This window comes from Methylosinus sp., from assembly GCF_036560965.1.
Lineage (GTDB): Bacteria > Pseudomonadota > Alphaproteobacteria > Rhizobiales > Beijerinckiaceae > Methylosinus.
In genome coordinates this window covers 110673-151473 of record NZ_DATBQF010000011.1, presented here as the reverse complement: position 1 = coordinate 151473, position 40801 = coordinate 110673, and the positions used below count along the sequence as shown (strand labels likewise).

39 protein-coding genes (1 of these 39 running past the window's edge) are annotated in these 40801 nt (G+C 67.6%); 8 read left to right on the top strand and 31 right to left on the bottom strand.

Going from position 1 to position 40801, the window contains the following annotated elements; genetic code table 11:
• A partial coding sequence (locus tag VIF40_RS03230) for a GDP-mannose 4,6-dehydratase (RefSeq protein ID WP_331936080.1) occupies positions 1-274 on the bottom strand: 274 nt, incomplete at its 3' end.
• Positions 275-591: 317 nt separating this feature from the next.
• Between VIF40_RS03230 and VIF40_RS03225 the strand changes: the two genes are divergently transcribed.
• Complete coding sequence (locus VIF40_RS03225) at positions 592-1884, top strand: glutamate-5-semialdehyde dehydrogenase (protein WP_331936079.1); 1293 nt, start codon at positions 592-594, stop codon at positions 1882-1884.
• A 214-nt stretch (positions 1885-2098) separates the two neighbouring features.
• Complete coding sequence (locus VIF40_RS03220) at positions 2099-2734, top strand: nicotinate-nucleotide adenylyltransferase (protein ID WP_331936078.1); 636 nt, start codon at positions 2099-2101, stop codon at positions 2732-2734.
• Here the strand turns inward: VIF40_RS03220 and VIF40_RS03215 are convergent.
• Both VIF40_RS03215 and rimO read right to left on the bottom strand, forming a co-directional pair.
• Positions 2687-2950, bottom strand: coding sequence for a hypothetical protein (locus VIF40_RS03215; protein WP_331936077.1), 264 nt, complete (start codon positions 2948-2950; stop codon positions 2687-2689). The two genes, VIF40_RS03220 and VIF40_RS03215, sit on opposite strands and share 48 nt — an antisense overlap.
• Before the next feature lie 208 nt (positions 2951-3158).
• A complete protein-coding gene (rimO, locus tag VIF40_RS03210; RefSeq protein ID WP_331936076.1) occupies positions 3159-4517 on the bottom strand; it encodes a 30S ribosomal protein S12 methylthiotransferase RimO in 1359 nt (452 codons plus the stop codon).
• Between the two features lie 207 nt (positions 4518-4724).
• Between rimO and VIF40_RS03205 the strand changes: the two genes are divergently transcribed.
• A complete protein-coding gene (locus tag VIF40_RS03205; protein WP_331936075.1) occupies positions 4725-5702 on the top strand; it encodes a beta-ketoacyl-ACP synthase III in 978 nt (325 codons plus the stop codon).
• 7 nt (positions 5703-5709) lie between these two features.
• Here the strand turns inward: VIF40_RS03205 and VIF40_RS03200 are convergent, their stop codons facing one another.
• From VIF40_RS03200 to VIF40_RS03140, 13 genes are all read right to left on the bottom strand, one after another.
• Positions 5710-5871, bottom strand: coding sequence for a hypothetical protein (locus VIF40_RS03200; protein ID WP_331936074.1), 162 nt, complete (start codon positions 5869-5871; stop codon positions 5710-5712).
• Positions 5868-7664, bottom strand: coding sequence for an FAD-dependent oxidoreductase (locus tag VIF40_RS03195; protein ID WP_331936073.1), 1797 nt, complete (start codon positions 7662-7664; stop codon positions 5868-5870). Before VIF40_RS03195 ends, VIF40_RS03200 begins: the two co-directional genes overlap by 4 nt.
• A gap of 31 nt (positions 7665-7695) precedes the next feature.
• Positions 7696-8001, bottom strand: a complete 306-nt coding sequence (locus tag VIF40_RS03190; protein WP_331936072.1) for a hypothetical protein — start codon at positions 7999-8001, stop codon at positions 7696-7698.
• Positions 8002-8012: 11 nt separating this feature from the next.
• Positions 8013-10436 (bottom strand): phenylalanine--tRNA ligase subunit beta, encoded by a 2424-nt coding sequence (gene pheT / locus VIF40_RS03185; protein WP_331936071.1) that lies wholly within the window; start codon positions 10434-10436, stop codon positions 8013-8015.
• A gap of 26 nt (positions 10437-10462) precedes the next feature.
• Positions 10463-10732 (bottom strand): DUF2442 domain-containing protein, encoded by a 270-nt coding sequence (locus tag VIF40_RS03180; protein WP_331936070.1) that lies wholly within the window; start codon positions 10730-10732, stop codon positions 10463-10465.
• Positions 10713-10949 carry a DUF4160 domain-containing protein gene (locus VIF40_RS03175; protein ID WP_331936069.1) on the bottom strand — a complete coding sequence of 79 codons (237 nt, stop codon included), beginning with the start codon at positions 10947-10949 and terminating at the stop codon, positions 10713-10715. Before VIF40_RS03175 ends, VIF40_RS03180 begins: the two co-directional genes overlap by 20 nt.
• 3 nt (positions 10950-10952) lie before the next feature.
• Complete coding sequence (gene pheS / locus VIF40_RS03170; RefSeq protein WP_331936068.1) at positions 10953-12035, bottom strand: phenylalanine--tRNA ligase subunit alpha; 1083 nt, start codon at positions 12033-12035, stop codon at positions 10953-10955.
• A gap of 130 nt (positions 12036-12165) precedes the next feature.
• A complete protein-coding gene (locus VIF40_RS03165) occupies positions 12166-13296 on the bottom strand; it encodes an alpha-amylase (protein WP_331936067.1) in 1131 nt (376 codons plus the stop codon).
• A gap of 318 nt (positions 13297-13614) precedes the next feature.
• Positions 13615-14814 (bottom strand): acetate/propionate family kinase, encoded by a 1200-nt coding sequence (locus VIF40_RS03160; protein WP_414684744.1) that lies wholly within the window; start codon positions 14812-14814, stop codon positions 13615-13617.
• Entirely contained in the window at positions 14811-15767 is a 957-nt protein-coding gene (locus VIF40_RS03155; protein ID WP_331936066.1) for a bifunctional enoyl-CoA hydratase/phosphate acetyltransferase, read from the bottom strand. Before VIF40_RS03155 ends, VIF40_RS03160 begins: the two co-directional genes overlap by 4 nt.
• A gap of 47 nt (positions 15768-15814) precedes the next feature.
• Positions 15815-16291, bottom strand: coding sequence for an ArsC/Spx/MgsR family protein (locus VIF40_RS03150; RefSeq protein ID WP_331936065.1), 477 nt, complete (start codon positions 16289-16291; stop codon positions 15815-15817).
• Between the two features lie 279 nt (positions 16292-16570).
• The gene (locus VIF40_RS03145) at positions 16571-17374 is read right to left on the bottom strand and encodes a SprT family zinc-dependent metalloprotease (RefSeq protein ID WP_331936064.1); all 804 of its coding nucleotides are present in this window, start codon (positions 17372-17374) and stop codon (positions 16571-16573) included.
• A gap of 102 nt (positions 17375-17476) precedes the next feature.
• On the bottom strand, positions 17477-18103 hold the full coding sequence (locus VIF40_RS03140) for an SCO family protein (RefSeq protein ID WP_331936063.1): 627 nt from the start codon (positions 18101-18103) through the stop codon (positions 17477-17479).
• A 360-nt stretch (positions 18104-18463) separates the two neighbouring features.
• On the opposite strand from VIF40_RS03140, the gene VIF40_RS03135 reads away from it, so the two are divergent.
• Positions 18464-20008, top strand: a complete 1545-nt coding sequence (locus tag VIF40_RS03135; RefSeq protein ID WP_331936062.1) for a helicase HerA-like domain-containing protein — start codon at positions 18464-18466, stop codon at positions 20006-20008.
• A gap of 7 nt (positions 20009-20015) precedes the next feature.
• On the opposite strand, the gene VIF40_RS03130 is transcribed toward VIF40_RS03135, so the two are convergent.
• The 4 genes from VIF40_RS03130 to VIF40_RS03115 all read right to left on the bottom strand — a co-directional run bounded on the left by VIF40_RS03130 (position 20016) and on the right by VIF40_RS03115 (position 21844).
• Entirely contained in the window at positions 20016-20465 is a 450-nt protein-coding gene (locus VIF40_RS03130) for a type II toxin-antitoxin system VapC family toxin (RefSeq protein WP_331936061.1), read from the bottom strand.
• The gene (locus VIF40_RS03125; RefSeq protein WP_331936060.1) at positions 20462-20710 is read right to left on the bottom strand and encodes a type II toxin-antitoxin system Phd/YefM family antitoxin; all 249 of its coding nucleotides are present in this window, start codon (positions 20708-20710) and stop codon (positions 20462-20464) included. Before VIF40_RS03125 ends, VIF40_RS03130 begins: the two co-directional genes overlap by 4 nt.
• 88 nt (positions 20711-20798) lie before the next feature.
• Complete coding sequence (locus VIF40_RS03120) at positions 20799-21257, bottom strand: hypothetical protein (protein WP_331936059.1); 459 nt, start codon at positions 21255-21257, stop codon at positions 20799-20801.
• 14 nt (positions 21258-21271) lie between these two features.
• Positions 21272-21844, bottom strand: coding sequence for an HNH endonuclease (locus VIF40_RS03115; protein WP_331936058.1), 573 nt, complete (start codon positions 21842-21844; stop codon positions 21272-21274).
• 326 nt (positions 21845-22170) lie between these two features.
• Here VIF40_RS03115 and VIF40_RS03110 point away from each other — a divergent pair, with 326 nt between their 5' ends.
• Positions 22171-23673, top strand: coding sequence for an exopolysaccharide biosynthesis polyprenyl glycosylphosphotransferase (locus VIF40_RS03110; protein WP_331936057.1), 1503 nt, complete (start codon positions 22171-22173; stop codon positions 23671-23673).
• A gap of 76 nt (positions 23674-23749) precedes the next feature.
• Here the strand turns inward: VIF40_RS03110 and VIF40_RS03105 are convergent, their stop codons facing one another.
• The 4 genes from VIF40_RS03105 to VIF40_RS03090 form a co-directional block, all read right to left on the bottom strand.
• Positions 23750-27511: an AAA family ATPase gene (locus tag VIF40_RS03105; protein WP_331936056.1), complete on the bottom strand. Its 3762-nt coding sequence runs from the start codon at positions 27509-27511 to the stop codon at positions 23750-23752.
• On the bottom strand, positions 27511-28734 hold the full coding sequence (locus tag VIF40_RS03100; RefSeq protein ID WP_414684746.1) for a metallophosphoesterase family protein: 1224 nt from the start codon (positions 28732-28734) through the stop codon (positions 27511-27513). The genes VIF40_RS03105 and VIF40_RS03100 overlap by 1 nt, the downstream gene beginning before the upstream one ends.
• Before the next feature lie 61 nt (positions 28735-28795).
• Complete coding sequence (locus tag VIF40_RS03095; RefSeq protein WP_331936054.1) at positions 28796-29248, bottom strand: cupin domain-containing protein; 453 nt, start codon at positions 29246-29248, stop codon at positions 28796-28798.
• A gap of 10 nt (positions 29249-29258) precedes the next feature.
• Positions 29259-30974: an OFA family MFS transporter gene (locus tag VIF40_RS03090; protein ID WP_331936053.1), complete on the bottom strand. Its 1716-nt coding sequence runs from the start codon at positions 30972-30974 to the stop codon at positions 29259-29261.
• Between the two features lie 375 nt (positions 30975-31349).
• Between VIF40_RS03090 and VIF40_RS03085 the strand changes: the two genes are divergently transcribed.
• Complete coding sequence (locus tag VIF40_RS03085; RefSeq protein ID WP_331936052.1) at positions 31350-32348, top strand: LLM class flavin-dependent oxidoreductase; 999 nt, start codon at positions 31350-31352, stop codon at positions 32346-32348.
• Between the two features lie 31 nt (positions 32349-32379).
• Here the strand turns inward: VIF40_RS03085 and VIF40_RS03080 are convergent, their stop codons facing one another.
• The gene (locus tag VIF40_RS03080) at positions 32380-33123 is read right to left on the bottom strand and encodes a hypothetical protein (RefSeq protein ID WP_331936051.1); all 744 of its coding nucleotides are present in this window, start codon (positions 33121-33123) and stop codon (positions 32380-32382) included.
• A gap of 104 nt (positions 33124-33227) precedes the next feature.
• Between VIF40_RS03080 and lexA the strand changes: the two genes are divergently transcribed.
• Both lexA and VIF40_RS03070 read left to right on the top strand, forming a co-directional pair.
• Complete coding sequence (lexA, locus tag VIF40_RS03075; RefSeq protein ID WP_331936050.1) at positions 33228-33932, top strand: transcriptional repressor LexA; 705 nt, start codon at positions 33228-33230, stop codon at positions 33930-33932.
• A gap of 241 nt (positions 33933-34173) precedes the next feature.
• Positions 34174-36081, top strand: coding sequence for an AsmA family protein (locus VIF40_RS03070; protein WP_331936049.1), 1908 nt, complete (start codon positions 34174-34176; stop codon positions 36079-36081).
• A 53-nt stretch (positions 36082-36134) separates the two neighbouring features.
• On the opposite strand, the gene VIF40_RS03065 is transcribed toward VIF40_RS03070, so the two are convergent.
• The 6 genes in view from VIF40_RS03065 to xth are tightly spaced (at most 55 nt apart) and all read right to left on the bottom strand, a layout consistent with a single transcriptional unit that may run on beyond the window.
• Positions 36135-36929, bottom strand: a complete 795-nt coding sequence (locus VIF40_RS03065; protein WP_331936048.1) for an ABC transporter permease subunit — start codon at positions 36927-36929, stop codon at positions 36135-36137.
• Complete coding sequence (locus tag VIF40_RS03060; protein ID WP_331936047.1) at positions 36926-37843, bottom strand: ABC transporter permease; 918 nt, start codon at positions 37841-37843, stop codon at positions 36926-36928. The genes VIF40_RS03065 and VIF40_RS03060 overlap by 4 nt, the downstream gene beginning before the upstream one ends.
• Entirely contained in the window at positions 37843-38916 is a 1074-nt protein-coding gene (locus VIF40_RS03055) for an ABC transporter ATP-binding protein (RefSeq protein WP_331936046.1), read from the bottom strand. Before VIF40_RS03055 ends, VIF40_RS03060 begins: the two co-directional genes overlap by 1 nt.
• A 55-nt stretch (positions 38917-38971) precedes the next feature.
• The gene (locus tag VIF40_RS03050) at positions 38972-39682 is read right to left on the bottom strand and encodes a class I SAM-dependent methyltransferase (protein ID WP_414684743.1); all 711 of its coding nucleotides are present in this window, start codon (positions 39680-39682) and stop codon (positions 38972-38974) included.
• Positions 39664-40131, bottom strand: a complete 468-nt coding sequence (locus VIF40_RS03045; RefSeq protein ID WP_331936044.1) for a DNA polymerase III subunit chi — start codon at positions 40129-40131, stop codon at positions 39664-39666. Before VIF40_RS03045 ends, VIF40_RS03050 begins: the two co-directional genes overlap by 19 nt.
• A gap of 10 nt (positions 40132-40141) precedes the next feature.
• A protein-coding gene (gene xth / locus VIF40_RS03040) for an exodeoxyribonuclease III (RefSeq protein ID WP_331936043.1) crosses the window boundary here: on the bottom strand, positions 40142-40801 show its 3' portion. Its footprint extends 117 nt past the window's final position; only the last 660 of its 777 coding nucleotides appear in the window; its start codon lies off the right edge, out of view; the stop codon is at positions 40142-40144.

The window sequence follows — 40801 nt, the reverse complement described above, 5'->3', positions numbered from 1 at the left end:
AGGAGGCGACGAAGGATTGCGCGGCGAGATTGTAGATCTCGTCCGGCTTCACCTCCTGCACGATGCGCAGCAGGCTGGAGAGATCGCCGAGATCGCCGTCGAGCAGCCGCACGTCCTGCGCGACGCCGAGCCAGCGGAGCCGGTGGTCCTCGACGCCCCGATGCGAGGAGCGCCGGATCACGCCGAAGACCTCATAACCCTTGCCGAGCAGAAGCTGTGCGAGATAGGCCCCGTCCTGTCCGGTGATGCCCGTCAACAGCGCGCGTTTCGTCATGCGAGATCCTCATTTCGGGCGGAGCGCTCCGCCCCGGCGTCCACCGGGACGCCGCATCGCCGGCGTCACGCGCCATCGGGCGTTCGTCCGCCGATGGATCGGCTCGGGAGACCGAACGCGCCCTCGCGCGGACGCAATGTCGAGACCGAAGCGCCGCGAGCCGTGGCTGCGAGCGCAAGCGTATTACAAAAGGCCTCGCCCGAAGGCAAGCTGGCTGGCGTTCGCCGGCGCGGGTTCGCCGGCTTTCGGGGGCGGGGCGATTCATGGTAGGGGCGATTTCTGGCGACGGATCGCGAACGGCGAAAAAGGCGACGAAAATGGCGCGAGCGGAAGCAATCGTGACGGGCGAGCGGGAGCTCAACGATCTGATGGCCGCGCTCGGCCGCGGCACCCGGCGGGCCGCGCGGGCGGTCGCGCTGGCTTCGACCGAGACCAAAAATGCGGCTCTGCGCGCCGCCGCCGCGGAATTGCGCCGGCGAGCGCCGGCTCTGCTCGCCGCCAATGCGCTGGATGTGGCGGAGGCGCGGAGCCGCGGAACCGTCGCCGCTTTTCTCGATCGCCTGACGCTCGATGCGTCTCGCGTCGAGGCGATGGCGCTCGGCCTCGAGGAGATCGCCGAGCTGGCGGATCCGGTCGGCCGGCTGCTGGCCTCCTTCGAGCGACCCAATGGCCTGCTCATCGAGCGCGTGGCGACGCCGCTCGGCGTCATCGGCGTCATTTATGAGAGCCGGCCCAATGTCACCGCCGACGCCGGCGGCCTCTGCCTCAAGGCCGGCAACGCCGCCATTCTGCGCGGCGGCTCGGAGAGCCTGCGCTCCTCGCGCGCGATTCACGGCTGTCTCGTCGCCGGCCTCGTCGCGGCGGGTCTGCCGGAGGCGGCGATCTCGCTGGTCCCGGTCGCCGATCGCGCCGCTGTCGGCGCCATGCTGGCCGGGCTCGACGGCAATGTCGACGTCATCGTGCCGCGCGGCGGCAAGAGCCTCGTCGCGCGGGTGCAGCATGAGGCGCGCGTGCCGGTCTTCGCCCATCTCGAGGGCATTGTTCATGTTTTCGTCCATCGCCAAGCCGATCTCGACATGGCGAAGCGCATATTGCTCAACGCCAAGCTGCGCCGCACCGGCATTTGCGGCGCCGCCGAGACGCTGCTGGTCGATCGCGCCTGCGCGTCGACGCATCTTTCGCCTTTGGTGAAGATGCTGCTCGACGCCGGCTGCGAGGTGCGCGGCGACGATGCTGCGCAGGCCGTCGACGCGCGCGTGCTGCCGGCGAGCGAGGAGGATTGGCGCGCCGAATATCTCGACGCCATCATCGCCGCCCGCGTCGTCGACGGGCTGGAGGCGGCGATCGCGCATATAGAGACCTACGGCTCGCATCACACCGATTGCATCATCACGCAGAATGAGGATGCGGCGCTGCGCTTCATGGCGGAGGTGGATTCGGCGATCGTGCTGCACAACGCCTCGACGCAATTCGCCGATGGCGGCGAGTTCGGCTTCGGCGCCGAGATCGGCATAGCGACGGGCCGCATGCATGCGCGCGGGCCAGTGGGCGTCGAGCAGCTCACCTCCTTCAAATATCGCGTCCACGGCGCCGGGCAGGTGCGGGGATGAGCGCGCGATCTTCGTGCGCGATTCCTTCTCCCACTTGTGGGAGAAGGTGGCCCGGCGAAGCCGGGTCGGATGAGGGTCCGCGCGATTGCCCCGGTCCTCGGGAGCGACACGGCTCGAATTGTGAAAACCGCGGCAGCCCTCATCCGACCCGACTACGTCGGGCCACCTTCTCCCGTAAACGGGAGAAGGGGCGCGAACGCACGAAGCTCGCGCGATGATTCGCCTGCCGCCTCACGCGCCGGGGATGCGCATCGGCCTGTTCGGCGGCTCTTTCGATCCGCCGCATGAAGGCCATGCCCATGTCTCGCGAGTCGCCTTGCGGAGGCTGGCGCTCGATCGCCTCTGGTGGCTGGTGACGCCCGGCAATCCGCTGAAGGAGACCGCCGGCCTGCCTTCGCTGGCGCGGCGCATCGACGCCGCGAAAAAAATCGTCCGCGATCCGCGCATCGCGGTCACGGGCGTCGAGGCCGCGATCGGCGCGCGCTACACGGCGGATACGCTCCGCTTCCTGCATCGGCGTTGTCCGGGCGTGCGCTTCGTCTGGATCATGGGCGCGGATAATCTGCTGCAATTTCACCGCTGGCGCGATTGGCAGGAGATCGCGCGCACCACGCCGATCGCCATCGTCGATCGGCCGGGCGCGACATTTCGCGCTGTCTCCGCCAAAGCGGCGCAGCGCTTCGCGCGCGCGCGCCTGCCGGAGAGCGCGGCGACGCTGCTCGCCGATGCGCGGCCTCCGGCTTTCGTCTATCTGCACGCGCCGCGCGTCGCGCAATCCTCGACGGCGCTGCGCAGCGCGCGATTATTTGCCGGCGCTGCGGCGCTGCCACCACAGCAGGGCCGCCCCTAGGCCGATCATCGGAATGACGAACAGCACATAGGTCCAGATGGTCCCTTCGTCGTAAGGGTGGCTGTCGTAATAGCCGAACTCGACGGCCTGCTGATACGGGTTGCGGAAGAAGAAGGTGACGAACACCCATAAAGCGAGGATGACCGCCGTGAAGAACATCAGCTGACGGCTGGCCAGCAAGCGCGGAATGCGGTCTTTCGGGGGCTCTTCGGTCATTGGCGGCGCTCCTCTATCGTTATTTTTCTACCGTCATCGTGCGCGACTCCTTCTTCCACTTTGTGGGAGAAGGTGGCCTCGCGAAGCGAGGTCGGATGAGGGTCCGTAACGGTTCGCGGCCGGGGCCCTCATCCGACCCGGCTTCGCCGGGCCACCGTCTCCCGGAACGGGAGAAGGGTGCGCGCAGCGAGGGCTTCGCCCAATGATATCACACCGCCGCGCCGTAGAGATCATAGGCGTCGGCGCGGTCGATCTTCACCGTTACGATGTCGCCGGCGCGCAGCGGGCGGCGCGAGGAGATATGCACGGTTCCGTCGATCTGCGGAGCGTCCGCCTTGCTGCGTCCGCGCGCGAGGCCGGTCGCGCCGCCGCCGGGCTCGTCCACCAGAACTTGCAGCCGCTTGCCGATCTTGCGCTCGAGCAGCCGTGCGCTCACCTTCTGCTGGCGCTCCATGAAGCGCTTCCAGCGCCTGTCCTTGACCTCGGGCGCGACGCCGGCGAGCGGCAGATCATTGGCCGGCGCGCCGCCCACGGGCTCGTAGCGGAAGGCGCCGGCGCGGTCGATCTCGGCCTCCTCCAACCAATCGAGCAGATAGTCGAAATCCTCCTCCGTCTCGCCCGGAAAACCGACGATGAAGGTGGAGCGCAAGGCGAGATCGGGGCAGATGCGCCGCCACGCCTTGATGCGCTCCAGCGTCTTTTCCTCATTGGCCGGGCGCTTCATCGCCTTCAGCACGGAAGGCGCGGCGTGCTGAAAGGGAATGTCGAGATAGGGCAGGATATTGCCCTGCGCCATCAGCTCGACGACCTCGTCCACATGCGGATAGGGATAGACATAATGCAGCCGCACCCAGGCCCCGAGCGAGCCGAGCTCCTTTGCGAGATCGAGGAAGCGCGCGCGCACGCTGCGGTCGCCCCATTGGCTCTCGGCGTAGCGCAGATCGCGGCCATAGGCGCTGGTGTCCTGCGAGATGACCAGCAGCTCCTTGACGCCCGCCTTCACCAGCCGCTCGGCCTCGCGCAGCACGTCTCCGGCGGGCCGCGAGGCCAGCGAGCCGCGCAGATGCGGGATGATGCAGAAGGAGCAGCTATTGTCGCAGCCCTCTGAAATCTTCAGATAGGCGTAATGGCGCGGCGTGAGCTTCACGCCCTGCTCGGGCACGAGATCGAGGAAAGGATCATGGCTCGGCGGGGCGACGGCGTGGACGGCCTCGACCACGCTCTCATAGGCCTGCGGGCCGGTGATCGCGAGGACTTCGGGGAAGCGCTCGGTGATCGCCTGCGGCTCGGCCCCCATGCAGCCGGTGACGACGACCTTGCCATTCTCCTTCAGCGCCGCGCCGATCGCCTCCAGCGACTCGGCCTTGGCGCTGTCCAGAAAGCCGCAGGTGTTCACCACCACGACATCGGCTCCGGCGTGGGTGCGCGTAAGCTCATAGCCTTCGGCGCGCAGGCGGGTCAGGATGCGCTCGCTGTCGACGAGCGCCTTCGGGCAGCCGAGCGAGACGAAGGAGACGCGCGGCGCCTCTCTGGCGGGCGCGGGCGGGTCGGCGGGGGCGTTCTGCATGGGCGAAGGCTTGCCATGGCGCGCGCGCCGTGGCAATCGCCCCGACGAGGACCGAAACGTGAACTCGGCCGAGCTCGAGCTGGGCAAACTCGAGCTAAGCATGGGGATTAACGAATTTTAAGGTTCGCGCCTCGCCGATCCCTGCTAGGCATGAGGTTTCCCCGGCGGCGCAAGCCCACCGGGTCAGAAGGAAGAGGCTGAACGCCGTTGCTCAGAACCGTCATACTCGGAACCGGATCCTACGCTCCCGCGAAGGTTCTGACCAACGCCGACCTCGAGAAAATGGTCGCGACCAATGGCGCCTGGATCGTCAGCCGCACCGGCATCGAGGAGCGCCGCATCGCCGCGCCCGGCGAATCCACCTCCGACATGGCGGCCGCCGCCGCCCGCAACGCGCTGGAGCTGGCCGGCGTCGACCCGCGCGAGCTCGACCTCATCATCGTCGCGACCGTCACCGGCGACGCGCAGACGCCCGCCTGCGCGGCGTTTCTGCAGGCCAAGATCGGGGCCGAGAACGCTTTCGCCTTCGATGTCTCGGCCGCCTGCGCCGGCTCGCTCTACGCGCTCTCCATCGCCGATCAGTTCATCAAGACCGGCAAGGTCCGCCGCGCGCTGGTCGTCGGGGCGGAGACCTTGAGCCGGGTCGTCGATTGGACCAATCGCGAGACTTGCGTGCTGTTCGGCGACGCCGCCGGCGCCATGGTGCTCGGCCCCGGCGAGGAGGAGGGCCGCGGCCTGCTCTCGACCAGCCTGCGCACCGACGGGACCATGACCGGCATTCTCGGCATTGCGCGCCCCTATGATCCGCGCCAGGACGGGCCGACGCCCGGCGAGGCGCATAAGATCAAGATGCGCGGCCGCGAGGTCTATAAGGTCGCGCTGCGCCTGCTGCCGGAGATCGTGACCGAGGCGCTGGCGATGGCCGGCCTCGAGGCGAAGGATCTCGATCACGTCATCGCCCATCAGGCCAACGCCCGCATCATAGAGGCGTCGCTGGCGTCGCTCGGCGTGCCGCTGGAAAAATGCTGGATGAACATCGCCCGCTTCGGCAACACGTCGAGCGCCTCGCTGCCGATAACGCTGGACGAGGCCAATCGCGCCGGGCGGCTGAAGAAGGGCGATGTGATCGGCATGATGGCGATCGGCGCCGGAATGACCTGGGGCGGCGCGGTGATGCGCTGGTGAGCCGCGCTCAATAGAGGCCCGGGACGAGCCTCGCCGTGCGCGCGCGATAGGCCTCATAGGCCGCGCCGAATTGCGAGGCGAGCAGCGCTTCTTCCGATTTCATCCGCGCGACCAGCGGCGGGATCGTCGTCGCCGCCGGCAGCAGGCCGCAGTCGACGAGGCCGATCATCGGTCGTGCTCCAGCGCCTGCCGAGCGGCGCGACGACCGGAGCCGATCGCGCTCTCCACAGATGGGGCGCCTTCCACATGCTGGCCCGCGAAAACCACCGGGCCCAGCGGCGCGCAGGCGATGCGCCGCGGTCCCTGCGCGCGATCGAGCCGTCCGCCGGCGTCGCGCTTTGCGCCGAACAGGAAATCGGGCGGCGGCCGCAACATGCTATGGCCCCAGCGATAGACGAAGAGCGCGCCGACATCGCGATCGAAATCGAAATCCGCGCCGCGCATCAGCCGCGTGAGATCGCTGCGGATCGAGTCTTCGTAGTCGGAGAAGGGCGTGTGCAGCAGCGTCAGGCGCGCTTCGCCCAGCGCTTCGAGCGGCGCGTCGCAGCCGCCATAGAAGGTCAGCGTCGTCGTCCGCTGCGGATCGGCGCGCGTCGCGCTCATCCAATCGGCGACGATGTAATTGACGAAATGCCGACCGCCCCACCAGCTCTGACTGTAGCCGAGGCCGAGCGCGAGCAGCGGCGCGGCGCGGCGCAGCGTCACATTGGCGGTGACGATGGGCGCCGCGTGAAAACGGCTCCAGGCTTCGGTGCGCGCGGGGTCGGAGAAATGCGCGACGAGATGGCGCGCGCTCTGCGCCGGCGCGGCGAGGATGACCTGCCTCGCGGCGACGCGGCGAAATGCGCCATTCTGGAAATAGACGACGCTCGCGCCGGCGCGCGCGTCGGAGGACAGCGGATCGATCCGCAGCGCCGTCGCATTCGTTTCCAGGCGCGGCGGCGTCTCGCTCTGCGCCAGCCGATGCAGCGCGCGGCGCGCGATCTCCGACACGCCGCCCGGATAGGTGAAGACCGAGCCGCGGGTGAGCTCGCCGGACAGGAAGGCGATCGCGCTATGGGCGTTCACCTGCTCCGCCGTTCCGCCGAAAGCGGTGAGCGTATAGGCGGTGAAAAACCGCGAGACGATCGGATCGCAGCCGAGCGCGCGTTCGAGATGATGCGCGAGGCTGACGGTCGAGAGATCGTCGAGCGCGGGATCGCTCTCGTCGGCGGGGTCGGAGACGCCTTTTTCGCCGAGCGCGCGGATCGTCTCGAAAGCGCGGGCGAAATCGTCGCGAAGCCGCGCGTCATAGGGAAGCCGCGCGGCTCCGCGATCGAATGTGTCGATGTTCCAGCCGCGTGCGCCGGCGATGGCGCCGGGCGCGAATTCGTCGAAATAAAAGCTGCTCTCCGGACCGGGGACGCTCTGCGCCGGCCAATCGACGCCGATCGCGCGATAGAATTGCGCCAGCCAATCGGCGGAGGGCGCTGTTCCATAGGCGCCGGCGGTGGAGGCGGGGCCGGGGAGAGGCGGGGCTTCGTCGCGCCCGGCGTTGCCGCCGAGCACGGGCGCGGCCTCGAGAATCAGCAGACGAGCGCGCGGCCGCTCGCGCAGCAGATGATGGGCCGAAGAAAGGCCGGAGAGACCGCCGCCGGTGACGATGGCGTCGAAACCGGCGCTCTCGTCGACGATCGGGAATGGTCCGGCGCTCTCGTCGCAGCCCGGCGCGAGCGCGACAGAGCCTTTCTCGAAGCGCAGGCGCCCGTCGCGCAGCCAATGCGATACGGTGAAGGTCGAGGGAAGATTGCCGCCGCGCAGCGCGCGCGGATCGAGGCCGATCGGGCCGTCGCAGGACCCGCCCGCGAGCGTCGCCAGCGCCCGCGTCGGCGCGCCGCCCGCGACGGCGGAGCCGCCGGCGGCGATCAGCAGGCCGTTGAGAAAATCGCGCCGCGCGATGCCGTCCGAGGGTGCTCGAGCCATTGGTCGCTCCTCCCTCGGCGGTGGGCCGGCGTCAGCGGCCGCCCGGCGTGAGCATCATGCGCAGCCGCCCGCGCCGGCTCGGATCGGCCCCGCCGCGATCGGCCCAGGCTCGATCGGCCCAGCCGCCGGAGCGCTTGCCGCTATGCGAGACAGTCTGCTCCTGCGGGGCGAAGGAGAGCGCGGAATGGGCGCTGTGCGCGCCGACCGCGGGGCCGAAGGCGGCGAGGCAGCGATTATAGGCGTCGGCCGCCTGGATCTGCTCGCAATCGCCGATGTTGCGCGGCTCGGCCGCTGCAGCGCCTGTGACGAGGCAAGCAATGAAGGCAGGCCGAATCATGCGAAGCATCGTCACCCTCTCAGTTGAGCGCCCGTTTTCTTGCCCGCCTCTGTGACTATTTTGTGGGCGAGGGCCTCGAGCTCTCCATCGGTGAGCGTTTTGTCGCGGGGCTGCAGCAGCACGGCGACGCCGACCGACTTCTTGCCCTCCGGCACGCCCGGCCCCTCGTAAATGTCGAAAACCGTGACGGCGGTGATGAGCGCGCGATCGGCGCCCTGCACAGCGCGGATGAGATCGCCCGCCGGCTGAGCGCGGTCCAGCAGAAAGGCGAAGTCGCGCGAGACCGGCTGGAGATCGGAGAGCTCGAGCTTTGGCTTAGCCTTGGTGGGTTTCGCCTTGGGCGCCGGCAGCGCGTCGAGAATGATCTCGAAAGCGGCGATCGGCCCATCGACGTCGAGCGCCTGCAACGCGCGCGGATGCAGCTCGCCGAAATGGCCGATGATCGCCTTCGGGCCGAATTGCAGCGTTCCCGAGCGGCCGGGATGATACCAGGAGGGCGCGCCGGCGACGATCTGCAAGCCGCCGGTGGCGACGCCGAGCGTCTGCAACAGCGCGAGCGCGTCGGCCTTGACGTCGAAGACGCTCACCGCGCGCTCTTTGCTCGACCAGTGACGGCCGGCGCCGGCGGGCAGCGCGGAGCCGCGGCGCAGTCCCGTGGCGGCGAACTTCTGGCCCTTCTCATCCTCGCTCTGGAAGATTTGACCGACCTCGAACAAAGCGACATCGGGAAAGCCGCGCGCGGCGTTGCGGCCGGCTGCGGTCACGAGGCCGGGCAGCAGGCTCGGCCGCATGTCGGAGAGCTCGGCGGCGATCGGATTGGCGAGCGCGAGACGATCGTCGTCGCCGGCGCCGAAAGCCTGCGCCTGCTCTTTCGAGACGAAGGACCAGGTGACGGCCTCCACCAGACCGCGCGTGGCGAGCGCGCGGCGCGCGGCGCGCGTGCGCTTTTGCAGCAGGGTGAGAACCGGCTCGGTGACGCCCGCGTCGCGCGGGAGGGGCGCGGCGGCGATATTGTCGAAGCCGATGATGCGGGCGATCTCCTCGACGAGATCGGCTTTGCCCTCTATGTCCGGGCGCCATGTGGGGACGCCGACCAGCGCTTCCTCTCCCGCCGCTTCGACCGCGAAGCCGAGACGGGTGAGGATGGCGGTCGACTCCTCTTTCGAGACGTCGAGGCCGGTGAGGCGTTTCGTCTCGCTCCAGGGGAAGCGCAGCTGGCGCGCTGGCGCTTCCGCCGAGCCGCAGACGACGATATCCGAAGCCTCGCCGCCGCAGAATTCCAGCACCAGCCGCGTCGCCAGCTCGAGGCCGGGCAGGGCGAAGGCCGGATCGACGCCGCGCTCGAAACGATAGCGCGCATCGGTGGAGATGCCGAGCTTGCGGCCGGTATGGGCGATATTGGCCGGGTCCCAGAGCGCGGTCTCGATCAGCACATCGGTCGTGTCGTCGGAACAGCCGGAATGCTCGCCGCCCATGACGCCGGCGAGCGATTCGGGGCCGTTGTCGTCGGCGATGACGACCATGTCCGCGTCCAGCGCATAGGTCTTGCCGTCGAGCGCCAGCAGCTCCTCGCCCGCGCGGGCGCGGCGGATGGTGAGATCGCCCACCACTTTCTTCGCGTCGAACACATGCAGCGGACGCGCGCGGTCGAAGGTCAGATAATTGGTGACGTCGACGAGCGCGTTGATGGGGCGCAGGCCGATGGCGCGCAGGCGATCCTGCAGCCATGCGGGGCTCGGGCCATTCTTCACTCCGCGCACGAGACGCAATGCGAAGAGCGGCGCGAGATGCTCGTCCTGCTCGGCGAAATCGAGCGTGACGCGCTGCGGATTGACGAAGCCGCCTTCGATCGGCTCGATCGCCGGCGTCTTCAGCACGCCGAGGCCGGCGGCGGCGAGATCGCGCGCAATGCCGTAAATGCCGGCGGCGTCGGAGCGGTTCGGCGTCAGATTGATCTCGATGACCGGATCGTCGAGCCCGGCCCATTGCGCGTAGACGGCGCCGATGGGCGCGTCTTCCGGCAGCTCGATGATGCCGTCGTGTTCGTCGGAGAGCTCCAGCTCGGCGGCGGAGCACAGCATGCCGAGTGATTCGACGCCGCGAATGACGCCCTTGCCGAGCGTGATCTTCTTGGCCGGAATATAGGTTCCGGGCGCCGAGAAGACGGTCTTCAATCCGGTGCGCGCATTGGGCGCGCCACAGACGACCTGCACGGGCGCGCCGGCGCCCGTATCGACCGAGCAGACGCGCAGCCTATCGGCGTTGGGATGCGGCTTGGCCTCGATCACATGCGCGATGATGAAATCCTTCAGCTGCGCGGCGGGATCGTGCAGATGCTCGACCTCGAGGCCGATGCGCGTCAGAGTTTCGACGACCTGCTCGAGCGAGGCGCTCGTCTCGAGATGGTCTTTCAGCCAGGAGAGTGTGAGTTTCATGCGGCGAGCTTTCGAAAGCTTTCTGTCTATTGAATCGGCGGCGTGGCGCCCGGCGCCTTTTGACCGCGCAACATGCTGGCGACGCTGATATCTTCGTCGATCTGCGGCCAATGCATTCCCATCGGCATGAATTCGACGACATTGCGCGCCGATAGCGACGCGCTCGCGAGGCGGGGATACCACCACAGAGGCGTGCGCAGCTCGCGGCCGTCGGCGAGCGTCACATTCAGGAAGTCGTCGTCGCAATGTGCGGCGATCGGGCGGCTGTCCTCGATGTCAATTTGCAAAATAGTCATGCCACGCCTCCAGAAAGATGCCGCGCTCCTCGCGCGTCTTTCGGATGATCTCGTTCAGCTCCTTGGCGGAGTAACCGAGATTGACCGCGAGATTGAGATCGTTCAGCCAGATTTTCGCTTCCTTGCCGTCCTTGACCACATGGATATGAGGCGGCTCCCATCCATCCGCCGAGTAGAAGAAGAAGCGATAACCTCGCCATCGCAGCAGGGAGGACATGCCTCAACCGCTCAACCCGCCCGCCAGCGTCGGGAAATCCAGCGGCCGGAAGCCGTAATGCGTCAGCCAGCGCGCGTCGGCCTCGAAGAAGGCGCGCAGATCCGACATGCCGTATTTCAGCATGGCGAGACGGTCTATGCCGACGCCGAAGGCGAAGCCCTGATATTTGTCCGGATCGAGCCCGCAATTGCGCAGCACATTCGCATGGACCATGCCGCAGCCCAAAATTTCCATCCAATCCTCGCCTTCGCCGAAGCGAATGTCGCCGTCCTTGCGGCGGCATTGCACATCCACTTCCGCGGAGGGCTCGGTGAAGGGGAAGAAGGAGGGGCGAAAGCGCATCTTCACCGATTTCACCTCGAAGAAGGCCTTCAGAAACTCCTCCAGCACCCATTTCAAATGGCCCATATGGGTCGTCTCGTCGATGACGAGCCCCTCGACCTGATGGAACATGGGCGTATGCGTCTGGTCGCTGTCGCAGCGATAGGTGCGGCCGGGGCAGATCACGCGGATCGGCGGCGCCTTGGTGAGCATGGTGCGAACCTGCACCGGGCTCGTATGCGTGCGCAGCAGCTTGCGCTTGCCGTCGGCGCCCGGCGGGAAGAAGAACGTGTCGTGCATCTCCCGCGCCGGATGGCCCTCGGGGAAGTTCAGTTTGGTGAAATTGTAATCGTCGCTCTCTATGTCCGGCCCTTCGGCGACGGAAAAGCCCATATCGGCGAAGATGGCGGTCAATTCGTCCATCACCTGCGAGATCGGATGAATGCGGCCGAGCTCCTGGCCGCTCTCCTGCGCCGGTAGCGTCACATCCAGCGCTTCCGCGACGAGACGGGTCTCCAGCGTTTGCGTCTGCAGCACGTCGCGACGCACGGCGATCGCCGCTTGGGCCTTGTCCTTCAGCGCATTGATCTTGGCGCCTTCGGTCTTGCGATCCTCCGGCGACATTTTGCCGAGCGTCGCCAGCAGAGCCGAGATGCTTCCCTTCTTGCCCAGCGCGCCGACGCGCACGGCCTCGAGCGCGGCCTCGTCGGCCGCCGCCGCGATCGCCGCCAAAGTCTCGGTCTCCAGTTCCGCTATATCCGTCATCGTCCCGCCACGGCTTTTTAAAATTCTGGGGCGGGTTGTGCCATGCTCGGCAGGCGATGTCGAGAACGCGGGCGGTGGGGAGCCGCGCCGGCCGGGCCGCCGCGCCCAGCCTCGCGTCTCGCGGGCGCCGTCAGATTTTCCAGCGCAGCGCCATGCCGGCCTGCCAGTTTTTGGAGAGCTGCGGCCCGTTGAGGCTCTGATAGACCGGAATGCCGCCCTCGAGGGCAATGGTGAGCGCGTCCTGGCCGATCAGAGCGCCGCTGATCGTCGCGCCGCCCCACAGCTCCACGCGCTGGCCGCCGTAGAAATTCGGATTGGCCGCCTGCGCCTTGCCGCGGATCATCGGATCGAGGCCGCGAATCTCGCCCTGTGTCGTGGCGTTGACGCGGACTGTGGTGGTCAGGCCCTTGATCCAGCTATAGCCGGCCCAGCCGTTGAATTCGTGCAGATCGCCGTAGAGATAGCCCTCGGGGTTGGCGGCGAGCGGAAAGCGGCCGCGATAGGACAGGCCCCAGGACCATTTGTCGATATGGCCGGCGTAGACGATTCCGGGCAGAACGTCGAACGTGCCGCTCCCCGGCTGCAATGCATAGAAGGCGCGGCTCGTCGCATAACTTCCATCCGGCAGCAGCAGGCGGAATGTGTTGTGGGCGCTCCCGGTCGGGAAGCTCATGCCGAGATTGAGCTGAATGCGGTGGATCGGGTCCTGATAGACGCGGTAGATCGTCGAGGCGGTGAAATCGCTGAGGCCGTCGGTCCCCGTATGGCTGATCCCGAGTCGGTTCAGGCTCGTCGGCCCTTGAAAGGCGAGCATGTCGAGATTTCGCTCGATCATGCCGCCGGTGACGACGATGGACCAGTAATTCGTTATTCCATAGGCGAGCGCGAGCGTCTGCGAGGCGACCGAGACATTCTGCGGCACGAGCCGGAGCTTCAGCGTCGGATGGCCGAACCAGGGCGTCGTCGCCACCACTTCCTCCGACGAGACCTGCCGCGTTCCTTTCAGCGTATGCGAGAGATTGGCGAATTGCGGAATGATGGAGACGACGAGCTTGCCGGCCGCCGGCATATCGGCGCCGAAGACGCCGAGCGGCGCTGGCGGAGGCGGGGTGGTCGCGGCCACATCGGGCGCTGGCGCGGCGACCAGCTTGGCCGGCGCATCGGCGGCTGCGGCGGCGCCGACGCAGACGCCGAACAGCGCCGCGGCGACGGCCAAGGTCCTCGCGCTCGCGGCGGTCTCGCTTCGTTTGCGTTCTCTCATTGTCTTGTCTGCCCCTGATCGGCGTCGCGCTCCGTCGGGGCGCGACGGACAAAAAAGCCGCCGTCCGAGGGCCGCGCGCTTGGCGCGCGACGCGATCGGAACAGCGGCGTTGCTGATTTTGGCCCTTCTTTGGGCCGCGCCGAGAACCTCGCCTCGGCACAATCTCGGACGCAATCCGGGCGCCAGAGCTGCGCGGCGAGCCTCATCTCGACAATTCAGCCGGTTGTGAAAAAGCCGGAGCCGCGAGCCGCCGACGCTCGCCCGCAAAATGAGCGGCGCTTGCCGTTTTGCTGAGCGCTCTTCCATCGTTCGGCGCCGTCAGCCGGCGTGAAGGAGATGTTGCGCGGCCTGCGCGATCACCGCTTCCTCATTGGTCGGGACGACCATCGTCTCGACGCCGCTCGACGGCGCGCTGATCGTCAGCGCATTGCGGGCGTTCGCCGCTTCGTCGAGCGCGAGGCCGAGATAGCCGAGAGAGGCGCAGATGCGCGCGCGCGTGGAGGGCGAATTCTCGCCGACGCCGGCCGTGAAGACGAGACGGTCGAGCCCGTTCAGCGCGCTGACGAGCGAGCCGATCTCGCGCGCGGCGCGATAGGCGAAGAGCGCCATCGCCTCCTCCGCCGCGGGCGTCGCGTTCTCTTCCAGCGCGCGCAAATCGTCGCTGATCCCGGAGACGCCGAGAAGGCCGGATCGCTCATAGAGCAGCGAATGGACGTCCTTGGGCGAATAGCCTTCCTGCATGACGAGATGCAGCAGCAGGCCGGGGTCGATCGCGCCGCTGCGCGTGCCCATCATCAGTCCGTCGAGCGCGGTGAAGCCCATTGTCGTCGCGACGCTCTCGAGCCCGCGCATGGCGCAAAGGCTCGCGCCATGGCCGAGATGGGCGACGATGGTTCGTCCCTCCGCACGCGCGCCGCCGAGCCGGCGCAGCTCCTCGGCGATGAATTGATAGGAGAGGCCGTGGAAGCCGTAGCGCAGCACGCCGCGCTCGGCGAATTCGCGCGGCAGCGGAAACAGCTGCGCCAGACGCGGCTGCGTGCGATGGAAGGCGGTGTCGAAACACGCGATCTGCGGCAGCTGCGGAGCGCTCTCGAGCAAGCTGCGGATCGGCGCGAGATTATGCGGCTGATGGCTCGGCGCCAGCGGCGAGAGCGCCTCCAGCCGCTTCAATATGTCCGGCGTCACCAGGACCGGGCGGTCAAAATCCGCGCCGCCGTGAACGACCCGATGACCCACGGCCGCGATCGGCAGCGCCGCCAGCCTTTCGCCGATCGCGCCGATCAGCCAACGCGCGGCGCCTTCGTGATCGATGTCCGGCGCGGGGCCGGCGCCGGCCGAGAGCGCCGCCGCCGCCTCGCCCTTTGCCGAGAATTGCGCGGGCTGGTCTTTTTCCTTGATCGCGGTGACGCCGCCGCGGCAGAGCGGAGCCAGCGTCGCCGCCTCGTAGAGCGCGAATTTGAGGCTGGAAGAGCCGGCGTTGAGCGCCAATACGACCTTTGTCGAAACCAGGCCGCTCACGCCGCCTCCACGATGCGATGGGCGAAGAGCTGCGCCAGCGCGCAGGAGACGATGCGGGCGCGCACGCCATCGGCGCGGCTGGTCAGCACGATGGGGGCGCGCGCGCCGAGCACGATTCCGGCGTCCTCGGCGTCGGCGAGATAGACGAGCTGCTTGGCGAGAATATTTCCGGCCTCGAGATCGGGAACGAGGAGAATGTCGGCGTCGCCGGCGACGCTCGAGACGATGCCTTTCGCCTTGGCCGCCTCCGGCGATATGGCGTTGTCGAAGGCCAGCGGACCGTCCACATCCGCGCCGGTGATCTGGCCGCGATCGGCCATTTTGCAGAGCGCCGCCGCGTCGATCGTCGAGGGGATCTTGGCGTCGACGGTCTCGACCGCCGACAGCACCGCGAGCTTGGGCCGCTCTATGCCGAGCGCATGAGCGAGATCGATGGCGTTCTGCGCGATGTCGCGCTTCTCGGTGAGAGTGGGGGCGATATTGATCGCGGCGTCGGTGACGAGCAGCGGCTTGCAGTAATTGGGCACGTCGAGCACGAAGACATGGCTGACGCGCCGCTCCGTGCGCAGGCCGGTTCCCTCGCGCACCACGGCGCCCATCACCTCGTCGGTGTGGAGCGAGCCCTTCATCAGCGCCTCGAGCTCGCCGCGGCGCACAATGGCGACCGCCGCTTCGGCGGCGGCGTGGCTATGGGGCGCGTCGACGAGCTCGACGCCGTCCAGCGACAGGCCGGCCGCGGCGGCGGCCGCCGCGATTTTGGCGCGCGGGCCGATCAGAACCGGAGTGATCAGCCCCCGGTCGCGGGCCGCCAGCGCGCCTTCGATGGAGACGGCGTCGCAAGGATGCACGACGCCGATGCGAATCGGCCGCATCGCGCGGCAGCGCTCGAGCAGCGACTCGAAATACATGCCGCAAGGAACGCCGGAGGCCGCGCCATCGCGCCGGAACAGCATCGCGATCTCCTGATGGAACCTTCGCTCGGCGACGCGCGAGCGCGTTTTTATCGCCGGGCGTCGAGGTCTCGGTCGGCCGCGGGCGCGGCTCCGCTCTCGTTCTCGGCGCGCAAGGCCGCGGCTTCCGCCGCTTCCGTCCGCACGCAAGTGTCGCTTACCCGCTTCTCGGTCGGCTGCAGGCCGATCCAGGCGCCGATCCGCTCGGGATCGAAGCCCGCCTCGCAGCGGCCGCCGACCTTGATGAGCGGCCTGCGGATCAATATCGGGTCGATGATCATCATGACCAGCGCCGCCTGTGGCGTGATCTTGTCCAGGTCGATCTCGCCGGATTTGATGCGCGGCGCCGCGAGATTGAACCACTCGGGCACCGGCGTCTCGCCGAAATAGGGCCGCAGGCTGGAGACGCTCCAGGGCTCGGACAGCAGGTTCCGCACCTGCAGCGCATGGCCGGACGCCAGCAGCAGCGCCTTTTGCCGCGCGTTTCCGGCGCAGCCGGGTTTTTCGTAGAAGATCACGTCGGCCATACGCGCCACCTCGATGAGCGACTACTGAAGTAGGGAGCTTAGTCTCTTTTATAGCGCATTTTTGTGCGCCGCGGAACGGTGCGATTCGGTAGGGGGGAAATTTTTAACCATTCAGAAACCAGACCGCCGCGACGCGCCGATGACGGCGACTGTCGTTTCGCGAATCGGGGCAGGGAAGGAAGGGGCAGGAAGAAAGGAAGCGGGAGGAAGGAGAAGAAGGAAAGAACGAAGGAAGGAAGGAAGGAAGGAAGGAAGGAAGGAAGGGAAATCGCTGCGGCGCTATTCGGCCGCGCCGAATTTATGCAAATGCGCGCCTTGCGTGGAGAGCCAGCCTTCAGCGCGGTCCGTCTCGGCGCAGAGGCGGCGCGCCAGCGCCCAGAAGCGATCGGAGTGATCGAGATATTCGAGATGGGCGACCTCATGCGCGGCGAGATAGTCGAGCACGAAAGGCGGCGCCATCACCAGCCGCCAGGAGAAATTCAGCGAGCCCGACGCCGAGCAGGAGCCCCAGCGGCTCACCGTGTCGCGCAGCCCGACGCTGCGAGCAGGCAGGCCGAGCGAGCGCGTATGGCGCTCCACCGCTGCTTCCAGATCGCGGCGCGCCTCGCGCTTCAGAAAGTCGACGACACGGCGATGAATATGCTCCGGTGCGCCGGCGACGCAGAGGTCGAGACCGGCGCCCACATTTGCGCCGCTGCCAGCACATTGCTGCGACGGGTCCAGAGCACAACGCGACGCGATCCAAACGGTTCCGCGCGCCGCGGGACGATGCGCGATCGCATGGTCGACGCCGCGCAGCGGCACGATGGCGCCGTCACGGAAGGGAATCGTCTCCGGCAGTCGGTCGAGGCGCGCGGCGATCCAGGCGGCGTGACGTTCGGTGAATTCACGCGCCTCGCGCAAAGAGGCGCGCGCCGGCATTGTGAGCACGGCGTCGCGCGCCGCGAATCGAACGCGCAGCGTGAAGCGGCGGGCGCTGCTCAGACGGCGCAGCGAGACGACGAGCGTCTCGCCGGCGTGAGTGACTGTTATGGCTGTGGAGCCCGCGGTCTTTGCGAGTCCGTCGCGTCGAAGACGAAGCATGGCGCGATGCTAACGCAAAGCCATGCCGAGTCGCGACAGGGAAGTGCGCGACTTACGCAAAAAAATGTCGACTGTGTCATCTCTGCGTCGTTGCGTCGCGCGTCACAAATAGCGCTCGAGCTCGCGCGCGGCGTCGGCGGGCTTGCGTCCGACATTGAACGAGCTGACGAAGCGGCCGTTCTTGTCCATCAGATAGACGACGGTCGTATGGTCGACCGCATAATCCTCGCCGCTGTCCGCCGCCTTTTTGGCGTAGATGCGATATTCCTTCAGCATGGGATCGAGCGCGGCCCGCTCGCCGGAGACGCCGATGATGCGCGGATCGAAATTGGAGAGATAGTCCTTGAGCACGGCGGGCGTGTCGCGCTCGGGATCGACGGTCACGAACATGGCGCCGGCGTTGGCCTTCGGCCCGAGCGAGCGCAGGACCTCGGAGATCTCGAACAGAGTCGTGTGGCAGATGTCCGGGCAGTGCGTGTAGCCGAAAAAGACCAGGAAGGGCCGGCCGAGAAAGTCCTTCTCGGTGACCGTCTGGCCATTGTGCGCGACGAGCTGGAACGGACCGCCGATGGCGGAGGCGGGAGGCGGCGGCGGCTTCAGGCTGGTGAAGACCACCAATGCGGCGAAGGCCGCGAGGAAGACCCCGCCGATCGCGAAGAGAGGCAGCTTGGGAACATTGCCGCCCTTGGCGCGACCCTTTTGCGAACTCTTGGCGTAACTCTTGGACATGCGTTTTCTTCCCGAAGATGTGGCGTCGTTTCTCGATCATCATGCGGCCGAGCAAATCGCGATGGCGTCGCGATCATCGGCTATTTCCAGACCCTGCCGCGCGGTCGGCCTCGAAGCGGAAGCCCGCCGTTCTGCGTGGCCGCGACCGGGCGTGTGATGCGGTTCGACGCTCCTCTCTGTGCTTGGAACTTAGACTGCGGAGCGGCGTTCGCCAAGCGTCGCCGAGAGAGGTGTCGCCGAGGGACGCGAGCGCGCCACGGCGCCGCGCTGCAGCAAGCCCGACGAAAACCCCCGCCTCGACGACCGCAGGTTATATAGTGACGGCTCGTCGATTCTCCCAATGAGCGCAGGCACGAGAACATGACTGACGATCCGAACGCCAGCCCCGGAAAAATCCTCGTCGGCGCGAATGCCGACGGGGTCTATAGCTACCTGACTCTTTCGGTAGGCAATCGCCACGGCCTCATCGCCGGCGCGACCGGCGGCGGCAAGACGGTGACGCTGCAGAAATTGGCGGAGGGCTTCTCCAATGCGGGAACCTCCGTGTTCCTCGCCGATGTGAAAGGCGATCTCGCCGGATTGTCGCAGCCGGGCCAGCCGCGCCAGGCTTTCGTCGATCGCGCGCTCGAGATCGGGCTCGCTTATGCGCCGGATCGTTTTCCGACCATCTTCTGGGACCTGTTCGGCGAGCAGGGACATCCGGTGCGCGCCACCATTTCCGAAATGGGGCCGCTGCTGCTGGCGCGCCTGCTCGAGCTCAACGATGTTCAAGAGGGCGTTCTCAATGTGGTCTTCCGCGTCGCCGACGAGCAGGGCCTGCTGCTGCTGGACCTCAAGGACCTGCGCGCCGCGCTGACTTATGTCGCCGACAATGCCGGCCGATTGAAGACGAAATACGGCAATGTCGCGCCCGCGACGGTCGGCGCCATCCAGCGCCAGCTTCTGGTGCTGGAGAGCCAGGGCGCGGAATCCTTCTTCGGCGAGCCGGCGCTCGATATCGCCGATTTCCTGCGCGTCGACCGCGACGGACGCGGCGTCATCAATATCCTCGCCGCCGACAAGCTGATGCGCTCGCCGCGGCTCTACGCCACTTTCCTGCTCTGGCTGCTGTCGGAGCTGTTCGAGCAGCTGCCCGAGGTCGGCGATCTCGACAAGCCCAAGCTCGTCTTCTTCTTCGACGAGGCGCATCTTTTGTTCGACGATGCGCCCAAGGCGCTGCTGACGGCGATCGAGCAAGTGGTGCGGCTCATCCGCTCCAAGGGCGTCGGCGTCTATTTCGTCACGCAAAATCCGCTGGACGTGCCGGACAGCGTGCTCGGCCAGCTCGGCAATCGCGTGCAGCATGCGCTGCGCGCCTTCACCCCGCGCGACCAGAAGGCGGTGCGCGCGGCGGCGGAAACATTCCGGCAAAATCCGGCTTTCGACACGGCCGAGGCGATCATGCAGCTCGCCGTCGGCGAGGCGCTCGTGTCCATGCTCGACGCCAAGAGCGCGCCGCAAATCGTCGATCGCGTGCTCATCGCGCCGCCGTCCGCGCGCGTCGGGCCGATCACCGCCGAGGAGCGCGCGGCGGCGCTCGCGCAGAGTCCGCTGCGCGGCAAATACGACACGCCGATCGATCGCGAATCGGCGTTCGAGGTTCTGCAGAAACGCGCCGAGGGCCATTTGAATTCGGCGGGCGCGGGCCCTGCGCGCGCCGACGAGCCGACGCAGGCGAGCGCCGGCGGGGGCATCATCGGCACGATCGGCGGCGTCGTCGGCGGGCTGTTCAAGAGGGGAAATCCCAAGCGCATGTCGACGGGCGAGCTCGCCGTGCGCTCCGCCGTGCAATCGGCGGCGCGTTCCATCGGCACGCAGATCGCGAAGGAAGTGCTGCGCGGCGTGCTGGGCGGAATATCGCGCTGAGCGCGCGCTATGCTGTCGCCATTTCGTCCGGCGACGAGGCCGGAACGCCGAAGGGCAGGAAATGCTCGGCGTTGCGCGTGACGATGTGAAGATCATTGGCTGCGGCGACGCCGGCGATGATCGCATCCGCCATTCCTGGGGCGTGTCCGCCGGAGATTGCAACAGCTTCCAACCGTCCGGCGATCGCGGCGGCGCGCGCGTCGACGCCGATGATCTTATCGTCATAGGCGGCGACGAGACCCGCGAGCCAGAGCTTCAGTCCTGTCGCCTTCGCCGTCGCGCCCTTGCGCTCGAGCAGCGCGATCCCTTTCTCGATTTCATGGATCGTGACGACCGAGAGAAACAATCTGCCGTCGCGGTCCATCCGCTCCAGCCAGTCGAGAAAGACGGGGGAGGCTTCGGCGCGCGACGGCGCGAGCATCGAGACGACATTGGTGTCGAGCAGAAATCCGCTCAAAGCTCGACATCCCGCGACGGCGCGTCGTTGCGCTCGAAATCGCCACCGGGAAAAGTCTTCAGGTAATCGACGAAGCCCGGGCGCTTCTTCTCCAGCGCCTTGCGGGCGATCTCGGCCGCCTCGATCGAGACGAGAGCGGCCACGGGCTTTCCGTGACGGGTGATCGTCACGAACTCCCCTTCTATGGCGCGATCGACGAGACTGGAAAACCCCGCCTTCGCGTCTTTCAGATTGATGGTCGGCATGGGACGGCTCATCGAGTGGTCATATATGACTACAATAAGCGACCCGGAGCGGCGTTTCAAGCCGCCGCAAGCGGAGCCTGTGGCGGCGTCAGCCGTGCGGCTGGCGGCCCCGCACGGCGATCAGCCAATAGATCGTGCCCGTCAGCGCCCCGGCGAGGAAGAACAAGAGCGCGAAGCGTCCCTCGGCCGGGCTCGCCTCGGCGAGGCGCCCACTCCCGCGCGCGGCGCGTAAGATCGTGGGCGCGGCGGCGGCGATGAGCGCTGTCGCGCCCGCATACCAGGTGTAGGCCCGCACGCCCGCGACCTCACCGACGAGCGCCACCAGCGCCAGCGGCGCCGCGCAGCCGGCGATCCCCATCGCCCAGATCACGTAGCCGAAGGCCGCCGCGACATCGTCCGGCTCCGCCCAGAACAGCGCAGCCATGGCCAGCGACGAGCCGGCCTCGCGCGTCGTCGCATCGGTCAGAGCGGCGACGGGCAGGAAGATCATGCCGGCGCCGGCCGCGAGGACGAGGCCGAAGGTGATGACGAGAAGGCGGCGCAGCATCGTGAATGGGCGGCTCAGGGTTCCAGCACCGAATCCCAATAGAGATAATCGAGCCAGCTCTCATGGAGATAATTGGGGGGGAACGATCGGCCGTTTCGGTGCAGATCGGCGACGCTCGGCTGAAACGGCGGCTGGGCTGGAACCATATGCGCGTCATGCGGCAGCCGGTCGCCCTTGCGCAGATTGCAGGCGGAGCAGGCCGCGACGACATTTTCCCATGTCGTGGCGCCGCCCTTGGAGCGGGGGATCACGTGATCGAAGGTGAGGTCGTCCTGCTGGCCGCAATATTGGCAGGTGAAGCGGTCGCGAAGGAAGACGTTGAAGCGGGTGAAGGCGGGATGGCGGGCGGGTCGGACATAGGCTTTCAGAGAAACGACCGAAGGCAGCCGTATCTCGAAGCTCGGACTTTTGACGGTCTTGTCATATTCCGAGACGATGTTGACCCGGTCGAGGAACACCGCCTTGATGGCGTCCTGCCAGCCCCATAGGGACAGAGGATAGTAGCTCAGCGGCCGATAGTCGGCGTTGAGAACCAGCGCAGGACAGGCCTGCGGCGAAACATTGGACTGGCGAAAGTGAACGGTCACCTCGGCCCTCTTTCCGCGAATCGATCGGGCGCCCTCCAGCCCCCGAGCCGCGGGCATAGTCTATAGGCAGGATGACGCCATTGTGAAGGCCTCTCTCGGCGCCGCGGCGCCGCAGGCGGGCAAGGCCGCCGCTAGAATTGGTTAATTCTTTATAAATCAATGAATTGATCTGACATCTCGGCTTCGGCGCCGCGCCCGGGCTCCATTCTCGCCGCGATATTGCCGCTCTGCGGGCAGGCCGCTTGCAGCCAAAGCTGCGAAAGCCGGCGGAAACGAGCGATTTGCTCCATTTCGGCACGGCGCCGTATCGGGTTGGAGACGAGGCCGTGTCGAGTATCGCCGATCTTCCCATTTCGTCGCTTCACAAAGGCGACGCCCGCGCCAAAGTCGGAACCGAGAGGGCCGCCACGCTTCGCGGCGGCTGGTCCCATGCGATGCCGAGCCCGAATGCGGCGCTGATGCGCGCCTCCTTCTCGGTGATCGCGGCGCTGCTCGACGTCGTCGTCATTCTCTGCACGGCGGTCGCCTGCGAGACTTTGTATCATCTCTTCGCCTACGGCTATGACGGCTCGACGCTGCCCAATCTGCGGCTATGCATGTTCGTGGCGATCCTGTTCGTCGTCTCCAACGTCATGCGGCACGAATATGCGATCAAGAATTATCTGACGATGGAAGGCCACGGCTGGCGCGGCTGCGTGCTGTGGAGCGTCGCCTTCGTCTGCGCCTTGACCTTCGCCTTTCTCGCCAAGGCGACGGATGAAACCTCGCGCGGCGCCTTCGTCCTCTTCTATGCGACCGGATTTCTCTCCGTCTATGCGGCGCGCGCGGTCCTCGTCGGCGTGGTTCGGCGCAGCGCCGAGCGCGGCGGCGCCTCGGCGCGCCGCGTGTTTCTCGTCGGCTTCGAGAGCGACATCGACGAGTTCATGCGCCGCTATCAGCCGTGGGAGAGCGGCATGAATGTCGTCGCCGCCGTGGCGCTGCGCGACCGCGCCGACGCGCTGCAGGACGATCTCGCTCTGGCGCAGGCCTCCGCCCGCATGCTGCTGCCGGACGATGTGTTCATCCTGGCGCCCTGGAGCCGCACCGACGTCATCGACGATTGCGTGACCGCCTTCCTGCGCGTCCCCGCGTCGATCCATCTGGGGCCGGAGCGTGTGCTCGACCGTTTCGGCGATGCGCATATCAACAAGATCGGCTCGATCGCCAGCCTCAATCTGAGCGGCCGCCGCGCCGACTCGCTCGAGATCCTCGCCAAGCGCCTGTTCGACATCGTCTGCTCGGCGCTCGGCCTCATCGCGCTGTCGCCGCTGCTGCTCGTGGTCGCGGCGGCGATCAAGCTCGACAGCAAGGGCCCGGCGCTGTTCTTCCAGCGCCGTCACGGCTTCAATCGCGAGCCTTTCCGCATCGCCAAATTCCGCTCCATGACGACGATGGAGGACGGCCGCAATGTCACTCAGGCGACCGCCGGCGACAAGCGCGTGACGCGCGTCGGCCGTTTCATCCGCCGCTACAATATCGACGAGCTGCCGCAGCTCATCAATGTGCTGCGCGGCGAGATGTCGCTGGTCGGCCCGCGCCCGCATGCTCTGGCGCATGACCAGATCTTCGAGCGCAAGATCGCCCTCTATGCGCGCCGCCACAATGTGAAGCCCGGCATCACCGGCTGGGCGCAGGTCAATGGGCTGCGCGGCGAGATCGACTCGCCGGAGAAGATCCGCATGCGCGTCGAGCATGATCTCTATTATATCGACCATTGGTCGCTTCCGCTCGACGTGTGGATCATCGTCATGACGATCTTCTCGCGCAAGGCCTATCGCAACGCGCTGTGACGGGCCCTTCGCGTATCGATCGTCCGGGGCCCGCTCTCCCGCGCAGCGGGCGAGGGGCCGGGGAGGGGCCCGGACCTCACACCAGCAGGCCCGCGCAGGCCTCTATGCGCACAGCGCTGCGGCCGCCGCCGCGCTTTTCCACCCTGATTTGCACGGGGATGCGCTGGCGCAGCGACTCCACATGGCTGATGACGCCGACCTTGCGGCCCTGCCCATGCAGCCGCTCCAGCGCGTCCATGGCGACGTCGAGCGTTCCCTGATCCAGCGTGCCGAAGCCCTCGTCGATGAACAGAGTGTCGACGAAGGAGCCGCGCCCCTCGAGGCTGCATAGGCCGAGCGCCAGAGCCAGCGAAGCGAGAAAGCGCTCGCCGCCGGAGAGCGAGCGCGTCGAGCGGCGCTCGTCGCAGAGATCGCGATCGACGATCTGCAAGCCGAGATCGGCCGTATCGCTGGCCGAGCGCTCCAGCCGATAGCGCGTCGTCAGCGTCGACAGATTGCGATTGGCGAGCGCGACGAGATGCTCCAGCGTAACGCTCTGCGCGAAGCGGCGGAATTTGTCGCCGCTCGCCGAGCCGATCGCCGCGTCGACCTCCGCCCAGCTCTTGTGGGTCGCCTCGGCGGCGCCGATCTCTGCGGCGAGCGTCGCGGCGCGTCCGCGCGCAATGTCGTCGGCGGCGAGTCTTTCGCCGATCTCGCCGAGCCGCCGCGCCAGCGTTTCCAGTCTCGTTTCCGCCTCCGCGCGGCGCGCGTCCAGCATTGCGACCTCTTCCTCCGGCCGTCCGGCGGCGAGCGCGTCGGCGAGGTCGCGGGCGCGCGACTCACGCTCGGTCCGCGCGGCGGCGACGGCCGCATCCGCGGCCTCGAGCCTCGCGCGTAAATCCGCGCGTTCTGCCGGCGACGCCGCGAGCAGCGTGAGCGCCGCCGCTTCGTCGAGCTGCGCGATAGCGAGCGCCGCGACGAAATCCCGCGTCGCATTTTCGCTTCGCGCGCGCGCCTCTGTGAGAGCGTCCGCCGCATGGGCGAGATCGCGCTCGGTCCCGGCGCGGCGCGCTTCCGCTTCGGCGCCGTGTCGCGTGGCGGCTTCGAGCGCCTGTTGCGCGACCAGCCGCGCTTCGTTGCAGCGCGTGCGATGGAGCGTCGTCGGCTCGCCGCCCAGCAGCTCGCGACGGCGCGCGCGCCGTTCGGCGACGACGCCCGCGCGATCGTCCTGCTGCGTCTTCGTCATTGCCGCGGCCTCTGCGAAGGCGCGCGCTTCGATGCGCAATCCGACGCGCTTTTGCGTGAGATCGGCGAGGCTGCGCTCCGCGCTCGCGGCGTTCTCGCGCGCGGCGCGATAGTCTTCGCCTCGCGTCTTCAGTCGCCGCGTCGCGCTCGGAAGATCGCGATCGAGATCGGCGGCGCCGAGATCGCAGAGCGGCAGAAAAGGCGCGAGCGCGCGATTGACCGCGCCGAGGCTTTCCGTCGCGGCGGCGCGGGCTTCGCCGAGCCGCGCCGTCTCCTCGCGCGCGGCGGCGGCGTGCGCGAGACTTTCGTCGCGCCTTTGTCTGCGCTCGTCGATCGCCGCGGCGAGGCGATCATATTTCTGGCGCAGCGCATCCATATCGGCGCGCAGCGCGCGCGCGCGCGCCAGCCGATCGTCGAGCCCGACGCTCTCGCGCTCGATCGCCTCGCCGACGCGGGCGAGCGCCGCCAGATCGTCGATCGTCGGCGGCGTCGGCAGCGCCTCGTCGCGCCAGCGCCCACGCGCTTCGTCATAGTCTCTCGCGGCGTCCTCGCCTTCGGCCAGCGCCTCGTCGTGGCGGCGCGTCGCATCGGCGGCGTGCTCCTGCGCTGCGGCGAGACGGCCGCTCGCCGCGGCGATCGCGCGTTCGGCTTCCGTCATCTCGCGGCGCAGCGCGTCGCGTCGGGCGCGCAGCTCGGCGATGAGCGCGTCGGCGGCCTCGCTCGAATGGGCGTGCGGATGCTCGCGCGCGCCGCAGACGGGGCAGGGCGCGTCTTCGACGAGGCTCGCGCGCAGCGCCAACGCCTGCTTGGAGACGGCGGCGTCGGCGATCTCGCCGAGCCGCTCGACCTCGCCGCGCTTCGCCTCGCCGATCTCGCGCGCGGCGCGGGCCTCGTGCAGCGCGCGCGTCTCGCTCGCCTGCGCGGCGTTCGCGGCCTCGAGGTCCAGCGCCGCGCGTCGCGACGTCTCGCGCGCTTTCGCATGGCGTCGCATCTGCGTCTCGAGCTGCGTCGCCAGCCGGGCCAGCGCGTCGAGCGCGCGGCGACGCGCGCTCGCTTGCTCCTCCTTCAGCTGCGCGAGCGCATCGCCACGCGCTTCGATCTGCGCCGCCAGAGTGGCGCGCTCCGCATTGGCGTCGCGGTCGGCGGCCTCGAGCGTCTCCAGCGCGCGGCTCGCGGCGTCGATCGCGTCGCCGAGCGCTTTCGCGCGCGCGCCATTGCCGGCGAGCGATTTGGCGGTCTCGCGTCGCCGCTCGAGCCATTCGGAGATCTCGTTCCAGCGCGCGAGCAGCGGCTCGGCGGCGGCGAGACGCTCCAGCGCCGCGCGGGTCGTCGCGGCCTCGGCCTCGGCCGTCGCGACGCATTCGGCGAGCGCGGCGTCTTCGGCCGCCTTCTGCTGCGCCGATTGCGCGGCGTCGCGTGCGGCGCGCTCGGCCTTGGTCGCCTCCTGCTCGGCGGCGACGACCTCGGCGTCGAGGCGTTCGGCCTGCGACCATAGCGGCCCGAAGGTCTTGAACTCCGCTTCCGCCGTCTCCAATCGCGCGCGTTTCTGCGCTTCTTCCGCACGCGCCGTCTCGAGCGCGGCCTGCGCTTTCGCTATGGCTTCGCGCGCGGCGCTTTCGCTCGCCGTCGCGCGGGCGAGCGCGCTCGTCGCCGTATCGCGCGCGGCGAGCGGCGCGCGCAGCGGCTCGGCGCGATCGAGCGTCGCGGATCGTTCGCGCGTCTCGGCGAGCGCCTGCTGCGCCGCCAGCGCCGCGTCATGACGCGCGAGCGCGTCGGCGAGGCGCGTTTCCGCTTGCGCAATGGCCTCGTGGCGGCGCAGCAGCGCGGCGGCCGCGTCGCGCTCGCGCGCGGCCTCGGCGCGGCCGGCCTCGGAGATTTCGCGCTCGCTCTCCAGCGCCGTGCGGACCTCGTCCGGCAACAGGCCGACATCGTCGCGACGACGGCGCAATATGTCCAGCGCCTCGAGCGCGGATTTGGCGCGCAGATAGACGCGCTTCGATATCTCCGCATAGACCGAGGCGCCGGTGATCTTCTCGAGCAGATCGGCGCGCTCCTTCGAATCGGCGCGCAAAAAGGCGTCGAAGTCGCCTTGCGCCAGCAGCACGGTGCGGCGAAACTGCTCGAAGGTGAGATCGGTGAGCTCGACGATCTTGGCGCGCACCGGCTCGACGCCCGAGGCCACGGCCGCGACCACCGCGCCGGCGGCGTCCAGGCGATGCAGCGCGCGGCTGCGTTGTTGCAGATTGCCCGTCGGCCGCCCTCGCGCGCGCGCGATGTCGCAGCGGGCGCGATAGCGCTCCCCGTCGCGGCCCAGAAAATCCACCTCGGCGAAGCCGCGTCCCGCGCCGCGCCGCAGAATGGAGCGTGGATCGGCGGCGCTGACCGTCTGCCCGCTGGGGTCCGGCACGCTCTCATTGACGCCCTGCGCGGCGACGCGCGGAAACGCGTCATAGAGCGCGAGGCAGAGCGCATCCAGAATGGTGGATTTGCCGGCGCCGGTCTCGCCGGTGATGGCGAAGAGGCCGGCGTCGCGCAGCGGCTGCTTTTCGAAATCGATCTCGAAACGCTCGGCGAGACTCGCGAGATTTTCGCCCCGGATCGCGAGAATGCGCATTATTCCTCCGAGGCGGCGGAGTGGAACAGCGTCAGATGCTCCGCCGTCGGCTCGGCTCTATGGGTGAGCGCGAAGGCCTCGCGGAACAATTCCACCGGCTGGCGCTCGGAGAGGCGCAGAGCTGCGGGCGCCGGCGTCTCCGCCTCGAGGCGCTGCGGACGCTCCACGGTGAGCGAGGCGAGGCGGATCGGAAATTTTTCCGCGATCGCGTCGATCTCGGCGTCGAGTCCGACGATCGGCCCATCGGCGGCGATGGTGAGATGAACGAAAGGTTTCTCATCGGCCGGCGTCGCAGCGTCGAGGCCGAGCGCGACGAAAGCGGCCTCGACGCCCTCGCGCGCGATTCCACCGCGCGGCGGAATGCGCAGGCAGGCCGTCGGGCGGGGGAGGGGGACATGCTCGATGCTCGTCTGCGCGCCGTCGATGGCGACGATGGTCACGCCGTGACGATAGTCGATCTCCGTCTTGGAGAGCGGAAACAGCGAGCCGGAATAGCGCACGCTCTCGCGTCCGACCGCTTGCGGCCGATGCAGATGGCCGAGCGCGACATAGGCGATGTCCGGCGGAAACACGTCCGGCGGAACCGCATGCTCGCCGCCGACCAGAATGCGGCGCTCGGCGCCTTCCGATTCGAGGCCGCCGGCGACATGCAGATGGCCTGTGACGACGAGCGGCGCCGCGCCGATGCGGGCCCGCGCCGCGGCGATGAGCTCGGCATAGAGCGCGCGCACGGAGCGCACGACGGGCGAGCCCTCGCCGGCGCCGTCGAGGACCGGCAGATCGGCGGCGCGCGGATAGGGGACGGCGAGAAGATGCGCCTCGATCGCGCCGCCGGCCCCGCGCAGCGGCACGAGATGGACGTCGGCGTCGATCGCGCCGTCCTTGCGCGCGATGGTCCCGACGCCGGCGACATTGACGAGATCGAACAGGGCGCGCGGCGCTTCTATGCGCCCGGCGGGGTCGTGATTGCCGGCGAGGAGGACGATCGTCGCCGCGGGCCGGGCGGCGCGCAATTGCTTCAGCGTGTCATAGAGGAGCTTCTGCGCCTCGGCGGAAGGGTTGAGGCTGTCGAATATGTCGCCCGCGACGATGATCGCGTCGACGCGGCGCTCCGCGGCGATGGCGACCAGCGCGCGCAGGACCTTGCGATGCTCCGCCTCGCGCGGCCAGCCCTGCAGCTGCGCGCCGAGATGCCAGTCGGCCGTGTGGAGGAGGGTGAGCAGCGTCGTGTCCTTGGTGTCTTTGTGGTTCGATACCACGAAGCCGCCAAGGACACGAAGTCGGTCAGCGCTGCGGGGCGGGCTTTGGCCACAGGCTGGCGCCGGACGGGCCGACGCCGGTCTCGAGCAGCAGGACCTCGCCGTCCTTCGCCCAGCCGTAATGGACAGTGTCCGCCGGCACGACGATCGAATCGCCGGGCCCGAGAGCGCGCAGCGACGCCTCGTCGATCTGCCCGCCGACGCCCGCATAAAAGCGGCCGGAGATCACCGTCACCACGCGCGTATCGGGATGGGTGTGCGGCAGAGATCGCGCGCCGGCGGCATATTTCACCGATAGCGCATAGAGCGCGCCCGGCTGCGTCGCCGCGCCGCTCACCGGCGCGGCGGAGACGCCCGAAAACAGCGGCACGGGCGCATATTTCAGCTCGCTCTGCAGCACGGCCGGCGGCGGACCGTCGGCGCGCGCCGCGCCGGCGCAAAGGGCCAGCGAGGCGAAGAGGAGCGCACGCGAAAGCATGAGGCCCCCGTCAGTGGAACAGAACGAGGGTCTTCTGCAGCGTGATCGACACGCCCCAGGCGAGCGGTATGCCGACCGCGGCCCAGGCGGCGATCAGCACGATGCGCGAGCCGCCGTTCTGCGTGGCGGCGGCGCGGCGCGCCTCGGCCGCCGCGGCTTCCGCGGCCTGTCCTTCCTCGACATAGTCCTCGAAATCGGCGTGCGGCCCTTTTTCCTCCGCGACGACCGCGGCGACGCTGGTCTTCTTCTCGGCGGCGACCTCCTCGTCGGTCATGAACAGCTTCTCGGCGACCGGCCGCACCGCGAGATCGCAGATGAGGCCGACGACGAGCAGGCCGGCGAGAATATACATGGTCTGATTATAGACCGCGTCGCGCGCGACGCCGTGGTCGATCTGATAGTCGCGAATGTAATTCACCAGCACCGGGCCGAGCACGCCGGCCGTCGACCAGGCGGTGAGCAGCCTTCCGTGAATCGCGCCCACATAATGCGTGCCGAAAATATCCGCGAGATAGGCCGGAATGGTCGCGAAGCCGCCGCCATACATGGACAGGATCACGCAGAAGAACAGCACGAAGAGCACCACATTGCCCTCATGCGCGGCCCAGGGCGCGGCGGAGTAGAGGAAGAAGCCGAGGATGAAGAAGACGGCGTAGGTCGTCTTGCGGCCGAGCATGTCGGACCAAGTGGCCCAGGCCAGGCGACCGCCGATGTTGCAGAGGCTGAGCAGGCCGGTGAAGCCGGCGGCGATGGCGGCGATCTTCGCCTTTTGCGTCGCGTCGAGATCGGAAAAGCCGATGTCGAGGCCGATGAGCTTGCCGCCGAACACTTCTTGCAGCATGGGAGAGGCCATGCCGAGCACGCCGATGCCGGCGCTGACATTGAGCGTCAACACCGCCCACAGCAGCCAGAATTGCCGGGTCTTCCACGCCACTTCGAGATGCACATGGCGGCTCGTCACCATTTTATTGGCGGCCGTCGCCGAAGGCGTCCAGCCCTCCGGCTTCCAGCCGTCGCGCGGCACGCGATAGCCGAGCGAGCCGCCGACCATGAAGACGAAATAGATCGCCGCCATGGTGACGAAGGTCTGCCACACGCCGATGGAGCCGGGCGTCGCATAATAGGTCATCAACCGGTCGGCGAGGGGCGCGCCGATCATCGCCCCGCCGCCGAAGCCCATGATGGCCATGCCGGTCGCCATGCCGCGCCGGTCCGGAAACCATTTGATGAGCGTCGAGACCGGCGAGATATAGCCGAGCCCGAGGCCGATGCCGCCGATGACGCCGGAGCCGAGCCACAGCATCCAGATCTGATGCAGATAGACGCCGCCCGCCGAGATCAGCAGGCCGCCGCACCAGCACACAGCCGCCGCGAGGCCGGCCTTGCGCGGGCCGGCGGTCTCCAGCCAATGGCCGAATATGGCGGCCGAGGAGCCCAGAAACACGAAGAACAGCGTGAACGTCCAGCCGAGCATGCTGATCTTCCAATCGCAGCTCGTCGCGACGATGCTCGCGAAAAAGCCCATATCGGCCGGGCAGGCCTTGGGCTCGGAGCCGCCGACGGCGCGCGACAGCGGCAGCCAGAACACGCTGAAGCCATAGGCCATGCCGATGCACAAATGCACGGCCAGCGCGGCCGGCGGAACCAGCCAGCGGTTGAAGCCATACGCTGCGATGGAGCGCTCCCGGCTCAGAAAATGCCGGGATGGCATAGTGGCGACCGACATGAAATCCTCCGAAACCCAGCCGCATGGGCGGCGTCCTGAGCAGTCCCGAGCACCGCCCCCGAGCGGCGCTCGCTATTCCTCGACAATGCCGAGGGCTGCGACTTTTTCAACTCATTCTATCGGAAAATCGTCACAGCGCCGATCTTCGATCAATATCTATTTCTCGTCGCTCTATTCGATTCTTCTATTGCCGCTCTATCCGACGGAATGGACGACGGCTTTCTCCACTCTGACCAAAATTCGCACGAAACGCTGACGTTTTTGCGCTTGCCGACGGCCATCGGCGTCCATATTCTGTATGACGATATGTAACTGCCGTATATAGCTACGCGGCGCGCGATCGACGCGGCGGCGCGCATCCCAAAGAGCATCGCCATGCGGTTCGGCGTCTTCTGCACCTATGAAAACCCGCAGCAGGATTTCGCGCGCTGCTTCGAGACGCAGACGCGGCTCGTGCGCCATGCCGAGGCGCTCGGCTTCGAGGAGGCCTGGGTCGCCGAGCATCATTTCGAGCCCGACGCCGCCTGCCCCTCCATTCTCACGCTTCTCTCTTATCTCGCCGGCGTGACGAGCACGATACGGCTCGGCTCGGCGGCGGTGCTGCTCGCTTTCCGTAATCCGATTCAGGTGGCGGAGGATGTCGCCACCATCGACCTTCTCTCCAAGGGGCGGTTCGATTTCGGCGTGGCGCGCGGCGGGCCGTTCGAATTGCAGAACCGGCAGTTCGGCGCCGGCAAGGATTCGACGCGCGAGATGACGCTGGAGGCGCTCGGCCTCGTCAATCGCCTGCTCTACGAGGACAAGGTGACCTTCACCGGCGCGCATTACGAGGCCAATGCGCTGAGCCTCACGCCGCGCCCGCTGCAAAAGTCCATCCCCACCTATCTCGCCACGACGACGCCGGGGGCGATTCGCTATGCCGCGCGCAACGGCCATGGCGTGATGGCCGGCCCGCCTTTCCCCATAGAGCAGATCAAGGAGACCTTGCGCATCTATCGCGAGGCCGCAGGGCCGGAGGGCGATCCGCGCTTCACCATGGCGCGCTTCTATTTCGCCGCGCCGCGCCGCGAGCAGGCGCTGGCCGAGGCGGTTCCCTTCCTCTCCCGCTTCGCCGAGCGCATGCGCGGCAATTTCGCCCGCCAGGACGGCGCCGCGCCGGCCTCGCTGACGGAGGAGGGGCTGCTGCAACGCTCGCTGATCGGTGATTTCGACGAGGTGGCCGAGAAGATCGCCGCCTATCGCGAGGAGACCGACGCGCGGGCGATATTGCTGAAGCCGATCTCGCGGGATGCCGAGAAGAATTTGCGCTCGCTCGAGGATTTCGCGCGCCATGTGCGGCCGATGCTGGGCGTGGAGGCGGCGGCGGCGCAGTAGAGGGGGGGGGCGTGCCGAGCGCGTAATATTTTCAATCGCCCAGAAACATTGAATTATATCTTCGGCTGTCTGCGACTCGTACATCAACCTCAATTGTAAGGTGTACAAAAGACCTCGACGAATCAGGGTGATTCAATAATCGATCAGTTTCGACAGAAATTCCGGTCAATAACGAGTCGTCTTCCAGGAGACAAAATATCGGTCCGGAGATTGTGTTGTCATTAACTACTTGATCTTGGGGCGGTTTCGAAAGTGCATCTAATAATGTCTTTAAACGGTTATCAATGTCGCCGCCCGAGTATATATTTCCTGGGGCACCCTGGCGCAAAAATTTTATTTTTAGGCTACATGTTAATGCGAGTGACTTCCTTACAAGTGGAACAAATGTCCTTCCTCCAACGGAGAACGGTACTAACAAATCTACCTCATCTAGATGGCCATGGCTAACAGCTTTCCAATTGTCTTCGTATTCGTGGTGTCCCTCGATGATTAGCAGGCTTGGGATGGCTTTGTTAAAGTAGCGATGTCGATCAACCCGTAGCAGGGCAGGGTGAACTTGCCAAAGCTGTTCCAGTTGAGGATGGAAATGATTGCGAATTTCCCATTTTTTCCGTGCCTTATTAGAGCCGCCGTTGCCTGTAGAAGGGAGTTCGCCATCGAATGTAAGAACGAATTTCACCTGCTGCCATCCTAAAATTCGGTTGCAAGAATCGGCTTCTTTGACAAGCAAGCTAACTTTAGCCTGCTGCCGGTTCAAGTGGGTTGCAGAACGCACCGAGAACGCCTATCCTCCTGTTCATGATTTGTTTATGAACGCGCGCCATCATGCTCGCGCCGGGTGGAAGCGCGCCGCAGGCGGAGCGGCGCCGGGGGATTCCTATGCTGACCAAGAAACAGAGCGATTTGCTGCGCTTCATCCATGAGCGCCTGAAGGAGACCGGCGTGCCGCCCTCCTTCGACGAGATGAAGGACGCGCTCGATCTGCGCTCCAAATCCGGCATCCATCGGCTCATTCTCGCGCTCGAGGAGCGCGGCTTCATTCGCCGCCTGCCCAATCGCGCCCGCGCGCTCGAGGTGCTGCGCCTGCCCGAATCGGCGACGCCTCGCGTCGCCGCGCGCGGCGGTAAATTCTCGCCCTCCGTCATAGAGGGCGCGCTCGGCCGCATGCGCTCCGTCCCGGCCGGGGAGCCGGAGTCCGATCAGCAGGTGGCGATTCCGGTCATGGGCCGCATCGCCGCCGGCACGCCCATTTCCGCGCTGCAGAGCCGCAGCCATACGATCAATCTGCCGCCGGACATGCTCGGCGGCGGCGAGCATTTCGCGCTCGAGGTGCGCGGCGATTCGATGATCGAGGCCGGCATTCTCGACGGCGACGTCATCGTGGTGCGCAAGCAGGACACAGCCGACACCGGCGATATCATCGTCGCCCTCATCGACGAGGAGGAGGCGACGCTGAAGCGACTGCGCAAGCGCGGCGCTTCAATAGCGCTCGAGGCCGCCAATCCGGCCTATGAGACGCGCATTTTCGGGCCCGATCGCGTGCGCATCCAGGGTCGGCTGGTCAGCCTTCTGCGCAAATACTGAGATCGGGCGCGCCGCCACGATCTCGCCGCCCTTTGCGGCCATGTTCCGCCCGTCGCGCGCCTCGCGCGCGGGCCTTTTCGCGTGGCGGATAAGCGACTAAGGCGTGTCTCGAGCGTATCGCGCTTCAAGAGGAAGCGCGCGCTGCGTCGCGAGCGGCTCACCCGGCCGCCCCGCCTCTTTCTGCACATGGACGCAAGCCTCTTTCTGCATGGACGATGGAATGTCGCACTCGACCGGCCCAATGCGCGAAATCGAAGGATCGAAGCCCCTGGCCGTCGGCCGCCGCTCACTTTTTGCACGCCTCTCGCGCCGCTGGCTGGCGGCGCTCGGCGCCGTCGCTGCGGTGGCGCTCGGCGCCGCGCTCGCGCCCTGGACCTTCTCCACCAACGCGCTGCTCGAGGAGATTTCCGGCCAGCTCAACGCCTCCTCCGGCCTCTATATCGCCGCCAAGGGGCGCTCGACCTTCTCGCTGCTGCCGCGCCCGCACATCACCATCGACAGCATCGCCTTCGCCGACCCCGCCGCGGCGCTCACCATCGAGGCCGAGCGGCTGCATGGCAATGTGCTGCTCCTCCCTTTGCTCGCCGGCCGGCTCGAGATCGCCGAGGTCGAGCTGATTCGCCCTTCGATCGAGATCGATCTCGATCGCAAGCCGATGGGCAGCGCCGGCGCCGCGGTGCGCGCCGCGGCGGCGCGGCCGTCGACGCCCGCCGCCGAGAAAGCCGATCGCGCGCGGCTCGGCGGCGTCTCCATCGTGTCGGGCGTCGCGCGGCTCAAATATTCCGGCGGCGAGGAGACTCTGCAAGACATAGACGCGACGCTCGATTGGCGCACCGTCGGCTCGCCGGCGACGCTCGACGTCGGCTTCTCCTGGCGCGGCGAGCGTCCGCGCGCCACGCTGTGGGTGCTGAAACCCGGAGCGCTGCTGCGCGGCGAGCAGACGCCGGTCACTGTCCGCCTCGATTCCGACAGCGTGCGGCTGGAGGCGGAGGGCTTCGGCCAGCTCGGCGCCAAGCCGCGCTACATGGGGCGGCTCACCGCCTCCTCGCCATCGCTGCGCCATGCGCTCGGCCTCGCCAAGGTGAGCGCGCCGCTGCCCGGCCCGTTCGAGAATGTGCAGCTCTCCGCCAAGGCCAGCGTCGGCCTGCGCGATTTCCAGCTCACCGATCTGAAGCTCTCGGCCGACGACAATGAGTTCGAGGGCTCTTTCGCGCTGCGCCACGAGGGCGACAAGCCGATCGTCCATGCGACGCTCGCCAGCAATTTCGTGTCGCTGAAGCCGATGATCGCCGATCTTCCGGCGCTCTCCGGCGCGGACGGCCAGTGGAGCCGCGACGCTTTCTCGTTGCCGGACATTCAGGACGCCGATGTCGATCTGCGGCTCTCGGCGACGCGCGCCCGCATCTTGCGGCTCAATCTGGAAGACGCCGCGCTGTCGCTGCTGCTGCGCGGCGGACGGCTCGAGATCGCTCTGGCCGAAGCGCAGGCCTATAAGGGCACGGTCAAGGGCCGCGCCACTTTCGCCGCCAATCCGGCGGGCGGGCTCGAATTCCACGCCAATGGGCAGTTGACCGGCGTCGACGCCGGCGCGCTGGTCTGGGACCTCGCGGCGCGGCCCGATCTCGGCGGCGCGCTGGACGCGACATTCGCGCTCGACGCAGCCGGCGATAGCGTCGCCCAGCTCATGCGCGATCTCGACGGCCGCGCGAGCCTCTCGCTGTCGGAGGGCGAGGTCGGCGGCATCGATCTCGAGCGCGCGCTGCGCCGCGTCGACAAGCGGCCATTGTCGAGCGCGATGGACATTCGCTCCGGCCATTCATTGGTGGACCGCGCCAGCGCGACGATCAAGATCGTGAAGGGCGCCGCCAATATAGAGGACGGCCAGGCGCATGGGCCGGGGTTTGCGCTGGCCTTCGCCGGCCAGACGCGCATTCCCGAGCGCAGCCTGGCGATGAAGGCGCAGGCCAATGAGGCCGACGCCGCCGGCAAGCCGCGCGAGAAGGGCGTGCAGATCGGCTTCGATCTCTCCGGCGCCTGGGACGATCCCGTCTTCGCGCCGGACGCCGCCGCGCTGATCAAGCGCTCCGGCGCGGCGGCGCCGCTGCTGCCGCGCGTGGAGCCGGAGGCAGGCGCGGCGAAGGAGCGGTGACGGGCGCCGGCCGAGTTCTGTGTTTTACAAAATGTCGACCTGAGTTCCGGCCTTCACCCGGCCCCGCCGCCCTTCGCGCGCCCGCGCGTCAGCAGCGCCGATAGGCCGAGCGCGACGGAAACGAAGGCCAGCAGCAAGGTCGATATGGCGTTGACCTCCGGCGACACGCCGAGCCGCACCTGCGAATAGATGCGCATCGGCAATGTCGTCGCGCCCGGGCCGGTGGTGAAGCTGGCGATCACGAGATCGTCGAGCGAGATGATGAAGGCGAGCAGATAGGCGCTGACGACGGAGGGCGCGATCAGCGGCAGGGTGACGAGCGCGAAGGCGCGAAACGGCGTCGCGCCGAGGTCCATCGCCGCTTCCTCGAGCGTGCGGTCGCAGCCCTTCAATGCGGCATGGATCATCACCGTGGCGAAGCACATCGTGAAGGCCGAATGCGCCAGCGCCAGCGTGAGAAAGCCGCGCTCGACGCCGAGCGCGACGAAGACCAGCAGAAGCCCGAGGCCGAGCACGACTTCCGGCATCACCAGCGGCGCATAGATGGAGCCGGCGAACAGGGTGCGCGTGCGGAAGCCGCCGAAACGCGCCAGCGCCAGCGCCGCGAGCAATCCGTTGATCGATGCGATGAGCGCGGAGAGCGCCGCCGCGGCGAGGCTGATCTCGGCGGCGCGCAGCATCTGCTCGTCGTGAAGCAGCGCCGCATACCATTTGGTCGAGAAGCCGCCCCAGACGGTGACGAGACGCGAGGCGTTGAAGCTCATCGTCGCCAGAATGACGATCGGCGCGTAGAGAAAGCCGAATCCAGCGATGAGCGCGGCGAGGCGGAGAGGGCGCGCGCCGCTCATCGCCGGCCCTCGCGCAATTGCGCGCGCTCGAACAGCAGAATGGGGACGAGCAGCAGGGCGAGCAGCGTCACTGTCGCCGCCGAGGCCGCCGGCCAGTCGCGATTGGCGAAGAAATCATTCCATAAAGTGCGGCCGATCATCAGAGTGTCGGAGCCGCCGAGCAGATCGGGAATGACGAATTCGCCGACCGCCGGAATGAAGACGAGCAGAGCGCCGGCGACGATCCCGCGACGCGACAAAGGCAGGGTGACGCGCAGAAACACCTGTAGCGGCGCGGCGCCGAGATCGGCGGCGGCCTCGCGCAGAGCAGGGTCTTGACCCTCGATCGCCGCATAGAGCGGCAGCAGCATGAAGGGCAGATAGGAATAGACGATGCCGACGACGACCGCGCCGCTCGTCGCGAGCATCGGCAGCGGAGCTTCGATGAGGCCGAGCGCCATCAGCGCGTGATTGATGATCCCCTCGTCCTTCAGCAGCGTGATCCAGGCGTAGACGCGGATGAGAAAGCTCGTCCAGAAGGGCGCGACCGCGAAGCCGATCAGAATGGGCCGCAATCGTCGCGGCGCGCGCGCTATGGCGAGCGCGAAAGGATAGGCGATGGCGAGGCAGATGATTGTCGCGACGCCGGCGATGGTCAACGAGGAGAGATAGGAGTCGAGATAGAGATTATCCTCGGCGAGGCCGCGATAGGCGTCGAGGCCGAGCTGCGAGATCCGTTCCCAAAGGCCCGAGACGCCGTTCGAAAGATCGAAGACGGGCTCATAGGGCGGGCGCGTCTGCGTCGGATGCGACAGCGAGATTTTGACGATGAGCGCGAAAGGCGCGAGGAAGAACAGCGCGATCCAGGCGTAGGGCGCCGCGATGACGAGCCTCTCGCCGCGCGTGAGCCTGCGTCTTTTGTCGTGCTCCGGCATTATTCGCTCGCGAAGAAGCGCGCGGCCGCGGGCGCGATGGAAATGCGCGCGGCGTCGCCGATGGCGAAGGACGCTCCGCCGATCGCGCCGCGCGAGACGCGCAACGTCTCGCCGCCGGGCAGACGCAGGCGAAAATACGTCCTCTCGCCGCGAAAGGCGACGTCCTCCACCACGCCGTCGACGCTCGCGCCACCCACTTCTGCGCCATCCGTGCTCACAGGCGCGATAGCGATGCGCTCGGGCCGCAGGGCGAGCACGGCTTTCGCGCCATCGCCGAGGCCGCTGTCGCCGGCCGGCAGGCGGCCGAGCGGACCGACGAATTCGCCGCTCTCGATATGGCCCGCGAGGAAATTCATCTGCCCGATGAAGGAGGCGACGAAGCGCGTCGCCGGGCGCTCATAGACATCCGCCGGCGCGCCGATCTGCTCTATGCGGCCGGCGCGCATCACGGCGATGCGGTCGGCCATCGCCAGCGCCTCGTCCTGATCATGGGTGACGACGACGAAGCTCGTTTTGAGCTTGCGTTGGATTTCCTTGATCTGGAATTGCGTCTCCTCGCGCAATTGCCGATCGAGCGCGCCCAAGGGCTCGTCGAGCAGCAATAGTCGGGGGCCGGGCGCGAGCGCGCGGGCGAGCGCCACGCGCTGCCGCTGGCCGCCGGAGAGCTGATCCGGCCTTCGCGTCTCGACGCCCTCGAGCCGCACGATCTGCAACAGCTCGGCGACGCGCGCGGCGATCTCGGACTTGGTCTTGCCCTGCTGGCGCAGGCCGAAGGCGATGTTGTCGAACACGCCGAGATGCGGGAACAGCGCATAGGATTGGAACATCAGATTGACCGGACGCCGATGCGGCGGCGCGCCGCTCATATCGGCGCCCTCGATCTCGACGCGGCCGGCGTCCGCCGTCTCGAAGCCGGCGACGAGGCGCATCAGCGTGGTCTTGCCGCAGCCGGAGGGGCCGAGCAGCGCGAAAAACTCGCCGGCGCCGACCTCGAGCGACACATTCTCGAGCGCCGTGATCGCGCCGAAGCGCTTGGACGCGCCTTTGATCGAGAGTAGCGGCGCGTCGGTCATTTCGCTTCCGTTCTGCGATCGGCGGCGCGAGCCTCCGAGGCGCGCAATTGGCCCGTCAGCCGTCCCGGCGGAAGGCCGCCCGCCAATGGCGCGCCATGGCGTCGGTCGCGGGAATATCCTCGACCGTCTCGGGACGCAAGCCGGCGACGGCGAGCGCCGCGATGCGGCTCGGCGGCAGCGGCCAGGGAGGGCCGGCGATCTCCTGCCCCTCGTCGCGGGCGCGGGCGATGACGAGCAGCAGCCCGCCCGGCGCGACCAGAGCCGCCAGCGCCTGCGACGCCTGATCGAGCAGCGAATCGGGAAGCGCCTGCAGCGTGTAGCATTCATGGACGAGAGCGAAGCTCCCGCGCCATTCCGGCGGCGGCGCGAAGAGATCGGCGGCGCGATAATCGACGGCGCTCTGTGGAAAACGGCGCTTCGCCCAGGCCACCGCCTCGTCGATGAGATCGAAGGCGGTCGCCTGCGCTCCGGCGGCGGCGAGCGCCTCGGCGTTGTCGCCGAGCCCGCAGCCTATGTCGAGCGTGCGCAATCCTTCGAGAGAGCGTCCCGCGAGCCATTCCGCGAGCAGCGGATGCGGCGCGAGATGGGCCCAGGGCACGCCGGCGGCGTCGCCCTCGGCGAAGCGATAGACCGCCTCGAACCAATCCTTGCGCTGCGGATCGGCCTCCACGCCGCCCGGCCTCTTATGCGGGTCGATCGCGTCGAGACGCGCTCTCGCGGCGGCGCGGCGCGTGAAAAACGCATCGGTCACGCCTGCTTCTCCCATTTTCCGTCCTCGCTCTGGCGCCAATAGGAGAGCGTGTGCCCGTCCGACTTCAGCCGCCGCCATTGCTCGCGCGCCGCCTGCACCGCCGTCGCGTCATTGCCGTCGAACATCAGTATCGCGCGCTGCGTCGGCGCGCTCGCGGGATCGGCGAGCACGGGCGAAAGCTCCGCATTCTCGACGAAGAAGCGCACATCGGCGGAATTGGGATTGTCCGGCCCGAGCGTGAGAAAGATCGGCTGGGTTTCCGGATCGCCGTCCTTGATCGAGCCATGCGGCAGAAAGCTGTCCGCCGAATAGGACCAGAGCAGCTCGTCGAGCGCGTCGAGGCGCGCTGCGCTCGTCGCCTGGACCACGACGGTCCAGTCGCGCGCCAGCGACAGCTCGAGCAGCTTGGGCAAAGCGCTTTCCAGGGGGAGGCGCTGGAGGTGATAGAACCAGATGTCCGTCATGTCGGCGTCGTCATTCCAGATCGCATCGTATCGGCACATGGTCGGAGGGCTTCGCGCCGGCGCGCAGCTCCTTGTCGATCGTCACGCCTCGCAGCCGGTCGGCGGCCTGCGGCGACAGCAGCAGATGATCGATGCGCAGCCCCTTGTTCTTCTGCCAGGCGCCGGCCTGATAGTCCCAGAATGTGTAGAGCCCGGTCGCGTCGGTCGCGGCGCGCAGCGCCTCCGTATAGCCGAGGTTCAGCAGCTCCTGGAATTTGGCGCGCGTCTGCGGCAGGAACAGCGCGTCGCCGGCCCAGCCGACGGGGTCGTAGACGTCGCCCGGCGCCGGAATGACATTATAGTCGCCGGCCAAAATCACCGGCTCCTCGAGCGCCAGAAGGCTCGCCGCATGGGCGATGAGGCAATCCATGAAGGCGAGCTTATAGGGGTATTTTTCCGTGTCCGGCGGATTGCCGTTGGGCAGATAGATGCTGGCGACGCGCACAGCGCCGCGATCGGTGGAGACCACGGCCTCTATGTAGCGGGCCTGCGGATCATGCTCGAATTTCGGCAGGCCGCGCGCCACCTCTATCGGCGTCTTGGAGAGAATGGCGACGCCGTTGAAGGTCTTCTGCCCATGCGTCTCGACATTATAGCCGAGATCCTCGATCTCGGCGCGCGGGAAGGCCTT

Excerpts from the sequence above, each read along its gene's own strand:
- VIF40_RS03225 (WP_331936079.1), top strand. The coding sequence starts at position 592 with ATGGCGCGAGCGGAAGCAATCGTGACGGGCGAGCGGGAGCTCAACGAT.
- VIF40_RS03220 (WP_331936078.1), top strand. The coding sequence starts at position 2,099 with ATGATTCGCCTGCCGCCTCACGCGCCGGGGATGCGCATCGGCCTGTTC.
- VIF40_RS03215 (WP_331936077.1), bottom strand. The coding sequence starts at position 2,950 with ATGACCGAAGAGCCCCCGAAAGACCGCATTCCGCGCTTGCTGGCCAGC.
- rimO (WP_331936076.1), bottom strand. The coding sequence starts at position 4,517 with ATGCAGAACGCCCCCGCCGACCCGCCCGCGCCCGCCAGAGAGGCGCCG.
- VIF40_RS03200 (WP_331936074.1), bottom strand. The coding sequence starts at position 5,871 with ATGATCGGCCTCGTCGACTGCGGCCTGCTGCCGGCGGCGACGACGATC.
- VIF40_RS03195 (WP_331936073.1), bottom strand. The coding sequence starts at position 7,664 with ATGGCTCGAGCACCCTCGGACGGCATCGCGCGGCGCGATTTTCTCAAC.
- VIF40_RS03190 (WP_331936072.1), bottom strand. The coding sequence starts at position 8,001 with ATGATTCGGCCTGCCTTCATTGCTTGCCTCGTCACAGGCGCTGCAGCG.
- pheT (WP_331936071.1), bottom strand. The coding sequence starts at position 10,436 with ATGAAACTCACACTCTCCTGGCTGAAAGACCATCTCGAGACGAGCGCC.
- VIF40_RS03180 (WP_331936070.1), bottom strand. The coding sequence starts at position 10,732 with ATGACTATTTTGCAAATTGACATCGAGGACAGCCGCCCGATCGCCGCA.
- VIF40_RS03175 (WP_331936069.1), bottom strand. The coding sequence starts at position 10,949 with ATGTCCTCCCTGCTGCGATGGCGAGGTTATCGCTTCTTCTTCTACTCG.
- pheS (WP_331936068.1), bottom strand. The coding sequence starts at position 12,035 with ATGACGGATATAGCGGAACTGGAGACCGAGACTTTGGCGGCGATCGCG.
- VIF40_RS03165 (WP_331936067.1), bottom strand. The coding sequence starts at position 13,296 with ATGAGAGAACGCAAACGAAGCGAGACCGCCGCGAGCGCGAGGACCTTG.
- VIF40_RS03155 (WP_331936066.1), bottom strand. The coding sequence starts at position 15,767 with ATGCTGTTCCGGCGCGATGGCGCGGCCTCCGGCGTTCCTTGCGGCATG.
- VIF40_RS03150 (WP_331936065.1), bottom strand. The coding sequence starts at position 16,291 with ATGGCCGACGTGATCTTCTACGAAAAACCCGGCTGCGCCGGAAACGCG.
- VIF40_RS03145 (WP_331936064.1), bottom strand. The coding sequence starts at position 17,374 with ATGCTTCGTCTTCGACGCGACGGACTCGCAAAGACCGCGGGCTCCACA.
- VIF40_RS03140 (WP_331936063.1), bottom strand. The coding sequence starts at position 18,103 with ATGTCCAAGAGTTACGCCAAGAGTTCGCAAAAGGGTCGCGCCAAGGGC.
- VIF40_RS03135 (WP_331936062.1), top strand. The coding sequence starts at position 18,464 with ATGACTGACGATCCGAACGCCAGCCCCGGAAAAATCCTCGTCGGCGCG.
- VIF40_RS03125 (WP_331936060.1), bottom strand. The coding sequence starts at position 20,710 with ATGCCGACCATCAATCTGAAAGACGCGAAGGCGGGGTTTTCCAGTCTC.
- VIF40_RS03120 (WP_331936059.1), bottom strand. The coding sequence starts at position 21,257 with ATGCTGCGCCGCCTTCTCGTCATCACCTTCGGCCTCGTCCTCGCGGCC.
- VIF40_RS03105 (WP_331936056.1), bottom strand. The coding sequence starts at position 27,511 with ATGCGCATTCTCGCGATCCGGGGCGAAAATCTCGCGAGTCTCGCCGAG.
- VIF40_RS03095 (WP_331936054.1), bottom strand. The coding sequence starts at position 29,248 with ATGCTTTCGCGTGCGCTCCTCTTCGCCTCGCTGGCCCTTTGCGCCGGC.
- VIF40_RS03090 (WP_331936053.1), bottom strand. The coding sequence starts at position 30,974 with ATGTCGGTCGCCACTATGCCATCCCGGCATTTTCTGAGCCGGGAGCGC.
- VIF40_RS03085 (WP_331936052.1), top strand. The coding sequence starts at position 31,350 with ATGCGGTTCGGCGTCTTCTGCACCTATGAAAACCCGCAGCAGGATTTC.
- lexA (WP_331936050.1), top strand. The coding sequence starts at position 33,228 with ATGCTGACCAAGAAACAGAGCGATTTGCTGCGCTTCATCCATGAGCGC.
- VIF40_RS03070 (WP_331936049.1), top strand. The coding sequence starts at position 34,174 with ATGCGCGAAATCGAAGGATCGAAGCCCCTGGCCGTCGGCCGCCGCTCA.
- VIF40_RS03065 (WP_331936048.1), bottom strand. The coding sequence starts at position 36,929 with ATGAGCGGCGCGCGCCCTCTCCGCCTCGCCGCGCTCATCGCTGGATTC.
- VIF40_RS03060 (WP_331936047.1), bottom strand. The coding sequence starts at position 37,843 with ATGCCGGAGCACGACAAAAGACGCAGGCTCACGCGCGGCGAGAGGCTC.
- VIF40_RS03055 (WP_331936046.1), bottom strand. The coding sequence starts at position 38,916 with ATGACCGACGCGCCGCTACTCTCGATCAAAGGCGCGTCCAAGCGCTTC.
- VIF40_RS03050 (WP_414684743.1), bottom strand. The coding sequence starts at position 39,682 with ATGGGAGAAGCAGGCGTGACCGATGCGTTTTTCACGCGCCGCGCCGCC.
- VIF40_RS03045 (WP_331936044.1), bottom strand. The coding sequence starts at position 40,131 with ATGACGGACATCTGGTTCTATCACCTCCAGCGCCTCCCCCTGGAAAGC.